The organism is Flavivirga aquimarina, from assembly GCF_030540835.1.
Taxonomy (GTDB): domain Bacteria; phylum Bacteroidota; class Bacteroidia; order Flavobacteriales; family Flavobacteriaceae; genus Flavivirga; species Flavivirga aquimarina.
Genome location: NZ_JAUOEK010000118.1, coordinates 1 through 56,967, shown reverse-complemented (window position 1 = coordinate 56,967; position 56,967 = coordinate 1). Strand labels below are relative to the sequence as shown.

Annotated in this window: 56 protein-coding genes, 1 tRNA gene and 1 pseudogene; 32 read left to right on the top strand and 26 right to left on the bottom strand. The window is 31.9% G+C overall.

Annotation, left to right across the window (positions count from 1 at the left end):
* The 3 genes from Q4Q35_RS10740 to Q4Q35_RS10730 all read right to left on the bottom strand — a co-directional run.
* On the bottom strand, window positions 1-684 hold a 684-nt coding region (locus Q4Q35_RS10740), incomplete at its 3' end, for an NHL repeat-containing protein (protein WP_303277973.1).
* A 144-nt stretch (window positions 685-828) separates the two neighbouring features.
* Complete coding sequence (locus tag Q4Q35_RS10735) at window positions 829-1,941, bottom strand: hypothetical protein (RefSeq protein WP_303277972.1); 1,113 nt, start codon at window positions 1,939-1,941, stop codon at window positions 829-831.
* A 1,319-nt stretch (window positions 1,942-3,260) separates the two neighbouring features.
* The gene (locus tag Q4Q35_RS10730; RefSeq protein WP_303277971.1) at window positions 3,261-5,168 is read right to left on the bottom strand and encodes a NosD domain-containing protein; all 1,908 of its coding nucleotides are present in this window, start codon (window positions 5,166-5,168) and stop codon (window positions 3,261-3,263) included.
* Between the two features lie 288 nt (window positions 5,169-5,456).
* Between Q4Q35_RS10730 and Q4Q35_RS22405 the strand changes: the two genes are divergently transcribed.
* On the top strand, window positions 5,457-5,567 hold the full coding sequence (locus Q4Q35_RS22405; RefSeq protein WP_367892739.1) for a transposase: 111 nt from the start codon (window positions 5,457-5,459) through the stop codon (window positions 5,565-5,567).
* Here the strand turns inward: Q4Q35_RS22405 and Q4Q35_RS10725 are convergent.
* The 8 genes from Q4Q35_RS10725 to Q4Q35_RS10690 form a co-directional block, all read right to left on the bottom strand.
* On the bottom strand, window positions 5,564-5,722 hold the full coding sequence (locus tag Q4Q35_RS10725) for a hypothetical protein (protein WP_303277970.1): 159 nt from the start codon (window positions 5,720-5,722) through the stop codon (window positions 5,564-5,566). The two genes, Q4Q35_RS22405 and Q4Q35_RS10725, sit on opposite strands and share 4 nt — an antisense overlap.
* A gap of 335 nt (window positions 5,723-6,057) precedes the next feature.
* Window positions 6,058-6,699, bottom strand: a complete 642-nt coding sequence (locus tag Q4Q35_RS10720) for a class I SAM-dependent methyltransferase (protein WP_303277969.1) — start codon at window positions 6,697-6,699, stop codon at window positions 6,058-6,060.
* 10 nt (window positions 6,700-6,709) lie between these two features.
* The gene (locus Q4Q35_RS10715; protein ID WP_303277968.1) at window positions 6,710-7,582 is read right to left on the bottom strand and encodes an RNA polymerase sigma factor; all 873 of its coding nucleotides are present in this window, start codon (window positions 7,580-7,582) and stop codon (window positions 6,710-6,712) included.
* A 14-nt stretch (window positions 7,583-7,596) separates the two neighbouring features.
* Window positions 7,597-8,118, bottom strand: coding sequence for an SRPBCC family protein (locus tag Q4Q35_RS10710; protein WP_303277967.1), 522 nt, complete (start codon window positions 8,116-8,118; stop codon window positions 7,597-7,599).
* A 402-nt stretch (window positions 8,119-8,520) separates the two neighbouring features.
* Complete coding sequence (locus tag Q4Q35_RS10705; protein ID WP_303277966.1) at window positions 8,521-9,018, bottom strand: SRPBCC family protein; 498 nt, start codon at window positions 9,016-9,018, stop codon at window positions 8,521-8,523.
* Between the two features lie 15 nt (window positions 9,019-9,033).
* Window positions 9,034-9,393 (bottom strand): nuclear transport factor 2 family protein, encoded by a 360-nt coding sequence (locus Q4Q35_RS10700; RefSeq protein ID WP_303277965.1) that lies wholly within the window; start codon window positions 9,391-9,393, stop codon window positions 9,034-9,036.
* Window positions 9,394-9,399: 6 nt separating this feature from the next.
* Window positions 9,400-9,780: a nuclear transport factor 2 family protein gene (locus Q4Q35_RS10695; protein ID WP_303277964.1), complete on the bottom strand. Its 381-nt coding sequence runs from the start codon at window positions 9,778-9,780 to the stop codon at window positions 9,400-9,402.
* A gap of 92 nt (window positions 9,781-9,872) precedes the next feature.
* Window positions 9,873-10,676: an RNA polymerase sigma factor gene (locus tag Q4Q35_RS10690; protein WP_303277963.1), complete on the bottom strand. Its 804-nt coding sequence runs from the start codon at window positions 10,674-10,676 to the stop codon at window positions 9,873-9,875.
* A 215-nt stretch (window positions 10,677-10,891) separates the two neighbouring features.
* Here Q4Q35_RS10690 and Q4Q35_RS10685 point away from each other — a divergent pair, with 215 nt between their 5' ends.
* From Q4Q35_RS10685 to Q4Q35_RS10670, 4 genes are read left to right on the top strand one after another with little or no spacing between them, the layout of a single operon-like run.
* Entirely contained in the window at window positions 10,892-11,557 is a 666-nt protein-coding gene (locus tag Q4Q35_RS10685; protein WP_303277962.1) for a TetR/AcrR family transcriptional regulator, read from the top strand.
* A complete protein-coding gene (locus tag Q4Q35_RS10680) occupies window positions 11,557-12,408 on the top strand; it encodes an ABC transporter ATP-binding protein (protein WP_303277961.1) in 852 nt (283 codons plus the stop codon). The genes Q4Q35_RS10685 and Q4Q35_RS10680 overlap by 1 nt, the downstream gene beginning before the upstream one ends.
* Entirely contained in the window at window positions 12,405-13,103 is a 699-nt protein-coding gene (locus Q4Q35_RS10675) for a fluoroquinolone export ABC transporter permease subunit (protein ID WP_303277960.1), read from the top strand. Before Q4Q35_RS10680 ends, Q4Q35_RS10675 begins: the two co-directional genes overlap by 4 nt.
* A gap of 11 nt (window positions 13,104-13,114) precedes the next feature.
* Complete coding sequence (locus Q4Q35_RS10670) at window positions 13,115-13,825, top strand: Rv2686c family ABC transporter permease subunit (RefSeq protein WP_303277959.1); 711 nt, start codon at window positions 13,115-13,117, stop codon at window positions 13,823-13,825.
* Between the two features lie 27 nt (window positions 13,826-13,852).
* Here the strand turns inward: Q4Q35_RS10670 and Q4Q35_RS10665 are convergent, their stop codons facing one another.
* The 4 genes from Q4Q35_RS10665 to Q4Q35_RS10650 all read right to left on the bottom strand — a co-directional run bounded on the left by Q4Q35_RS10665 (window position 13,853) and on the right by Q4Q35_RS10650 (window position 16,535).
* Window positions 13,853-14,458 carry a class I SAM-dependent methyltransferase gene (locus Q4Q35_RS10665; RefSeq protein WP_303277958.1) on the bottom strand — a complete coding sequence of 202 codons (606 nt, stop codon included), beginning with the start codon at window positions 14,456-14,458 and terminating at the stop codon, window positions 13,853-13,855.
* 244 nt (window positions 14,459-14,702) lie between these two features.
* Window positions 14,703-15,068: a DUF4180 domain-containing protein gene (locus tag Q4Q35_RS10660; RefSeq protein WP_303277957.1), complete on the bottom strand. Its 366-nt coding sequence runs from the start codon at window positions 15,066-15,068 to the stop codon at window positions 14,703-14,705.
* A gap of 6 nt (window positions 15,069-15,074) precedes the next feature.
* Window positions 15,075-15,563 carry a DUF2938 domain-containing protein gene (locus Q4Q35_RS10655; RefSeq protein ID WP_303277956.1) on the bottom strand — a complete coding sequence of 163 codons (489 nt, stop codon included), beginning with the start codon at window positions 15,561-15,563 and terminating at the stop codon, window positions 15,075-15,077.
* A 114-nt stretch (window positions 15,564-15,677) separates the two neighbouring features.
* Window positions 15,678-16,535 carry a helix-turn-helix transcriptional regulator gene (locus tag Q4Q35_RS10650; protein WP_303277955.1) on the bottom strand — a complete coding sequence of 286 codons (858 nt, stop codon included), beginning with the start codon at window positions 16,533-16,535 and terminating at the stop codon, window positions 15,678-15,680.
* A gap of 682 nt (window positions 16,536-17,217) precedes the next feature.
* Here Q4Q35_RS10650 and Q4Q35_RS10640 point away from each other — a divergent pair.
* Entirely contained in the window at window positions 17,218-17,517 is a 300-nt protein-coding gene (locus tag Q4Q35_RS10640; RefSeq protein ID WP_303277954.1) for an antibiotic biosynthesis monooxygenase family protein, read from the top strand.
* A gap of 179 nt (window positions 17,518-17,696) precedes the next feature.
* On the opposite strand, the gene Q4Q35_RS10635 is transcribed toward Q4Q35_RS10640, so the two are convergent.
* Window positions 17,697-18,287 (bottom strand): RNA polymerase sigma factor, encoded by a 591-nt coding sequence (locus tag Q4Q35_RS10635; protein WP_303277953.1) that lies wholly within the window; start codon window positions 18,285-18,287, stop codon window positions 17,697-17,699.
* Between the two features lie 101 nt (window positions 18,288-18,388).
* Here Q4Q35_RS10635 and Q4Q35_RS10630 point away from each other — a divergent pair, with 101 nt between their 5' ends.
* The 7 genes from Q4Q35_RS10630 (at window position 18,389) to Q4Q35_RS10600 (ending at window position 31,669) form a co-directional block, all read left to right on the top strand.
* A complete protein-coding gene (locus Q4Q35_RS10630) occupies window positions 18,389-19,534 on the top strand; it encodes a FecR family protein (RefSeq protein ID WP_303277952.1) in 1,146 nt (381 codons plus the stop codon).
* 87 nt (window positions 19,535-19,621) lie between these two features.
* Entirely contained in the window at window positions 19,622-23,131 is a 3,510-nt protein-coding gene (locus tag Q4Q35_RS10625) for a SusC/RagA family TonB-linked outer membrane protein (RefSeq protein ID WP_303277951.1), read from the top strand.
* Window positions 23,132-23,149: 18 nt separating this feature from the next.
* Window positions 23,150-24,643: a RagB/SusD family nutrient uptake outer membrane protein gene (locus Q4Q35_RS10620; protein WP_303277950.1), complete on the top strand. Its 1,494-nt coding sequence runs from the start codon at window positions 23,150-23,152 to the stop codon at window positions 24,641-24,643.
* A gap of 20 nt (window positions 24,644-24,663) precedes the next feature.
* Entirely contained in the window at window positions 24,664-25,617 is a 954-nt protein-coding gene (locus Q4Q35_RS10615) for a DUF4465 domain-containing protein (protein ID WP_303277949.1), read from the top strand.
* Window positions 25,618-26,039: 422 nt separating this feature from the next.
* Window positions 26,040-27,434, top strand: a complete 1,395-nt coding sequence (locus Q4Q35_RS10610) for a TlpA family protein disulfide reductase (RefSeq protein ID WP_303277948.1) — start codon at window positions 26,040-26,042, stop codon at window positions 27,432-27,434.
* 508 nt (window positions 27,435-27,942) lie between these two features.
* Window positions 27,943-28,770, top strand: a complete 828-nt coding sequence (locus Q4Q35_RS10605; RefSeq protein WP_303277947.1) for a DUF3179 domain-containing (seleno)protein — start codon at window positions 27,943-27,945, stop codon at window positions 28,768-28,770.
* A 94-nt stretch (window positions 28,771-28,864) separates the two neighbouring features.
* Complete coding sequence (locus Q4Q35_RS10600) at window positions 28,865-31,669, top strand: M16 family metallopeptidase (protein WP_303277946.1); 2,805 nt, start codon at window positions 28,865-28,867, stop codon at window positions 31,667-31,669.
* Window positions 31,670-32,065: 396 nt separating this feature from the next.
* On the opposite strand, the gene Q4Q35_RS10595 is transcribed toward Q4Q35_RS10600, so the two are convergent.
* The 4 genes from Q4Q35_RS10595 to Q4Q35_RS10580 form a co-directional block, all read right to left on the bottom strand.
* On the bottom strand, window positions 32,066-32,812 hold the full coding sequence (locus Q4Q35_RS10595; RefSeq protein WP_303277945.1) for an amidohydrolase family protein: 747 nt from the start codon (window positions 32,810-32,812) through the stop codon (window positions 32,066-32,068).
* 18 nt (window positions 32,813-32,830) lie between these two features.
* Entirely contained in the window at window positions 32,831-33,898 is a 1,068-nt protein-coding gene (gene rsgA, locus Q4Q35_RS10590) for a ribosome small subunit-dependent GTPase A (RefSeq protein ID WP_303277944.1), read from the bottom strand.
* Between the two features lie 170 nt (window positions 33,899-34,068).
* Window positions 34,069-35,163 carry a hypothetical protein gene (locus Q4Q35_RS10585; protein ID WP_303277943.1) on the bottom strand — a complete coding sequence of 365 codons (1,095 nt, stop codon included), beginning with the start codon at window positions 35,161-35,163 and terminating at the stop codon, window positions 34,069-34,071.
* 43 nt (window positions 35,164-35,206) lie between these two features.
* A complete protein-coding gene (locus Q4Q35_RS10580) occupies window positions 35,207-36,238 on the bottom strand; it encodes a hypothetical protein (RefSeq protein ID WP_303277942.1) in 1,032 nt (343 codons plus the stop codon).
* A gap of 748 nt (window positions 36,239-36,986) precedes the next feature.
* Here Q4Q35_RS10580 and Q4Q35_RS10575 point away from each other — a divergent pair.
* A complete protein-coding gene (locus tag Q4Q35_RS10575) occupies window positions 36,987-38,732 on the top strand; it encodes a chondroitinase-B domain-containing protein (RefSeq protein WP_303277941.1) in 1,746 nt (581 codons plus the stop codon).
* 198 nt (window positions 38,733-38,930) lie between these two features.
* Complete coding sequence (locus Q4Q35_RS10570; RefSeq protein ID WP_303277940.1) at window positions 38,931-39,524, top strand: hypothetical protein; 594 nt, start codon at window positions 38,931-38,933, stop codon at window positions 39,522-39,524.
* Window positions 39,525-39,591: 67 nt separating this feature from the next.
* Here Q4Q35_RS10570 and Q4Q35_RS10565 read toward each other — a convergent pair whose 3' ends face one another.
* The 3 genes and pseudogenes from Q4Q35_RS10565 to Q4Q35_RS10555 all read right to left on the bottom strand — a co-directional run.
* Window positions 39,592-40,206, bottom strand: a complete 615-nt coding sequence (locus Q4Q35_RS10565) for a deoxynucleoside kinase (RefSeq protein WP_303277939.1) — start codon at window positions 40,204-40,206, stop codon at window positions 39,592-39,594.
* 9 nt (window positions 40,207-40,215) lie between these two features.
* Window positions 40,216-40,995 (bottom strand): hypothetical protein, encoded by a 780-nt coding sequence (locus Q4Q35_RS10560; RefSeq protein WP_303277938.1) that lies wholly within the window; start codon window positions 40,993-40,995, stop codon window positions 40,216-40,218.
* Window positions 40,996-41,029: 34 nt separating this feature from the next.
* Window positions 41,030-41,182: pseudogene (locus Q4Q35_RS10555) on the bottom strand (winged helix-turn-helix domain-containing protein); the annotation flags it as partial.
* 232 nt (window positions 41,183-41,414) lie between these two features.
* Here Q4Q35_RS10555 and Q4Q35_RS10550 point away from each other — a divergent pair.
* The 3 genes from Q4Q35_RS10550 to Q4Q35_RS10540 all read left to right on the top strand — a co-directional run bounded on the left by Q4Q35_RS10550 (window position 41,415) and on the right by Q4Q35_RS10540 (window position 45,225).
* The gene (locus Q4Q35_RS10550) at window positions 41,415-42,317 is read left to right on the top strand and encodes a GLPGLI family protein (protein WP_303277937.1); all 903 of its coding nucleotides are present in this window, start codon (window positions 41,415-41,417) and stop codon (window positions 42,315-42,317) included.
* A 51-nt stretch (window positions 42,318-42,368) separates the two neighbouring features.
* Complete coding sequence (locus Q4Q35_RS10545) at window positions 42,369-45,083, top strand: TonB-dependent receptor (RefSeq protein ID WP_303277936.1); 2,715 nt, start codon at window positions 42,369-42,371, stop codon at window positions 45,081-45,083.
* A gap of 60 nt (window positions 45,084-45,143) precedes the next feature.
* A tRNA-Tyr gene (locus tag Q4Q35_RS10540) sits at window positions 45,144-45,225 on the top strand.
* A gap of 231 nt (window positions 45,226-45,456) precedes the next feature.
* Here the strand turns inward: Q4Q35_RS10540 and Q4Q35_RS10535 are convergent.
* The 3 genes from Q4Q35_RS10535 to Q4Q35_RS10525 all read right to left on the bottom strand — a co-directional run bounded on the left by Q4Q35_RS10535 (window position 45,457) and on the right by Q4Q35_RS10525 (window position 46,816).
* The gene (locus Q4Q35_RS10535; protein ID WP_303277935.1) at window positions 45,457-45,897 is read right to left on the bottom strand and encodes a hypothetical protein; all 441 of its coding nucleotides are present in this window, start codon (window positions 45,895-45,897) and stop codon (window positions 45,457-45,459) included.
* A gap of 75 nt (window positions 45,898-45,972) precedes the next feature.
* On the bottom strand, window positions 45,973-46,494 hold the full coding sequence (locus Q4Q35_RS10530; RefSeq protein WP_303277934.1) for a sigma-70 family RNA polymerase sigma factor: 522 nt from the start codon (window positions 46,492-46,494) through the stop codon (window positions 45,973-45,975).
* On the bottom strand, window positions 46,484-46,816 hold the full coding sequence (locus tag Q4Q35_RS10525; protein WP_303277933.1) for a hypothetical protein: 333 nt from the start codon (window positions 46,814-46,816) through the stop codon (window positions 46,484-46,486). Before Q4Q35_RS10525 ends, Q4Q35_RS10530 begins: the two co-directional genes overlap by 11 nt.
* A gap of 430 nt (window positions 46,817-47,246) precedes the next feature.
* On the opposite strand from Q4Q35_RS10525, the gene Q4Q35_RS10520 reads away from it, so the two are divergent.
* The 14 genes from Q4Q35_RS10520 to Q4Q35_RS10455 all read left to right on the top strand — a co-directional run bounded on the left by Q4Q35_RS10520 (window position 47,247) and on the right by Q4Q35_RS10455 (window position 56,548).
* A complete protein-coding gene (locus tag Q4Q35_RS10520) occupies window positions 47,247-47,498 on the top strand; it encodes a helix-turn-helix domain-containing protein (RefSeq protein WP_303277932.1) in 252 nt (83 codons plus the stop codon).
* A gap of 84 nt (window positions 47,499-47,582) precedes the next feature.
* A complete protein-coding gene (locus Q4Q35_RS10515) occupies window positions 47,583-47,978 on the top strand; it encodes a hypothetical protein (RefSeq protein WP_303277931.1) in 396 nt (131 codons plus the stop codon).
* 331 nt (window positions 47,979-48,309) lie between these two features.
* Window positions 48,310-48,798, top strand: a complete 489-nt coding sequence (locus tag Q4Q35_RS10510) for a hypothetical protein (RefSeq protein WP_303277930.1) — start codon at window positions 48,310-48,312, stop codon at window positions 48,796-48,798.
* A gap of 364 nt (window positions 48,799-49,162) precedes the next feature.
* A complete protein-coding gene (locus Q4Q35_RS10505) occupies window positions 49,163-49,444 on the top strand; it encodes a hypothetical protein (RefSeq protein WP_303277929.1) in 282 nt (93 codons plus the stop codon).
* 162 nt (window positions 49,445-49,606) lie between these two features.
* On the top strand, window positions 49,607-49,924 hold the full coding sequence (locus tag Q4Q35_RS10500) for a hypothetical protein (RefSeq protein ID WP_303277928.1): 318 nt from the start codon (window positions 49,607-49,609) through the stop codon (window positions 49,922-49,924).
* A gap of 59 nt (window positions 49,925-49,983) precedes the next feature.
* Window positions 49,984-50,157 carry a hypothetical protein gene (locus tag Q4Q35_RS10495; protein ID WP_303277927.1) on the top strand — a complete coding sequence of 58 codons (174 nt, stop codon included), beginning with the start codon at window positions 49,984-49,986 and terminating at the stop codon, window positions 50,155-50,157.
* A gap of 259 nt (window positions 50,158-50,416) precedes the next feature.
* The gene (locus tag Q4Q35_RS10490; RefSeq protein WP_303277926.1) at window positions 50,417-51,262 is read left to right on the top strand and encodes a peroxiredoxin family protein; all 846 of its coding nucleotides are present in this window, start codon (window positions 50,417-50,419) and stop codon (window positions 51,260-51,262) included.
* A gap of 261 nt (window positions 51,263-51,523) precedes the next feature.
* Entirely contained in the window at window positions 51,524-51,856 is a 333-nt protein-coding gene (locus tag Q4Q35_RS10485) for a metalloregulator ArsR/SmtB family transcription factor (protein ID WP_303277925.1), read from the top strand.
* The gene (locus Q4Q35_RS10480; protein ID WP_303277924.1) at window positions 51,846-52,406 is read left to right on the top strand and encodes an SRPBCC family protein; all 561 of its coding nucleotides are present in this window, start codon (window positions 51,846-51,848) and stop codon (window positions 52,404-52,406) included. The genes Q4Q35_RS10485 and Q4Q35_RS10480 overlap by 11 nt, the downstream gene beginning before the upstream one ends.
* Window positions 52,396-52,773, top strand: coding sequence for a DoxX family protein (locus tag Q4Q35_RS10475; RefSeq protein ID WP_303277923.1), 378 nt, complete (start codon window positions 52,396-52,398; stop codon window positions 52,771-52,773). The genes Q4Q35_RS10480 and Q4Q35_RS10475 overlap by 11 nt, the downstream gene beginning before the upstream one ends.
* A 157-nt stretch (window positions 52,774-52,930) precedes the next feature.
* Window positions 52,931-53,308, top strand: a complete 378-nt coding sequence (locus Q4Q35_RS10470) for a DUF2200 domain-containing protein (protein ID WP_303277922.1) — start codon at window positions 52,931-52,933, stop codon at window positions 53,306-53,308.
* A gap of 229 nt (window positions 53,309-53,537) precedes the next feature.
* The gene (locus tag Q4Q35_RS10465; RefSeq protein ID WP_303277921.1) at window positions 53,538-54,800 is read left to right on the top strand and encodes a MutS-related protein; all 1,263 of its coding nucleotides are present in this window, start codon (window positions 53,538-53,540) and stop codon (window positions 54,798-54,800) included.
* Between the two features lie 252 nt (window positions 54,801-55,052).
* Window positions 55,053-55,388, top strand: a complete 336-nt coding sequence (locus Q4Q35_RS10460) for an avidin-fold protein (RefSeq protein ID WP_303277920.1) — start codon at window positions 55,053-55,055, stop codon at window positions 55,386-55,388.
* Window positions 55,389-55,612: 224 nt separating this feature from the next.
* Window positions 55,613-56,548 carry a transglutaminase domain-containing protein gene (locus Q4Q35_RS10455; protein WP_303277919.1) on the top strand — a complete coding sequence of 312 codons (936 nt, stop codon included), beginning with the start codon at window positions 55,613-55,615 and terminating at the stop codon, window positions 56,546-56,548.
* Window positions 56,549-56,967 lie beyond the last annotated feature (419 nt).

Genomic DNA, 56,967 nt, shown 5'->3' with positions numbered 1-56,967 from the left:
TCCAACTGGACCATCTAATCCTGTTACTACATCTTCTGCTGTTGGTATAGCTACATTAATGTCTATTTTAGAGATTTTGTTACCATCTAATTCAGCAATAAATAAATCATCTCCATTAAGTACCATTCCAGCAGGCTCGTTGAATCCACCAGTTACACCAACAGCTGTTATTGGAATTGCTTCAGTAATATCTATCTTAGAAATACTATTGCCAGAAAATTCACTAATATACAAATCATGTCCGTAGAGTACTATGTCGAAAGGCCTATTCAATCCATTTGATGCTACGACCTCTTTTGTTGTTGGTGTAGTTGTGTTAATATTTATTTTACAAATTAAACCTGCTTCATATTCAGTAAAATATAGATCGTCTCCATTAAGTACCATTCCAGCTGGAGCATCCAATCCTGTTATAATATCTTCTACAGTTGGCATAACTGCATTAATGTCTATTCTAGAAATTTTATTTCCAGTAGCTTCAGTAAAATATAAATCAGTTCCATTAAGCAATATTCTTATGGGACGACCCAAGTTTGTTACTACATCTGTTAGCATTGGTGTGGTTGCTGTAATGTCTATTTTAGAAATTTTGCCTCCGTCAGAATCGACAATGTACAGGTCATTTCCGTTAAGCACCATTCCATTTGGGTTATTAATTTTTACGACCTCTGTAGTTTGTGCCATAAGTTTAAAACAGCTTAAAAATATAACTGTGGTAAAAAAATAAATTCGTTTCATAATCATTTAGACGTTAAAGGGGTGTATTTTGTTTTATATTAGTCTTCGAAGTTTACAGCCTTGGTTGTAAACTTCGAAGCGTTTAGTTTTTTAATTGATAGGAATTATAATCTGCCTGAAACGATTGCTATTCTTTGGTTTGATAGCAAAATAAATCTGAGTGTGGTTTTCCAGATCAATATCAGAAGTATTATATCCAAGTATATTATAAGAATATTCATTCCATGAAGATACTACCCCATCTGGAGCTGGGATACTGGATTGCCATCCATTTTCATGAATATCATCAAAGGCATAATGTACTTCAAATTCTAACTGGCCTTCATTTTTATCCCGAGACCAACCAAGAATAAATTCATTATTAATATTATTATAAGTTCCTGTGAGTGTGCAAATTTGTTCGATGTTCTCATCATTTTCATCCCTGTAAAATTCAAATCGGTCAAAATAAAAAGCTGAAGAATTTGTAACAAAATCTCCCCAAATATAAAATCTGGTAAAAGCATCAAAATAATTGAAGCCTTGTTCGTTTGTTGGGTATTCCTTTACTCCTTGTTCTATATTACCGTTATCATCTCTATTATGAGTAGGATGAAAATCAATAATTACTTGTTGCCAGTTGCCACCAGCAGATTCAAGATTAAAATAATGATAATAATGTCCGCCTCCAGATTCTGCACTACTAGGATTTCCATTCCTAGCACGAAAATATGTGCCAAAGTGTAGGTTTGGTTGACCAGTGATCTTTCTTTCAATCCCTTCAGGTAATTTGATCCAAAACCGCAAACGATTATATGTGTTTTCTTTCCATTCTTGTCCTTCATCTATATGTTGTCTTGTCCAATGCCAGACATAATCAGTTTGCGAGTAATTATACATTTGCAGATATAATGGCCCCCTGGTCATTATAGCCTTTAACGATTTGTCGCCAGAAACCGAATAGCTAGATGATAACTCTGTTTTTCCTATACTTTTTGAACTATTAGGGTAAATATTAAAAAGATATTTATGTTGATCTTGTGGTTGATTAGGATTTATAATGATTACTCCATCTCTTTCAAAATCTGAAAGAATAATAGATTCTTTAATTTCTTGACCATTAGAATTATCTAGGATGTTTGAATTAAATCTATTAATCTCATTAGAGCTACAGGAAGTAAAAAATAATAATAACAAAAGTAAGAGTACATTGTAAGTATGCATGGTAATTGGTATTTTTGGGGTTAAACATTAATTATTTAATTCAAGTTTTTTAAAAATAGATTTTAAACTATTTCTTCCTTTTATAATGGTATGATGTTCTATTAATTAAAACTTATATACATTTTCTTTTATTAGCATCCATCATTTACATTAAAACATACTTTTTAGCTTTTATAAGCTTTTAGTGATTATATTTTTTGTTTTCTATCACAATAAACCAAAAGGTTTAACTATTTGGTTAACAAATATGCTAAAAAAACTAATAATGATAATTTTTTATTTTAAAAATTTTCTTAGGATAATCAATTTAAAGAATAGCTTTCCAGTTAATTATTGTATTGGAATTTGCTAACTAGATTAACTCACTTCATTAAGTATATTTTTAACGTAGTCCGTCCGTATTGAGAATTAAGTATTTCGTCATTTCATATTTCCACACCTATTGTAGCTAATCGCAAGTTCTATATTGTTCATTTTTACGTAATTTTTTTCAATAGTAATTCATTTACAAAAGCTGTTTTTTTTTCAAAATTACCTTTTATTCCCATGATGAAATAGGATAAAATTCAAAATAGATAGGATTTATATAAAATTGTTCCAGAACATAATCAGAGGTATGTCCTGTATGTGTTTTGAATAATCTGATGAAATGCAAAACATAATCATACCCTAATTGGTAAAATATAGAGATTATTACAAAAAAATAGATGAATTTCGAATTCTGGACACCAACGTATTTTCCTTTAAAGATTGACTTTTATTTGGATATATTTTTCAATATTTTATCTTAATAAATTAATTTTATCATGAAGTTCAAGAGGATTTTGAATATGCAACAATTACATAATTTTTAAGTCTTTGTTCTGCCTCGCATAAAATAGTTAATTGTTCATGTTTTAGAACTGCAGATTTAAAAAGTAAACAAAGTCCATTCTTACTTTTCTTATGTTTACGATTAGAACCTTTATAAACAGGAATATTTGCTTTTGATGCCCAAATATTGGAGCGTTCGTTCAAACTGATAGTAGAAGTTTGAAAACTATAACTGAAAAAAGTAAGTAGCGTAATTATTAGAATCCGCATAATTACTTCTTGCATAGATTGGTAATTTGACTCATAAGTTTTAAAATGATTTAATGGAAAGATAATTTTTATTTAGAATAAGCTTGCAGGTGACGTTTATTTGTAAGGATAGTTTCGAGTTAAGTAAATAACTTACAAAAATTGAACGAACCAGAAGGTTAGCTGAATAGTTTTTAGAGTATGTCTGAACCAAGCAGACACACTCAAAGGATTTAAATCTGGACAATTGCATTTTATCAATTACAGGTGTTTCCTGTATCTGTAATTTCGCTTGGGTTTAGCGAGCTATTATTAATACACACAAATCTATCAGCTCCGGTGGGCTCAAAAATAGTATTGTTCAAGAGCGATATGTTGGTGTGCGCCTCAAAAAGACGAATACCGTCAAAATCGGTAGGTCTCAACGTGTTTTCTGATATGGTTAAATTCGTAGAGTTTCCTATTTGTATTCCGGCTACCTCATTTTTGGTAAACGTAATTCCATTTACGTTCGAAAAACTTACTTTCTTGCCATTCTTAGCAATGTTTTCGGTTACGGTAAAAGAATAGCTAGCATGTTCAGGTTCATTATTGCTATGTGAAAAAGACATATTTAAATTGCCAGCCGCTATTTCATTCCCTTTAATCTCTACATTATCAACCCATGTATTACCGACACTTATTCCTGCATAGGAGACCGTAATTGTATTGTTGTAAACTTTTGAATTTTTAGCTTTTCCCATTTGAATACCGAGCGTTCCGCCCGAAATTACATTATCATGTACGTCAATATCATTAGAACTTAAAATGATTCCAGAACCATAATTTTTAATTGTATTGCCCGCAATTTCATTATTATAGACCGTCTCTCCATCACCCGTTGCAAATATGGCAAAGCCTTCTCCTGAATTTTTTGCAACAAATCTATTATTAATAATTTTAGTGCCATTGGTATATGTATAGGCTACTTGAGTTTCAAAGTCATTATCCTCTATAGTTACATTTTGTCCAATATGTACAGAAACGGACCCTCCTCTACTGCCCGTCTCCGTATTTCCTTTTATTATAATATCTGTTGCCTTTTCCTGCTCAATTAAGGTGCCACTTGCATCTCGTATTCTACCTGCTTCTATATTAATTGCATACCCTACCTCACCACCGTCTGCATTTGCATCAGGCTGAGCCGTATCTGTAAAAGTATTTCCTTCAATTAAAATATCACGCCCATCTGTCAATGCAATACTCATTCTTCTAATATTAGTAAACTCACAGTTTAATACTTTCAGATTTCTAGTAGGATTATAATCCGGATTGGTCGTAAAACCTATAGAACTAATGCTTAAGCCTCCTTTAGAGCCATCAATGAACTTAATTCCGTCTAGAGTAACATTCCTTCCTGATTGAATATAAAACAAATGACTGCCTTCTAAACCATTATCATTTGGAGAAAAATATCTTAGTGTTCTATCCCCGTGTAAAACACCTCCGGTTACGGTAATATTATCCTCATCACGTATAGAAAAAATAGCACCATTATCTAATTCTTTAGTACTTGAAGTTGCTGGTTGTATCCTTAAATGTGTATTATCGGTCATGACCAAATTAAAATCTGACGGAATATTTACCGCTTCTCTGTGCGGATAAAAATTGGTCTCTGGTGGTGTTGGTCTAGACCCTTCAAAATAAGCATCTATGGCATCTATTTTAAAAGTGGTTGCGCCTAATTCTTTAACCTTAAACATTGCCGATTGCAGTGCTTTATTATTAGCCCATGCTATATCAGATGATGTTTCACCTTCTACAATTCCCCATTGTTTTGGGTCAAAATGAAAAGTAGGGTCTTTTAGTTGTAGGCCAGTACCTGATACTAATAATGTTTCGTTTAATAATTCACCATCAATAACTCCATTCTCACCAAAAATTAGGGCTCCATTTATAATGACGCCACCATCAAAATCTAGGGTGACATTGGCAGGAAGGTTCACTGTTTTACCTTCTAAATCTAAACTACAGTTTATTGTTACCGTCGCATTTGGAGCTAAATTGTCTAATGTGAAATCACAGGGTATTTCCGCTTTACCTTCATCTATAGGTTCTTCATTATCTGAACTGCAAGACATCATTATGAGTAACGTAAATAGAAAGGTTTTTAAAATTATTTTCATACTATTCTTGATTTGGGATAAGTGTATTTTTTAATTTTCCTTGAAAAACCACCTGCATAGCAGGTGGTCATGTTCTTAAGGCTATGCCTATATTTGTATTATGAGCAAATATAAGAAACTTAGTCATGTTGTCTATAAATATGATTATCATACAGTTTGGGTTCCAAAATATAGGTTACGAATATTGAAAGGACAATAAAAGATTTGTTAGATCGTGATATTCGTATGTTGTGTGAATGGAAAAATTGTGAAGTCCAAGAGTAAAATGTACAGGAGGATCATATCCATTTGTTGGTTTCAATCCCCCCGAAAGTTTCTATTTCAAAGTTAATGAGAATACTTAAAGGGAAAATAACCATAAAGCTTTTTAAGAGTTATCCAAACCTAAATATACTCTAATTTTTGAGTGACCAACGTCTTACCATTTTGTTCTCGATAGCTGTTCTCCATTTCATATCTTTTACGGGCCAATTACTCTCATAAAGCTCCATTGTAATCACTTTGTTTTCTTTGACTTTAATTACGCGCTCTTTTATTTTTGAACCATTCTTCATGATGCACGCTCTACTTGCCCCATTCCACTTTTATTATTAGAGATGCATTGCGTTTTTTCTATCTGCGGATTTGTATTCTGCTACAGTTTCGATATTATTTAATGTTTCCCAAACTTGACTTGGACTATTGTTAATTTCAATTTGGTGACTTAAGACAATTGTTTTATCCGATTTAATTTGAAATACAATTAAAATCAACACGATTACTCCGGTTATATTACTTGAAATCATTTTAAAAGCAAGGTTAAGCCGGATTGAATAGGATGTATGCAATTATTTATTATATAGTCAAACGAACGAACAGAGTTTAAATGCACAGCTTTATGTGTAACTTTTCATGCTTTTTTGGCTACCATATAATAACTAGAAGCTCCTTTGTATATCATTTCAGTGTCAACAGTTTGGAAATTTCCATTTGCCAATAAATCATCTAATTCACCACTTTTAAGTCTTCTTATAGGAATGGGAATTATTCCCATTTTACAGAATATCTGAACAAGCCGAATCTGAATGTTCACTAAAAATGACATTTTATCTCGCAAGCAAGGTGTTATAGAAATAAATAACCCTTCAGGCTTTAATAATTCATGTATTCTTTGCGTAACATTCTGGGGATCGGTTACTGTGTGTAGCATGTTGAAAGTTAAAATTATATCAAACATTTCTTTTCTGTATCTTTTATCAAAAATATCTGTTTGTACGAAATTTACATTTTCAACCTTACTAAGAACTGCTTTTTCTTTTGATATTTCAATCATTTTAGATGAGATATCAATAGCTTGAATCTGTTTAACCAGATGAGCAAGTTCACAGGATGTAGTTCCAGTTCCACATCCATAATCCAAAATAACATCACTGCTCTTGAGGTACTTTTTAGTGTTCTGCCTAGATTTACTGTGGATATATTCAAAACGCTCTTCGGTTTTATCATAATTTTTGGAGGCCCTATCCCAGAATTCTTTTGATTTATTCATCATATCATCTTTATTATTTAAAATTAAGGACTTCCCTTACATTTTTTGAATTAATTATATTTTCAAATAGATTGATTTTATTAGATTCTGAAAAAGGCATTTCCTTTTGTAACTCCGAATATTTATTGTTGTAAAAATCACCAAATCGCTCAGATTTATGGGTAATTACAGTGCCAATTGATTTTTCATTTTTTATATTGAATCTTAAATTTTCAGGGTCGATAAATCCATTTTGGATACTAAAGTTTGTTTTTTTTCTACATCTACATGGATTATTTTTATTAATCAAACCACATTGCCCATCCATAAAACTATAAAGATCTTTTCTTGCTCTTGAAATCCGTTTTCTATAAGTAGATGGCGTAATATCCAATAATTCCGATGATACTAGATGGTCGGCTCCAAAAATATCTCCAAGAATATACGCAATACGCTGTTCTCGAGTAAGACAAAGCAACATAGCCGACATACATCTAAATTGCCCCTCCTTAATAGAATCTTCTAACAACATTTGATCTTCCATTGTCAATTCTAAATCAGGTATAGCTTCTAGAGTGTTACCGTATTGTTCAAAATCTGTAATCCAGCCTTCCATTTTACTTTTTTTCGTATTTAAAAAATGATTAAAAGTGATGCGATATAGCCAGGTTCGAAAAGAACTATTTTTTTTAAATTTAGAAAGATTCGTTATTACCTTAATGAATACCTCTTGAGTAATGTCAGCAGCATCATCAGGATCTCCCGACATTTTCCAGGCTATATTGTAGATGTATTTTTGATGTCTTTTTATTAAGCTTTCAAGCGCCTTTTTACTCCCATTTAAGGAGTCGTTAATTAATTTTATATCTAGCTTTTTATCGTATGTATTATCAAAAATTGTATTCATATTTCGCATACCTATTAATATTGGTAATTTTTCTTTATTTTTTTAAAATTTCCGATGCTAGCGTTTATTTTCTCTCCTGATTTTTCGTAGTGTTCTAATCCAATAAACATATCCCTAAATATTTTTATAAACTGCCTTTTTGCTAAAAATCCGATAAATGCAGGTTTCGTTCTATACTCCATATGTGTTTTAATTTTGGTAGTGCTTGTATTTATTGGAGTTAAAGTAAATTGGACAAAGGATAATTCTTTATCTATTGGTTCAGACGATTCTTTAAATTTTACCCTATAGGTATGGTTCTTTTTGTCAACAAAATCTAGTCTTTCTACTAAATATTTTTTCCCGTTTGAACTTAGGGTACAATGGCGTTCACAACCTGCCACTTCTCTTAATTCATTGGCATACCTTGAAAAATAAAGCGTTGGAGTGTAATTGGCTACATTTCCAAAATTGGTAACCATAATGTTCCATAAACTATCTGTTGAGGCGTTAATGGTTTTGGTTAAGTCGATTACTTGCATTTTTTTTAAATTCATATTTAGTTTTTTTAGTGACTGTCTATTAGTTAGACAATGGAAATCTAAATGTGTGACTAGTATTGAATTTTAAACCCCTATTTATTCTTGTGTTCAATGAAGGTTAAAGGTTTGTGTCTGAAAAGTAACGAATATTGAAACGTTAATCTTTTTCTGGTATTTACAATTGTTCTGCTTGCTGCTAACGAGGGATATAACACAATATAAAGGTTAATATATGAGTTACAGCAGATTAAAACATACTTGCTTTTCGGGTAACGGTAACAATACATGAAAGCAAAAAACGGTTCGAGTATAATATCGAACCGTTTTTTGCTTTCATGTATTGTTAGGCGTAGATTTATTAAAGAAAAAATTAATAGTAACGAATAATCATGATTTTGAATTTTCCATTAGACTGATTTACCTAAGGTTCTGTTGAAATGATTTTTCTACAAGGGTTTTTAATTTTTGCAAATTCTCATTATTCCCTTTTGCCTGTGTTTTTTTAAACATAGGGTGAACCAGCCAGCCTAAAACCCCATTAACCTGTTGATAAAATGACCATCTTAAAAGTGTTTTCTTGTCTGTAATGGATGAAATTTCAATTATGAAACTGGCTTGTTTTAGAAATTTTTTAAAACCAACCGTATCTTCATAAATGTGGTATCCAATTTTAGAACCTTCCTCATGAACAATTCTTCGTTCCATAAAATATCCTGATTTTTTTCCAAAGATTACATCAACCTTCCGTACTGAGTTTAAGGATTCCTTCACTTGGCTCTCTTTTAATTGTATTTCAACAGATGGCACAAAATCTGACCAATTTTCCATTTCTTTAGAATTATCTATAAATGGCCATACAACAGCCTTTGGGGCATCTATTTCAACTGAGTTTGTGAATTGATATTTTCCCTTCATAGCATTATCCATAGTTTATTTATTATCTGGAAATAATGCGGTATCAAAAAAGAATCGCTGGCGTATTATTTTTTCATTTTCTATATCAAAGACTTCACAACACGGAATCTCGGCTTGCACTGGGGCTATCATCTTTAGTATTGAGATATGAGTCACAGAAGAATCATATCCAATCAGGTCTTGAGTTACTACGGCAAATTCCATCTGCATTTTACTCAATTCTCCAAAATATTCTTCAGGGCTTTTAGTTGAAAACATTGGCCCTGTATATTCGTGATTATGTGCCAAATAGCTGCTCGCTTTTTCTATGTTACCACTGTTTATCGCGTTAAAAAATGCTTGAACAGTTTCTAATGATTTATTTGTTTGTGTCATGTCCTCTTATTTTTTCATTTTCTCCATAAAATTGGCAAACGCCATGGAGTCGAAATACAGCTCAAAAGAATTTACTTTTCCATTTTTTACGTGCACTATTTCGCAAGTATCTAAATCGAGTATGGCCATATCTGGATGCCCTATCTGATAATTTGTTAGCACACAAGCCCAATCATCTTGAACAATCATGTTTCTAACTTTACCCTCATATACATTTTGAAGAAATTCATTGGTTTGTTGAATAAACTCATCCTTCCCTTTTACAAGTGGAATCGCAGAACCGCTCATAGTAATTTCATCGGTAATTAATTCTTCCCATCCTTTTTTTGCATACATCGCCTCAAAATAATTTTCAAGAATTTGCTTTGTTTTTTCTGTCTTACTCATTTTAATAAAATTTTAAATATTAATGTTAACTCACTTCTTGTGAGCCTCTATTATATTAGACAGATGGGAAAGAAATTTTGAACGAGGCTTATTTAAACCAACTTCTGTTTTTTGTTTTTATCCAGAGTTATCCAGTGGTTGATATTGTTTAGGAAGTATTGATGTAGACCTGTAGAAGCCCCGAAAACGGGGTCAATTGATTTGACTATTTCAAGTCGTAATTCTAACATTTTGTCGTTATTAATGTCTTTTTCTTGCTCAAGCTTCAATTTGTTTAATTCTATTTGAATTTCTTGCTCGGGATTTAGAAGCCCTTTAAGAGAGGTGCATTGAGTGCAAATACCATTTTTATTTATCAAAGAACAACGTTCTTTAAAAATTCTCTTCATATTATTTCTGGCATTTGTAATACCATGTTTCACTTTTCCAGAACTTAATTCTGTAATGGTTCCTATTTCTTTTTGAGTAAAGCCATACACATCTTTTAAAAGTAAGCAGATTTGTTGCTCAAGCTCTAATGTTCTTCCAATACAGGAAAAACAATAGTCAATTTGCTCTTTTATTTCAAAATTCGCATCTGGTGTGGCATGAAATTCCTGCTCTAACTGCTTAAAATAGGAAGGGTTCTCCATGTGAAGATTCGCACAGGTGTCCATTACATTTTCTTTCCATCTATTTACCTTATTTAAATAATTTTTAGATGTATTAATGGCAATGGTAAAAACCCAAGTTTTAAAACTAGACTCTTTTCTAAATGTATCAATGTTTTTAACAACTTTAATATATGTTTCCTGTACTATGTCTTCGGCATCTTCCACTACGCCAACCATTCTGTAAAGAAAGGTGGTGAGTTCTTTTCTTAAGTTTTCAAAGGATTCTGTATATTTTTTGTTCATTTTGGGTATCTGTTTGCACCTAGTTATTGATAGTTTGTTTTGTGATTCACTAAAATATGAAAAAAAAGATATTATAAATGATTAAGAGTTAAGAGCATTGTTAATTGCTTATTATCAATTCTTAAGGTCTTATTTTTTATTTCTTCATAGAAATGACTTGTCAGTCACAAATTAATCTTATACATTTGTGACTGTATGGTCACAATAATACATCTATGCCCAAAGAAACATTTTTAAAATTAAATGAAGCCAAAAGAAAGCAGATTACAGATGCTTTTTTGAAAGAGTGCGCAGTCAAAACCTATGACGAAGCTTCTGTCAGTGTTGTGGTGAAAAAACTCGGCATTGCCAAAGGCAGTATTTATCAGTATTTTGATAATAAACTGGATCTATTCCTCTATCTCATTGGTGAATGTTCTGCAGTAAAGATGCCTTATGTTGAATCAATAAAACGAGAAGACTATTCTGATTTTTGGAGCTATTTTAGAGATTTATTTCTTTGTGGCTATCGGTTTGATAAGGAGAATCCTTTGCAGAGCCATTTTCTACATAGTTTGCTAGAAAACTTGAACTCGCCATCCATCAAACATTTGTTTAAGGATATGATGAAACAAACCGTTTCAGCCTTTGAAGGGATAGTTGAAAATGAAATTGAATTAGGACTTTTCAAAAACAATATGCCTATAAAAACTATGGGATTCTTGCTATATAAAGTTGGCGTTAGCATACAAGAAGAGCTACTTTTTGAAGGCGCTATAAATCCGCTCAAAAGCATTGAGAGCAATAGTCCTATTTATGAAGGTAAAAAAGAATTGTTGATGCAAAAAGTCGATGATTATATAGCTCTTGTAAAACCATCATTTAATAAAAAACAGCTATAATGATACAAGTAGAGAATTTGGTGTTTACATACCCAAGGAATGATTCACCAACGCTTAAAGGGTTAAGTTTTAGCGTTGATAAAGGTGAAGTTTTTGGTTTTCTTGGTCCTTCGGGTGCTGGGAAAAGTACAGCTCAAAAAGTACTTTATAAGATTTTAACGGGATATAAAGGAATCATAAAGATTAATGATAAGGATTTATCGGAATGGGGAAGTAATTACCTCGAAAAGATTGGTGTGGGGTTTGAATTGCCGAACCACTACTTAAAGCTTACAGGAAAAGAGAATCTAGACTTGTTCGCCTCTTTTTACCAAACAAAACGAAACAAAAGTGTACAGGAACTTTTTGACATGGTTGGCCTGAGCGATGCGATTGATAAACCTGTTGAAGCTTATTCAAAAGGAATGAAAATGCGCTTAAATTTCATTAGAGCCATTCAGCACAATCCTGATATTTTGTTTTTTGATGAACCCACCTCTGGTCTTGATCCTGTAAACGCACATAAAATAAAACAGCATATACTGGATTTAAAATCGGAAGGCAAGACCATATTTGTTACTACCCATAGCATGGAAGCTGCCGATGATATTTGCGACCGTGTTGCTCTTATCGTTGACGGTACGCTGCAAATTGTAGATTCTCCAAAGAAATTAAAAAAACAGTTTGGTAAGGAACTTCTTAATGTAGAATTAAATAGCGGTGAACAAATGGAATTTCCATTAAAAAAAATAGGGGATAATGAAGCATTTCTAACGTTTATTAAAAGTGATGATGTTAAAAGTATTCACACACAGGAAGCTACACTAGAAGAGGTCTTTATTAGCGTAACAGGCAAATCGTTAAAGCAATGAAGAGGTTTATCACGCAATTAAAATGGGAGTTTATTCTCTTACAAAAGAATAGCATTATAGCTATTAGTTTTGGAGTTACGTTTTTATATGGCATTCTGTTGTATTTTTTTAGAGATTCTGATGCAATAGATCCTTTATTGGTTTCTTTGATCCTGAACGACCCATCGGTAATCGGATACTTTTTTATAGCCTTAGCCATTTACACCGAGATGAAACATGATATATTAGCAGCCATATTTACCACTCCCATTAATATACATACTTTTCTCTTATCCAAGACTATTTCGCTTTCAATCGTTGGTGTTATTTGTTCTTTAGGCTTAATTATTCCGCTTAAAGGGCTAGATTTTGGTATTCTTTCATTTACTGTAGGAGCAACCTCAATATGCGTACTGTCTACTTTGTTAGGTCTTTATATGCTCACTTTTGCGAATGAGTTTCTAAAATTTGCCATGCTTTCTTTTCCAGTATTCATAGTTTTTGTCAATATTCCACTTCTGGAGTTTCTCGATGTGATTGACCTAGGCTTTTTTGCCTATTTATTTCCTATTCAAGGGAGCTTAGATTTATTAAGTACATCCATTCAAGAAACCCAAATAAATTATTGGTTGGTTTATACTTCTATTCTTGTCGCTATTCCATTATTCTATTGGTTGGCTTACCGAAGGTTTAGCACTAAGGTTATTCATAAATAAAATTTATAAGGATGAAAAAAATAATAAACCTTGCGATAACGGATTTTAAAATAGTATTTAGGGATCCATCGTTAAAATCTTTCTTCTTTCTACCCATAGTGCTTTTTGTATTGATAATATGGGGAGTTCCTTTTTTGGTAGAAAAATATGATTTCTTGCAACCCTATATCCCCCTATTTTTAATAATTGCGGTAATTGAGAATACTCAATTGTATTGTTTTGTTAGTTCAATGGTTTTAATTGATGAGAAAGAAACTGATGTTGCAAAAGTATATGGTGTTATACCTTTTTCAAAAACAGAGTACCTTATTTCTCGTTTTTTGATTCCGTTTTTCTTTACCGTATTGTTAAATGTGATATTGTTATTCGTGCAGCCTTTTTATGAAATTGGTATTTTGGTGAATATTCTTGTTTCATTATTAGCCGCTGCTGTGGTACCGCTTTATGCCATGGCAATAAACTCAATTGTACAAAATAGGATGCAGGGCATGGTATATATAAAAGCATTCAATATGTTAGTGTTGATTCCTGTAGCAGCCTTTTTTGTTCCTGAGAGTATTAAACATGTTTTTGGAATATTGCCTACTCATTGGATTTTTCAAAGTATTGACAATCTAGCAAATGGCTGTGAAACTGGATTCATGTTGGGAATTGGCTTTTTACTCTACGCCATCTTAATTTGGATGGTATCCAAGGTGTTTGTACGAAGGCACTTCATTTAACTATGAGCATGCTAATCTTAAAATATATCAGTTCGTTTCAATATTCCTTTTTACAATGATGCTTACGTGTTTAGAAGGGTATTGATCCAATTCCAAATGTTTGCATTCACAACTAGAATTCGATATTATATGAAGAATTTCTGTTATTCCAACGGATCCGTAACAAAATTTTTCGTTGTGCCAAGTGTCAATATGTTCGTCAATTGTATCGCCAAAAGTGAATAACAAAATTCCATTTGGTTTGAGCAAGTTGCAAAGTTTTTCAACCACTGGTTTATGGCTTTTAATGGGCAAATGAAAGATACTATCCCAAGCCACAATTAGGTCAAATTTCTCATTTGTTTCCCATTCGACTATGTCTGCTTGTTCAAAATTAACATTCGAATGCTGAGCTTTTGCGAGTTCAAGCATTTTATGGGAAATGTCAATTCCCTTTATAGTAAATTTGGCTTCTAAAATTTTGTTTATTATTCTGCCTCCGCTGCCGCACCCAACATCAAGGGCATTGTCTTTTGATGAACAAAACTGAATAGCTTTTTCGACCATCGAGAGTCCGTACTCGGATTGTAGCATTTCGTCATTCCATTTTTTCGCAATGTTATCGTAGCTTTTTGCAAGGTCTATATTGTTCATTTTTTAGTAATATATTTTTTTGTCTCCTCCTGAAATATAGCTACAGGTCAAATTGATGTACTTTCTTTTGTATCGGTTTATGTGCCATCAAAACCTAAGATAAGCGTTTTATATTTCATTCGGGTTTAGGTTTTTTTTAACGGTTTATGTATGAAATGCAAGGCAGAAAGAAAAATGAACTCTTTGGTTCAGAAATTATCAATTACGTTTATAGCTTTGTATAATTACTTGGTTGCTGTAGCTGTCAACTTTTTGAAGTCAGTTTTTCAATTCCCTCTTCTACAGAACCAACAAAATTTACTTGTCCGAGCTTATTGCTTTCAAAAATAAAATCCTTTAGGCTCTTACTTTTTATATTATTAAAATCTCCAACTATGGCAATTTTAGAATCGTAAGTCGAAAATTTCTGTAAAATTTCACCTGCTACTTTTGTTTTTAATTCAAAGAAATCGGGTGTCAAATTCTCTTTAGCTACGATTATGTTTTCAGCTCCTTTATATAGACAGTTCATTAATATCTCTATAGCATCTTGAGCATTCCTTATCTCAACTTGGTCGGATGACAGTTTAGCTATTTGAACCCCTTCGTTTTCAATAATTTCTATATTCATATTGATTTAATTTTTGAATGTGTACTTTATAAGTATCGTACAAAGATATAAACCGATGCCATAAATAAAATGCGCCATAAAGCTTTTTAGGCGCAAAGTATCTGGATTTGGCAGGTTTGAGCAAGCTGCCCCAAAGCCAAAAGCTGGTTGCATGATAAAAAAAGGAGCTACAATGGTGGCTAATCCAATTACCAATGCTGGAAATAAAGTTGGCTTATCAAACCATGCTTTGCCATAAATAGCAAACATTAAAAAAGCAAAGGTTATTCCAATAGCGTAATGTGATATCCAACCTAGTAATAGTTCATTTTTTATGGGTGTGGCATTCATAATTTTGTCATGGTAAAATTGCCCGTTGAACATATGACCAACCCATCTTCCCACAAAAGCATAGTTGAGTGATTTTATTTGGAATAAACTAAGGATATAACCCCAAACATCCATAGCCAAGGTTGCTCCAACCCCCGTAAGAATTACTTTAAACAATATATTCATGTTAATTTGTTTTTTTGAGCTATTGCAATTCATTTGCAAAAGCTATTTTGAATTGTTCAAAATTAGCTTCTATCCCCATTATGGAGATAGAATAAAATTCAAAATAGATGGGATTTATTTAAATTTGTTCCGAAACATATCGGGAGTATATCCTGTATGTGTTTTAAATAATCTGATGAAATGCGAAACATCATCATATCCTAAATGAAAAGCTATTTGATTAACTTGATTTGAAGTGGCAAGGAGATTCCGTTTTGCTTCTAATATGATATGTTCTTTAATCATTTCTGAGCAAGTAACGCCTAAAGAAGTTTTGCTAATGGTGTTCAATTGGTACTGCGACAAATTCATCATATCGGCATATTGAACCACTTTTTTCTTGGTGTAAATATGTTCTGCTAAAAGCTCCATGAATTCCTCAAGGCGCTCTTGCATATAGGGCGTTCCGTTAGTTGATAGTGCATTGGATCGATGACGAACCAGTTGAGTCAATAAAATAATCATATTAGCCTTTATGGCCTCTTGATATCCTTCTTCTTTCAACATGTACTCCTTAAAAATATAATCCAATAACGGATACAACTTATTAAAGCTGTCGGCTTCTAATTGATAAAAATTTTGACTACTAGCCCTCTGTAAAAAAAGTTTTTCAGATTTGTTCTGAGTTGCATATAAATCAGTACTAAAGTTGATTAAATAGCCCTTGCTTTTTGAGTCTAACTGAAGTTGATGTACTTGACCAGGTCGCAAGAAAAACAATGAATAATTGGCTATATCAAAAGATTTGAAGTCTATATTATGCTTACCTTTTCCCCTTTGTAATGCTAACATAAAGTAGTAAGCGTGCCTATGAAGTGATTCTATAAGTGGTTTTCCATTGAGGATATCCGCAAGGCTTTTTATCCAAAAATTTTCAGAAAAATTGGATCCTGAATAGGGAGGTTTTATTTTTCTTATAGGGATTTTTTTCATTTCAACTTTAAACTCTTAAAGTAATTGTCTCAATTTAAATTAAAAATTGAAGGTACAAAAAATCTTTTTGCAGTATATATTTATATTAATCGCAAAAACAGTAGAATTATTACAAAAAACATAGATTTTTCAATCTTTGATAATTTAAGTCGCTCTTTTTTATTCTTACCATCAGCAATGTGATAAATTCACCTCGCTTTAATCTAAAAAAAACATCCGTTCTTATTTTTGAAACTTCATGTTCTCAAGTTGAAATACAAGTGCCAAAATTTAGATTATGACCACGGTTTACACTTGTGGTTTAGATTTGATATTTTTTCTTAATTCATTCCTCTTTTATATAGAGTGTATCAGCTAATTTAAAATGACATCTGCAATGGTTAGTTTTCTTGTAATTTGGAGCCAAGCTTCTAAGGATAATTGGGGGCTATAAATGTAGTCCGTTTGGCCATGTTTGTCTTCTTTTATTTCAATAGAATAGTTTCTCTTTTTAATGTCCAGTACTCTTTGATAGATATATACTTCGGTTATTTTTAAAAATTAAACATTTCATCATTTATTAAATCAAAGATTTAAGTGTTAATTGTTTTTTTACTCATCTAAAAGTATCCTAAATTGGGGTCAAAATATTAAAAGGTGTAGTTTTGTTTGTATTATAATGCATCCTAATAATACCTAATTAATGATGATACGAGTAATTTATATATGGCATGTCGAGCCAGAAAAGATTGAACTTTTTATTGAAACCTGGAAGGCTACGACAAATGAAATTCATAAAAATGTACGTGGGGCTAGAGGTAGTTTTATGTTGCGAAATATTCAAAACAGTAAGGAAATAAAAACTATAGCAAGGTGGGATTCTTTTGAAGATTGGAGAGTTTTTTGGCTTAATAAAAATCGCACCCATATGCAATCGATGCATGAACTTGGAAAGCGAATATCAGTTGAAGCATACGATGAAATTGATGATTATACGAAGTAACATATGAATTAAGATGAGTTCATTATTAAAAATCATATCAGACCGTAAAAATTGCAAAAAAGAAGTTTTGAGAAATTAGGAGTTTTTTGGTAATTAATACAACGTAGTATTGTCTCTTGAGGAATTGGGCAGTACCTAAACTAAAAAAGGTGTCAAGTTGTAATGGATATTATATCATCTTATTGGGGCTGGTCGAGGTTTTTAACCGGTTTAACTAACCTTAAAAAAAATAGTGTAAGTTTATCTTTTTCAAAACCTTTGCGTATTTTCTTATATGCTATCCCCATTTGAGCTTCAACTGTTTTTATAGAAATATTCATGATTTCTGCAATTTCTTTATATTTAAAGCCCTGCATCTTGTTCATTATTATAATCTCTTTACACTTTGGAGGTAAAGATTCTATAATATGGTTCATTTTTTCTATGCGTTTCTCTAATTGTTCAGTATCTCCATTTATCCTATCTCGTAAAGCTCTTTCGTAAACTTGATCTAATAATTTATTCTGGCGTTTATTTTTATTAACACTATCAATAAATCTATTATAAGCTATAGCATATAAATAGTTTTTTGGAGACTTTAGTTCGTCTAATTTATTTCTATCATTCCACAAATCAATAAAAGCCTGTTGTACAATATCTTCCGAACTCATTTTATCATGAGTATACATAGCTATATAAGCGACTAATCTATCATAATATAGATTAAATAGATATCTAAATGCACTTTCTTCTCCAGCTCTAAATCTTTTAATAACTTCTAACTCATTCATAAGGAAATCTTATAAATACAAAAAAAAGATTAAATTTTTTTAGGGGTTTTATTGAATTCATAAGCAATAGTATAAAAATACGGTTAAATAATCAAAATATTTTGAAAAAGTATATAATAAAATATATAACAAATAGAATTACAGAAAAAGAGCTTGAAGCACTTTGTAAATGGTTGGATAAACCTGAGAATCAATCTGAATTTGAAAGCTACATTAAGGATTATCACGATTTGAATTTGGCAACATTGAAGAATGATGTGGATAGGGCTTATCGCAATGTTAAGCATAAAATCGATACCGAAAAGTCCGCGAGCAAGGTTGTTCCTTTTTACAGAACAAAATTTATTAAATATGCTGCCGCTATTCTAATATTCGCTACCTCTGGGTATTTCTTTTTAAATAAGAACAACTTATCTGACGACCAAAATAAAAATAATAGTGTTTCCATTAAACCCGGCACGAACAAAGCTACACTTACACTTGCTAATGGGGCGAAAGTGGTTTTAGACAACGAAGCGGTTTATCAAGATGAGGAAATAATTGGTGATGGTACAGAAATCGTATATAAAACCGGAAAAAACAAGACTGAAATCGTTGAGTATAACTATTTGACCATCCCTAGAGGTGGGCAGTACCATGCTATACTATCCGATGGTACTGAAGTTTGGTTAAACTCAGATTCACAGCTAAAGTATCCGGTGAGTTTTGTTGGTGGCAAAGTAAGAGAAGTAGAGTTAGTTTATGGAGAAGCGTATTTTGAGGTTTCCAAAAGTAATGAACATAATGGAGATGCATTTGCCTTAAAAACAGAGAAACAAAATATCACAGTTTTAGGAACAGCGTTTAATATAAAAGCTTACCGAGACGAAACAGAGGTTTTTACCACCTTAGTTGAAGGTAGTATTTCGATAAGTAATAAAAACCATAAAAAATTATTAAGTCCAGGCCAGCAGTCGAAATTATCCCATAGTACAGGAGATTTTGATATATACCCTATTGAAGTAGAAGAAGAAATATCTTGGCGAAACGGTTTGTTTAGCTTTAATAATAAACCACTAAAAGATATTATGAAAGTTTTATCACGTTGGTATGATGTCGATATTATTATTACTAATAATGAAATGAAAAATATTGAATTTACAGGTGTCTTGAATAAGCAGCAATCCATACTAAAAATACTAGAAACCATTCAAAATACTAATAATATGATTTATACTTTTAATGATAGAAATTTAATAATAGAGTAAAAAAAAGGGATAAAACTTAACATCTCACAGCCAGTAATATCCCGTTATAAATTGATTAATTAATGTTTAACTAACCAATACAAATTTATGAAAATTAAATTAATTAAACTCCGTTCCATTCCTGGAAAGCGGTTACCCTTTATGATTATGAGAATAATTATTTTGTTATTATGCACGACAGTTTTCAGTTTAGCACCTAAACCGTCGTTCTCTCAAGAAAAAGTAATTATCAATCAAGACCAATGGGTTACTATTGATAAGGTATTTAAAATAATAAAAGATCAAACGAATTATACCTTCATTTACAGGTCTGATTTATTTGAAAACTATCCTAAAGTTTTATTGAAAAAGGGAACGATTAAAGCAAACAAGCTTTTAGAAAAAACCTTGCCACAAGAAGAGTTTGTCTATAGCTTTTCGGCAGATAAAACTATTGTGATTAAAATAAAGGTTCCTATACAGAACACCATTCCACAAACGATACAACACATTATTAGAGGAACCGTGGTTAGTGATAAAGGAGAACCGTTACCAGGTGTGAATGTTATTATAAAAGGAGCAAAAACAGGAACCTCAACAGATTTTGATGGTAAATATTCGCTTAATCTAAGAGATGCAGATGTAAAAAGCACTGTTTTAATCTTTAGTTATCTAGGATATAAAACCCAAGAAATTGTTGTTGATTCTAGAACCGATATAGATGTGACCTTGATTCCAGATTTATCAGGGCTTGATGAAGTTGTGGTAATAGGATATGGAACTTCTAAAGTAAGAGATGTAACGGGTACAATTTCTAGTATAAGCGCAGGAGCAATAAAAACTGCACCATTGGGGGCTACTGCAGAAAGTTTAATACAGGGTAAGGCTGCGGGAGTTAGTGTACAGATTCAGTCGGCATCGCCAACCTCTCCTATAAGTGTTATTATACGTGGCGGGTCTTCACTTAGTGGTACTAATCAACCATTGTGGGTTATCGACGGTGTTCCACAATATGCCCAATCTGATGACGGTAACATTTTTGGTCTACTTGAGGGTGATGCCAATAACATCTTCTATAATCTAAATTTAGATGATATACAGAGTATTGATATTTTAAAAGATGCATCAGCTACTGCAATATATGGATCTAGAGCAACAAACGGAGTCGTTCTTGTAACAACAAAAAAAGGTTCCTATAATAGTAAGCCTGTTTTTGAAATATCAACCAACGTTGGCATTTCAGTTGCTGATTGGAATGATTTTGATTATTTGGAGAGAGACGAATATGTCGATTTTTTAACAAATGTGTCCAATGAAGATGTTTTAGCCAGGGGTAATCCTGGTTTTAGCCGTTTCATCCTAGATAGAGCTGCTTTTTTTGAGCTAAATACAAGTGAATTTGATGGACAATCTACTTTTGCTTTACTACCTGATGCATTTAATACGGAAAGTCAAGTTCCTAATTGGTTAGATCTTTTAACACAATCTCCTATTACAACAACTCATTCTTTCTCTGCGAGAGGAGGTTCAGAGAATACATCTTATTTCACATCTTTTAGTTATAATAAAACTGAAGGTGTCGTTAAAACTGGGTTTAGTGAAAGATATAGTGGTCGAATTAATTTTGACACTAAATTTAGTAAAAACTTAAAATTTGGGTTGAATTTAAGTGGCTCAACTAGAGAAGCCGATAATAAGGATGCATTAGTAAATAATCTAAAAACAACGCGTCCAGATTTCCCAGCATATAATCCTGATGGCACTTTATTTCTAGGAGATGACGGATTTACACAAAATCCTTTATTGGATTTGGAAAACGATAATTTAAGTGAAAATGTGATTTTTCAAGGGACAGCTTATTTAGAAGTTAAGTTTTTAAAAGACTTCCTATTTAGAACAGCATTTTCCAACAATTACGTCGATACCGAAAGTGTTGTTTTTAAAAAAAGAGGAAGTCTTCAAGTTGAGGAAGAAGGTTTGAAACAAACGAACTTAAGCACAACATCTTCAAACATATGGGAAAACACATTAAGCTATAAAAAAATATTTAATGAAAAACACGATGTAACGGGTTTATTAGGATATACTTTTGAGCGAAGTAATAGATATCAATTAAATATACAAGGAAATGGTTTTCCTGATAATGAGGTTCTAGATGGTTTTGGATCTGCCTCTTTTATCGATTTTATAAACGAAAGTGAATCGGATAATGCCTTAATTTCTCAGTTTGCAAGAGGGCAGTACCAATTCGATAAGCGTTATATAGTCTCTGGTACAATTCGTCGCGATGGTTCTTCTCGTTTTGGAGCCAACAGACGTTGGGGTTATTTCCCTTCTGGAGCAATAGCATGGGTAGTTTCTGGCGAAAAATTTATGCAGTCAGATAAAATGCAAAAATATGTGCCTTTTTTAAAGTTAAGAGCATCTTTTGGTACAACCGGAGGACAAGATATAGGGAATTTTGATCACCTTTCTACATTTGCAGGTACTACTTATAATGGAGCTCCTGGTTTAATACCAAATTCTATAGGGAATAGAAACTTACAGTGGGAAGAGACAGACCTATTAGATTTGGGGATTGATTTTTCATTATTTAATGGCCGTGTATCTGGAACTCTTGGAAAATATAAAAAACAAAGTAGGGAAGCTCTTTTTAGTACAAATATAGCTACAAGTTCTTCCTTTACTGAAGTGCCTACTAACATCGGTTCATTAGATAATGACGGTTACGAAATCTCCTTTAATTATGATATTATTCGTACAGAAAATCATCGTTTGACCTTTAACTTTAATTGGGCTACCAATGACACTAAAGTCACAAAAATTAATGGAACTACTAATGAACTGTTTTTTCCAGATTTCTCTGAGCCTTTTCAGAGATTGGTCGAAGGTGGTTCAGTCGATGAGTGGTGGGGGTTTCAAACAGCCGGAAGGTTTTTCGATTCAGCTGAAGATGCTGCTTCTTATAGACCTAGAACTGAAGATGGAGGCGTAGGATTAATTCGACATAGTAGAGGAGAAGAAACTAAAGGTGATATAATTTATTTAGATCAAAATGGTGATGGTGAGATTACAGATGAAGATCGCGTAAATATAGGATCAGCAACGCCCGATGGATTTGGAGGTTTTGGTTTAGGGTATAGCCATAAAGGTTTCAGAATCAATGCCACTTTTGTTTATGCATATGGTCATAAAAGGCTATGGGAAGATGCTTTTAGATCTGGTGGAGGTGTTGCGTTTGAAAATCAATCTAATAGTATTGTTGGGCAGAGCGCTGGAGTAGTAGATGATGTTCGAGATGCTCAGTTTCCAAGGATAACCTTATTTAGCTCAGTAAATTCGTTATTTTCTGATGCGTATTTGTTTGATGCTTCGTATCTGCGTTTAAGTCAAGTATCTATCGGGTATTCAATACCGAAAAAAGTTTTTAAAAATAGAACAATTTCAGGTATTGATATCACCCTACAAGGAACAAACCTATTTACTATTACAAATTATCCAGGGATAGATCCACAAGGAAACTTTACTAGTACCCAATTAGGGACTGGACTTGGTGTTGATGTTAGTACTTTTCCACAGACGCAGGGGTATAATCTTGGTATTAGAGTTACTTTATAATAAAAAACTACGATAAATATGAAAAATATAATTTATACAGCTTTAATAATCTTAGTCTTTGGAGCGAGTTCCTGTTCCTCTGATAGCTTTCTAGACAGAGAACCAGATTTTATTCTGACTGAAGGTAATACAATTACTACTCCTACAGAAGCACGAACAGCAGTGAATGGAATTTACGCTGTTAGAGAGGATGCTTCTGGAGGATGGAGCGCAGGACACTATACTTCTAAAGCATCACAGTCTGGTTTTATAGACTGGAATGAGGGAGACTTTGAAATGTCGTCTACACAAACTAATCCAACATCAGTGGGAGAGTTCTATTGGATAGATTTTTACAGAATCGTAAATGCAGCAAATTTCGCTATGAAAGGGATTACAGATTTAGGGCCTGATGTATTTGATGGTGTAGAGGAATATAATGCACTATTAGCTGAGGCAAGATGCTGGCGTGCTTGGGCTCATATGAATATTTTCTGGAACTTTGGGCATTGGTTTTCTGATGATGATATAAATCCCTATGGTGTTTTATATCGTGAAGAAGTAGCTGACCTTGATAATCTAGAACAAGCAAGACTTAATGTTGGCGAAAGTTATGCGAAAATTTTTGAAGATTTAGACTTTGCCATAACGCATTTAAATAATTTTACTGATAATAGGTTTCTTTCCAAGGAATTTGCCAAGATTATTAAGGCAAAAGCGTTGCTTAGACGAGGTGGGTTTAATGATAATATGGATCAATTAAACGAATCACTTGCTTTAGTAAATGATGTTTTAAATAATCCTCCAGCTGGTTTTGCTATGCAAGGAGACCTTGCCGAGGTGTATCAAGATTCTTGGGATTCTGAAGAGAATTTATTCGTAGGTTTCTTAGACGGTAATGGTGAGACTAGTGATGATATTCCTTTTGAGTATGAATTCGAAATTCCTGTACGTTTTGGACAGGAAATAAACCCGTTCGATCCCATCCCAGCAGACGAATTAACAGCAGGTTTGCGCTTTGGAGATGATTTGTTTAGAGCAGATCCAAGATGGTCTATAGTTACTGGAGAGTCATTTTTTGAAACATATACATGGATTAAACTTACCCGTTTTTCTCCGACAATAGGACAGTTCGATTTAAAATTTAATACCTACTATTTTAGATTTCCAGAATTGTATATCATGAGATCAGAATTATTGGCTAGAACAGGAGCTTCTATTGCAGAAGCAATAGCGCCAATAAATACTATGCGATCTATTAGAACGAATCCAGTATTGCCAAGTCTAAATCCGACTACTCAACAAGAATTAATGGATGCTATCTTTTTTGAGTACATCTTTGAGACATTTCTTGAAAACGGTAATGAGTTTTATGCAGCGTTAAGATTTGACGCTCCAAATGGTGACCCCTGGATTGAAACAATAAAAGCTAGTTCTGGTATTCCCTTGGTAATTAATAGTATCCCTTACCCTATTCCTAATGCAGAAATATTCGGGAACCAGTTAATGATACAAAACGTAGACTTAGAATAATAACAACATAAGAACAGAATATGAAATTTATACAATATATAAAAGCAATTTTTGTCGCATTGATAGCATTCGTAGGAATAGTTTCTTGTGACGATGATGATGAAATTAGAATCCCTTTTCCTGATGACATCAACTTTAATGAAATCGAATTAGCAAGATTTAGTTCAGAAATTCCAACTGCTCCGTTTACAGCAGGTGAAAATGCATCTCGTACTATAACGGTTAATGTAGTTAGTACAGGAGGAACATCTTATAGCGGATTTGCTTTATCAAATAGAAATTGGAGGTCGTATCCTTGGAGTTTAAGTCCAGATTATGAACCTGCTGGAGGGCTATCGGTAACAGAACAACAGCAAGCTATCGACTCAACAGCATTTAGCGTATATACAAATAGAACAAATAGAACTGAAACTTATTTGATTGGAAATGCAGTTGCAGAAGATGCTTTTTTTACACTTAATCAACCCGCGGTGATTGAGCATATTCTAGTATCAAATACAACCTATAATTATTTATTGACAGAATTTGGATCAGTATTTTCTGGTGATTTTTTGGATTTTGATGCAGAAATATTTGATATTAATGGGGGGCCAATATTCAATCCAAATATCCCGAACGAAGACCGGGGAGGAAGATTTTTCCTGCCAGCTCCAGGAGGGGTTGAAGCAATAAGTTTATTTTCACATTCGGTAGTAGATAATGTAGATGGCGCTTTTGTTAAATTGGAGATAGAAGGCTCTTTAAATGGAAACGTTACTGGAACTGTAGATGCCTATTTAGCAACAACACCTGGAGGAGATCCAGAAAACCCCAATTTTGATTTTGTTTTAAATGATTGGGTTCCTATAGATTTAACTTCTTTAGGACAAGTAGATCGTGTATTGTTTAGAATGTCATCATCCTATGTTGATGGAGCTGGCAATATGATTTACCCTCAAACATTTTGCTTAGACGGTATCCGTATTCAACAATAAAGGCAAATTGATTAACCTAGTTAAGTTTCCCTACTTAACGCATTGTTTACAGGGTGAGTTTAGTTATTCACCCTGTAAACAATAATTAAAATTACCTATAAAATTATGTAGTTGGTTTTTAATAATAAGACACTTACTTTTTTAGAAAAGGCAATTCATAAAATATATTAAAACAATATCCAGAACATTTATTATTAAAAAGAAATGAAAAAAATAATTTTATTATCCGTTTTATCCCTATGGATATTGGCGTGTAAAGAACTTAATATTTAACATGTCTTTGATAAGGGAAACCATTTCTTTTAAACCATACTATATGACGAATACAAAATAAAAATATTGATGAGCTTATATATCTTCTTTAAATTATTACTTCAACATTTAACAAATTTTATACGTTATTATTTTAATAAAAAAAATTCATGAAAAATACTATAATAGTTTTACTTTCAGCATTGTTTTTAGTGTCTTGTCAGTCAACCCCCAAAAAAGATTATATTTTGCTTAGTGGTACCATTTCAGGTGCCTCAGAAAAAGAGTTTAGACTATATAAAAGAAAGAGTGGAGCCGATCTCACTATTGTTAAACTAGCAGAAGATGGCACCTTCTCTTCAGATACCATAACGACTGGAACAGGATATTACGCTTTTGGTGATGGAGGCAGAAATTCTGCAGAATTATATTTAATTAATGGAGGTGAATATAATTTGACGGCTATTGTGGAGAAATTCAGAAACACTGCAAAATTAACTGGGCCTAATTCTGATGCTTCTAATTATTTATTGTCTAAAAAAGATAACATGGATAAGCTAAGAGGAAGTCATTCTGAATTTTATTCATTAAACGAATCAGATTTTATTGCTAAGCAAAAAATGCTTCATAAGGGTCATGTTAACTATTTAGATAGCTTTCCAAATATTCCTAAAGAATTTGTTGAAAGAGAGCGTAAGGAGTTGTATTACTACAACCTTTTAAATTTAACTTACTATGAGGATTTTCACCGAAGATATACTAAACAATCTGATTTTAAAGTTTCAGCAGATTTTGTCAAGCAATTTGAAGGTGTAGATTTTCATAATGAGGAGCTCTATAAACTTATAGGTTCTTACCGTAGATTGGTTCTTAAGCACTATGAAAAGAAAGCTGAATCAGCAGCAGAAATATCAGTAGCAGCAGGAAAAGAAAGATACTTTGATGTATTGAAAGTATATGGAGCCATTCCTAATGACCATATAAAAAATGATATATTAATGTCAGCAGCCCCGTATCACATAGGTTATACAGATAATATAGATGAGTATTATAATGCTTACATGGCTGTTTCTACTTCAGAAGAGAATAACGAAATAATGACCAAAAAGTATAAGGGCCTAAAAAGACTGAGTGCAGGAGCAACTTCACCGATTTTTGAGAATTATGTCAATCATGCAGGAGGCACAACTTCTTTAAGTGATTTTAAAGGGAAGTACATATATATTGATATTTGGGCAACATGGTGTGGACCATGTTTACAAGAGGTTCCTTTCCTTCAAGAAGTCGAAAAAAAATACCATGGAAAAAACCTAGAATTTGTAAGTATTTCTATCGATAGTAAAGAAAAACGTGATGCTTGGAGAAAAATGGTGACAGATGAAGGGTTCAGCGGAGTTCAATTGATTGCAGATAAAGATTTTAATAGTGACTTTATTGCAGCCTATGAAATTAATAGTATACCACGTTTTATAATAATCGATCCAGAGGGAAAGATTGTATCAAGCAATGCTACGAGACCTTCAGATCCAGATTTGATTGTTTTATTAGATGAACTTAATATTTAACATTTCTTTTAAGCTCTAACTACATAAGGAACACAAGTGATAAACTTATACCCTTTCTTTAAATTTTGTTTTAGATGGATTATATTTGAGTTAGCTAAAGGGGAAGAAGGGCTATTTTTTAAATAGCCCTTTTAAATTTCTTTTTTAGTTATACAGTCATCCTAAGCCAATACACTTATAAGCTTTCTATTTGTACCAAAAAGTAGAAATAGGATGGTATGTGTCTTTTCTCTCGCTTTTTTTCTAATTATAGTAAAAGCTATAAAATTAACAGTATACCACGTTTCATCTTGTTAGATCCAAAAGGAAATATTGTATCATGGAATGCTCCACGACCTTCAAATCCAGACTTGATCGCTTTGTTTAAAAAACTTAATATTTAACATTTCTTTAATAAGGGGGAATCACTTTTTTTAAGCATTACTGCATAAGAGATAAGGTTGTACACTTTCCTTGTTAACTCATTTTTTTGGTGTGCGGTCATCCTTATTTTAAAAACTTAAAAAATATGAAAACATATCTTCTATTAATTTCAATAACATTTTTTGTGACATGCAAATCTGTAAATTCCGGTGAGCCTGAAAAAAAAGACACTGGAAAAACAGATGAAAAGAAGGAAATTATAAAAAAGGATCGATTACTTGCTATTAATAGAGGTAAATTCTTTGAAATTGACGGCAGGAAAATGCTTTACGGAGGAGAAAAGGAAAATCAGCATTTCGATATTACCGGGTGTTCACTAAAAGACGAACAATTTCACTATGGTCTTGGTCGAGAAAGTTTTCCAGCGTTGTTAAAACCAGAATTCATATCTGTTAAAGAAGCCAACCAAATCTGGGCAGATAGCACTAGGTTTTTACTTGCATACTCAGGAAAAGAAGCCAAAGCATACGCAGTTAAAGATCTTACGCGCCACGAAGTTGTAAATGATGTATTAGATGGCCAACCAATCATGGCAGCCTATTGTATTTTGGCAGATTTAGGTGCTATTTATGAACGAAATTATGGAAATGAAGAACTAACATTTGCTGTAAGCGGATATACATATTTTGACAAAGACGTTTGGAATGGTCTTGATGGTTTTGTGCTATGGGATAGAGAAACAGAAAGCTTATGGTGGCCGCTTATAGGCAAAGCTGTATCTGGATCGCTTAAAGATGTCAAACTTTTAGAAATGGATAAAAGTAAATGGCAAGATGTTAAGTGGAAATATATAAAAGATAACTACCCCAATGCCTTGATTTTAAAATCTGGCCAAAATTTCGAAAGGCCAACAGATTGGAAAAGAATGGAAGACGTATCATATATAAAGAAGAATTATATCTCAAAAAACTAAAAGAGTTATTTGCTTACTATAGCGGGTAAATACTTGGTCAATACAATTTTATTACAATTAAATTTCTAACAAAAAAGCAATAAACAAAAAACAGATGAAACATTTTCTAACATTATTTCTCACATTAACATACAGTTATTTGGCAACTGGTCAGGTTTTAGATTTAAACCAACCTTTAGTAGAAGATACTAGTATAAAAAAAGGCGTATTATCAAATGGATTAACCTATTATATTAAGAGCACAGACGTTGTAAAGGATGCAGCGAGTTATTATATTATTCAAAATGTAGGGTCGATTCTAGAGGATGACGACCAGCAAGGCTTGGCTCACTTTTTAGAACATATGGCATTTAATGGGACTAAAAATTTCCCAGGAAAAAGCTTATTAAATACATTGCAAGAACATGGAGCCGTTTTTGGAAAAGATATAAACGCCTATACCTCATTTGATGAAACGGTCTATAACTTGAGTCATATTCCAACAAAAGATGGTTTAGTAGATACTTGTTTAACAGTATTAAATGATTGGTCAAATTACCTATTGTTAACAGAAGAAGAGATTGATGCTGAGCGTGGCGTTATAAAAGAAGAATGGCGTACACGACAAAATGGGAGAACGCGATTATACAAAACATCGATGCCCATAGTCTATAATCATTCAAAATACGCGAATAGATTACCTATAGGCTTAATGTCTGTTGTAGAAAATTTTGAATATAAGGCGCTTCGTGATTTTTATCATGATTGGTATAGAACAGATTTACAAGCAATCGCTATTATTGGCGATGTGGATGTTCAAGACATTGAACAAAAAATCATAGAAAAATTCTCAAAAATTCAAGCTGTTAAAAACCCTAGAAAACGTTTTGTTGTTGATATTCCCAATAATGACGAGATGCTTTACAGTTTAGGTATGGATCCAGAGATTTCTACAGCAAGTATTCGCTTTGGTGTTCGTCATAAAAAACCTGTAGATATAAATACGATTGCCCATTTAAAACGTTCTTTATTAGAATCTATGGTAACCAGTATGTTAAATACTAGGATTTCTGAACAAGCTCAAAAACCAGAAACCACTTTTTTAAATGCAGGAGTGTATTATAGCAGTATATCAAGAACCTCAAATACTTTCGGATTAGGAGTATCACCTAAACCAAACCAACAAAAGGAAGCATTTTCTCAAGCATTAACAGAAGTTATAAGAGCTGTAAAGTTTGGTTTTACGCAATCTGAAATTGATAGAGAAATTGTTGAGTTAAAAAATTCATATGAAAATCGAATAACAAAAAAAGAAGATGCAAGTCATAGAAGAATTCTTGGGGGTATTCAAAGAAATTATTTAGAAAATGAAAGCATTGCAGATATAGAAAAGGAATATGAGGCTGCTGTGCAAATATTTAAAGGAATTACTAAAGAAGAATTTCATGAAACTATTAAACGATTGTATTCTAAAAATAACAGAACGTTAAATATTACAGGAGTTGCATCTCAAGAAAATTTAGCAGAAGACGTTGCAAAACAAATTATAGCATCGGTAGAGAACAATTCTGAAATTAAACCCTATAGCGAATCAACAGCAGGAAAAACATTAATATCAGGTTTAAGTATTAAGGCAGGAAATATTGAAAAAACGACTTTAAATAAAGAAACAGGTGCTACTACCTATCTTTTACATAATGGCATTAAAGTACATTATAAATTTGTAGATAAAGAAAAGGATAAAGTATCCTTAAGAGCTTTGAGTTATGGTGGAGCATCATTATTAAGTGATGAAGACTTACCTTCGGCCGAATTAGTTAACGGTTTAATAAACAGGTCGGGACTGGGCGAATTCAATGCCACAGATTTAGATAAGGTTTTAGCAGGAAAAACGGCTAATGTAAATATTAATTTTGGAGATATTACAGAAAGCCTTTCAGGGTCATCAAATACAAAAGATGTAGAAACCATGTTACAAATGGTATATATGTATTTTGAGAAACCACGTTTTGACGAACAAGCCTTTAAAGTTCTCGAAAGTAATATAGATAATTATATTATTAGAAGAAGTAATAATATTGGAGAAAAGATGAGAGATAGTTTAACGGTAACTCTTTATGGTAAAAATAACCCTAAAGAACGCATTTTTAACCAAGATTACGCGAACGATATCTCATTTGAAAAAATAAAAACTATATATAAAGACCGTTTTGCAGATGCTTCAGACTTTGAGTTTTTTATTGTAGGCGATGTTAAAGAAAATCAATTAACCCCTCTTTTAGAAACTTACATAGCGAGTTTAAACACTAAAAAGACAAAAGAAACATTTAAAGATAATAAAGCAGAATGGGTCTCAAATAATATAGATAAGCAAATTTATTTAGCCATGGAAGACCCTAAGGCAACTATAAATATAGCTTATAACAAAGAGATGTTATACACAAAAAGTAATGCTATTTATACCGACGCTTTAGGAGATATTCTTCAATTAAGAATAACCGAAACGGTAAGAGAAGCAGAAGGCGGTGCGTATAGTCCAAGAGCAAATGCTAGTTTTTCTAGAGAGCCAAGATCGCAAGTTAATATATCGTTTAGATTTGATTGCAACCCAGATATGGCAGATAAATTAGTGGATGTTGTGAATGCAGAACTACAAAAAATAGCCAATGGAAATATTAAAGAAGAGGATTTAAATAAAGTAAGAAAAAACTTTATAAAAGAACGTGAACAAGCAAAAGATAGAAATGGGTATGATATGCAGGTACTTACAGAATACTTTCGATATAACGAAAATATGAATGACCCTAAAAACTTTGAAAACATTGTAAATAAAATATCAAAAAAAGATATACAAAACATTGTAAAACATGTGCTTGATGGAGGAAAATCGTATGAAGTGGTATTCAAGCCAAAACAATAAAATCGAACTCAGGTTAAATTATTTGAATTAGTCAACGAATAAGTTTTGAAAAACATTAAAAGAACAAAGTAGCTATAAAATTTTTCAAAATTCTAAGAATTTCGTATTTGCCCTTCCTTTCCTCTAACTTATCCTAATAAAAGAAGGTCGTCTAGAAAGTAATTTCTAGGCGGCCTCTTTGTTAAGTATGATATCTAGTTAAAACCTATAACCAATTCTTAAATGAAGATTTATTGCAACTTCTCTTTTGTCTTTTACAAATCCGACATCTTTGGAGAAGAAGTGTATATAACCTATACCAACACCAGTTTTGTAATTCATGTGCTTTCCTAAAGTTTCCCCTAAAGAGTTAGTCTTCTGTTTGACGTTAGAGAAGATTTCTCAATTAGCCGAATATTAATCTTTTGAGTACCATTTGACGGCATTTTGATATAGTATTTTTTTTTGAGCTTCATCAGAAAAAATATCTTTTACCCACTTTAGATGGTCAAAAGTAAAAGGTGTTTTTGCCCGTGTTGATGGCAAATCTGTTCCGAACATTAAAGAATCGGGATTAATGGAATAAATCTTCTTCATTGCAGTAATTGGATTAAAATCTAACCGTCCGAATCCCGTAGCTTTTATTTTTACCCCTTTTTCTGCCCAATAATACAAATCCTTAAGACCCACTTTTGAAAGTCCAAGATGGTCAATCGAAAATTTCGGAATTTGGTCAAGAGTTGTTTTCAGTTCTTTTAAACTCTTACTGTCTACATAAAGTTCTGTGTGCCAGCCATAATTATCGAATAATTTATTTGATAATTCTACCAAATTTTTCAAGCGCTCCGAGCCGCCTCTTTTAAGATTGAACCTAACTGCCCGAATGTTAGATTGATTAAGCTTTTTCAATTCCTTATTTTCCATTGTAATTGGAATATTCGCTACGCCAAAATAGTTTTCACCAAAAACTCTTAGAGCATCTAATAAATAGTTCTGGTCAAATTTTTGAAATGATCCTGAAACTATAGCCCCACCTGTAATTCCAAAACCCTTAACTTTCTCTTGATAGTTTTTAACTGTGAAATCAGGCGGTAAATACCCATTGTTTTCCACTAGAGGAAAGTTAGGATTAATAATGTGGAAATGAGCGTCAAATATTTTCAATTGTTTTAATTCTTCTAATTAATACTTATTGTCTCTTCTTTGCTTCTTAATATTCTTAATCATTTTCCCTAAGTTTTTGTCCTTCTTTTTTCTATCTAATAGGTTAGATTCGAAATGGGATTTTTCTCTTTCCATTTTCTGAAAATTAGCATAAGCTTCTTCATCAATCTCTCCATTTTCAACAGCTTCAAGAATGGCACATCCTTTTTCATGTATATGAGTACAGTCTTTGAATTTACAATCTTTAGAATATTCAACTATAGATTCAAAAGTAGTTTCTAAACCATCGGCTGTATCAGCAATTCCAATTTCTCGCATCCCTGGGTTATCTATCATGATTCCCCCATTATTTAATACGATTAATTCACGGTGACTTGTGGTGTGTTTTCCTTTGTTTACACTAGAACTTATCTCACTTGTTTTCATTAATAATTTATTGGAAAGGCCATTAATAATAGTCGATTTTCCAACTCCTGAAGAACCAAGTAAACAGTATGTTTTCCCTTTTTGTATTATAGCCTCTAGTTCCAGATATCCTTCTGTGCTAAGATTACTAATGCTTAGTATTGAAACATCTTTAATTCGCTGATTTATTTGAGCTATTATAGCGTTTAACTCAGATTTTTTTATCAAGTCTGTTTTATTCAAAACTATTATAGGTTCAACATTAGAGGCATTACAAATGGTCAAATACCTTTCTAATCTGTTCAAATTAAAGTCTCTGTTAACCGCCTGAACGATTAGACCAAAATCGACATTAGTTGCGATAATTTGTGTTTGTCCAGATTTGCCAACAGCTTTTCTTTCAATAATGGCTTTTCGAGGGTAAATAGCATGTATCAATGCTTTATTATCATCATAACTGGAAAAAGCAACCCAATCTCCAACGGCAGGAAAATCATATCTGCTTTCAGCTGTAAACCTTAAATTACCTATGAGTTCAGAATCAAATTCACTTTCAGAAGTCTTTACTACATATCTTTCTTTATGTTCTAATATGACTCTGCCAATTTCAAATGAATCTAAATTCTGGACTACTCTGTATTTTTCTAGAGTATCATTATACCCTAATGCTTCTATTTTCATTTACTCATTATATTAAACTTGCAAAAAACAAGTGTTCAAATATATTGATTTTTAAAGAGAATTAACGAAATGATTGTGTTAAAATAGATTTTAGGGAAGCCGTAATGGAAGGCACTATTTAATAAAACCTATATCATTAAGTGCTCCTAGTTCATTATATTTTAATTTAATTAATTGTCGTATAAATACTTGGCTGCTGCATCCCCCATTTTTCGATGATTATGCCCAACATTTGGTACTATCCTTATCTTCCAATTAAAATCATATTGCATTTCTTCGGCTATAGACTTTGAGGTTTGGAAAAAGAAACGTGCTCTTTCCAATCGATGCAACCCTTGTAAATCTGCCGAACGGGAACGCAACAATGTTCCACCTGTTTCATTTTCATTATCGAGCTCTCCTGTAAATAGAACTAAATTCCTTTTAAATGAGGCTCTTAAATCGTCTTTGTTGATAGAGGTGTTTTTGATACCAAAAGGGAGAGCAGTATTAAAATCAGGAAGGGTGTAAAACCCAGAGTTTGAAGCTAAAATTCGATTAACTTTCGAGGATTTAGCACAGACTGCCAATCGATGTAAAATTTGCCCACCTGCAGAATGTCCAAAGGCATCGTATTCGGTTTGATTAGATTTAAGTTCGTTTACAGCAAGGTCAAATATTCTATCAAAATCGTTGAAAATCCATTCGTCTTTATTAGGATTTATTGTAAAAGTAAAATTATTCTCGTCGAGCTTTACCATATTTGTATTCTCAATATAAGTGATACTGTTTTTTAAATTGAGGTTACCCATTAATCCACATAAATGGTAGTTTTCAAAAGGATATTCTTTTTCTGGATACATAGGAGAAAGTATAAGAACGCTATACTTTTCAGATTCCTCAATCCATGCATCTCTGTAACTGTCTCCATTTCTTCCTGCCCCCGGGATGACCATTAATATTTTAGAATCTGCGTTGAAATTTTTTGGTCTGTGGTAATATACTTTTATAGATTTGTTAACCTTACCTTTTCCTCCTTCAACTAAAAAAGACCCTGAACCTTCTTGAATATTAATATCATTCAATACCTGTTCTTTTTTCTTCTTTAAATCTAAATCATTTTTTTTAATGAGGACCATATCACATTTAGGACAGGTTCCCGGTTTGGAAAAACTAAGTTCATCACATGACAAATCGCATGGTGTACAGACATAATCAACTTGGTTGTTTTTAAAGGAGAAGAGAACAAGTAAAATTACTAAAAGGCTTAAAAGATTTATTTTCATGATTGATGTTTTGATTAAGACTAATAATTTACCTTTTTATTTTTTAATGATCAGCTCCAAAATTGGAAGAATTAGGAACGGTTAGCCCATCCCAAGCTTTCATATCAGGATTACTTCCTGAGGCGACTCCAAGTGATGGAGGCTGTCCAATACCATTAGAAGAAGTAGTATAACATTGTGAATCGTTTATAGTTACATTGATCGTATTAAAACCAATGCCGTTTGAAAAGTGATTATTTACATCGTTATACCTAGTGATTTGCTCAAATATACCATTGGTTATTTGAGTCTCTTCACCTGAGTTGGTGTTAGCTCCCACAATAATTACATCTCGCATATAAACATCTTTACAGCCTTTATGAATTCGCAATCCGTTTTTAGAGGATATGTTAGAATTAAAATAAGAGTCGACAACGACCAAATTTTGTATAGATTGAAATCTGTTATTTTGAGCGTCAGACTCTAAACGAACATTTGCTAAGATAAAATTATTTCCCCTAAAGTCGGTACCATTCTTTCCCTGAATAAATAATGCCCAATCACCGTTATTGTCTCCGTTTATAACTTCCATGGTAGAGTTTATTAAAGCCACTCGATTCCATCCTGTCGCTGGACCAGAGAAGTTATTTAATTCACCTCCATGAGTAATTGAGTGTAGATTATCTATTAGTATATCTCCTTTACTTTCCATAATGATTGGTCCGGTAGTAACAAGACCACCTTTCCATTTTATTCGATTACCAGTAAAAGTTAAGCTGCCTTGAATTTCGGCATGGTCTTCCAAAATAAATTCACAATCATTACAGGTTATGTTTATGTCATTGTACGTACCCGAAGCCACTTTAGCAGAAACACCATTTACTGCAGAAGCTTCTTGGAATTCGGTGTTGTTCCTAATGTTTCTTTGTTCCATGATTTGAGGTTCAAGAGGCCATTCAACATCGGCAACAAGGTCGGGAAGAACTCCTAAATCATAATATGAACTGTTTGGGGTTTTGTTTAAGTCGTCGTCTGACTTACAATTAATAAATAGCGTAATAAAGACTAAAGTGTAGGTTTTAAGTAGGTTTTTCATTTAATTATTTTTTTGTGGAAAGCAAATTTACAAAACTAATTGCTTTTTAAAACTAGTTTTGTTTGGGAATTAATTTTTAGAGCTGTTTAAAATTTAGGACAGTATGAATCTAATTATCTCTCATATAATTTGATAAGCATAATATGCTGTCAAATTTATTGGGATTTATATTGGTTTGTCACATTGCAAATTATATATTTGCAACACGAAAGTTATTTTGACATTATAGAAATTATATAGAAGTTCGCAAATAGACAACAATAGTTTGTGAATTATAATGAGTATAAGGTTTGGATTTCGTCCAGACCGCAAAAATTGCAATAAAGAGCTCTGATGAATTAGGGCTTTTTTTGGCAATAAATACGACGTTGTGTTGTTCCTAGAGGAATCTAGGAAGTAGTTTACCAAAGTAATTTGGTAACCAATGAGAAGCTTTCCTTTTTTCTTAACAGAAGATTGGGATGCTTTTTTGTTTTATGGCATTTTGCAATATGTGACTTTTAAGAGAATGTGGTGTCCAACTATTGCTATTAATCATTCATTATACAGTGAAAAAGAGGGTTACAAGAAATTGTAGCTCTTTTTTATTTGGCCATTTCAAACTATTTAAGATAGTTGTTATGGTGACGTAGTAGAGAAAGTGCTTTTTTGTTATATAAATAGTATTCTAATACAAATTAGAATAAAACTTCTTATATTTGACAATTGGTTAACCAGATTGGTTTTCCAAAAAACAAAAATAACTGCCATGAAAAACTATTTATACTTATTAGTGCTATTTTTTATTATAAATGCCAATTCGCAGGTTGTGAGTAACAATACCGAACTTCAAAACGCAATTTCGAATGCTCAAGCTGGTACAACTATAGAGCTAACCGATGGTACCTGGACCGATATTCAGATATCAATTAATGTAAACGGAACAGACTCTCAACCTTGTATTATTAAAGCTCAGAATCCAGGAAGTGTATTTTTTGAAGGAAGATGTAATATAAGCATAGGAGGGTCTTATATTATTTTAGAGGGTATAGTTTTTCAAAATGCTTCAGGTCTTATTTCAAGTGGTGGCGATATAGAACCTATTATAGAATTTAGAGATACAAGTAATGACGAATGTGAAAATTGTCATGTTAGAAATATAAAGATAGATTCCTATAATGCTAGTGTAAGTCAGGATGAAGATGTATTTAAATGGATTACTATGTATGGGCAAAATAATGAGGTGAGCTATTGTTCGTTTATAGGTAAAAATGGCGTAGGTAGTGTTATTAATGATAATCGTAGCAGTACAACACCAGATTATACTAAAATACATCACAATTATTTTGCAGATAGAGTTCCAGTAGATAATGATATCAATGGATTTAACGATCAAGACGCTCTAAGAATAGGAAGTAGTTCTACATCGCTTTCTAATTCTTTCACAGAAGTTTATAATAATTTTTTTAATAACTGGTCGGGCGAAGTAGAAATTATTTCAAACAAAAGTGGTAGTAATAAATACTATAATAACACTTTTCGAGATTATCAAGGCACATTAACCTTGAGACATGGTAATAATTGCGAAGTATACAATAATTACTTTTTTGCAGAAAACAATTCGTTTTCTGGAGGTATTAGGGTTATAGGCGAAGACCATAAAATATATAATAATTATATAGAAGGAGTAAATCACAGAAAACCCGGAGGTGCAGGTTCTAATGCTACAGGAGGTATTAATATTTCTAATGGGAAACCAGGTTCTGCACTCAATGAGTATTATCAAGTAAAAAACACACAAATAACAAACAATACGTTGGTTAATTGTGATTTGGCTATTCGAGTAGGAACCACTGTAAATAGTAGTTTAACTTTGGCGCCAGAAAACTTAGTAGTTGCTAATAATATCATGTTAAATTCGAGCGACTCTGCTTTTGAAGAAATTACAACCCCAACAGGAACTTCCGTTTATCAGGGTAATATCACTCAAAATGGAAGTTGGGATTTAACTAATGGTGTAAATTCTAACCAAACAGTGGGTTCTGGATTGTTAACTAGCGGAAGTGATTTTTACAGACTTGTTACTGGAAGTGCGGCTATTGATGCAGGCGTTGGAACCTATTCATTTGTAACAAAAGATATTTTAGGAGGAAATAGAGAAGTAGATTTTGATGCTGGAGCAGAAGAATTTGGAGCAAGTGGAACAGTTGGTCCCTATGATTTTGCTAACGTTGGGCAAACATTAGGTTTTGGAGCTTTAAATGCGTTATCGGTAAGTGATAATATTATAAAAGAAAATACGATTAAAATATATCCTATACCTAGTAGCGACGAATTGGTTATTTCTACAAGTAACAGCCTAATAGGTGCCGTTAAAATATTTAATATTCTTGGTGAATTAGTATTAAAAACAGATGTGAAGTTAAATAGAACAAAAGTAGATGTTAGTACATTCCCAAGTGGTGTTTATCTTTTAAAAACAGAAAACGCTTCCAATCGCTTTGTAGTAAAATAAACAATGAATACACAGATGGTGTTTGTCTCACCCTGAAAAGATACCAATAAGAATAAAAGTAAGAAAACTAATTTGTTTATTGTAGGCAAGTTTTATTTTTGTATGAATTTATTTATTAGATTTGATACAAAGAAGTAATGATGAGTGATAGGCATTACTTTTAAAAACATGGGTTATTTTAAATTATTAAAATTAGTTATGAAAAAAATTATCTTATTTAGTATTATTTTAATGTCTGCTGCTTCATTTGCTCAAAGTGATAAAAATGATGATTCTCAAGAAACAAAATTCGTTTATAATAGGGAAGGGTTAAGCCCTAAAAATATAACGACTTATATAGATGGGAAGAAGAAAGAAAATATGGCTTCGAAAGCAGAAAAATGGCTTGACGAAAAATATGGAAATTTCGAGGATGTTCTTTCTAAATCGGATAAAAGTGATGAAGGTGAAACAGCAAAAGGAAATAAAAAGGTGACTTTTACTGGTCTTACAAATAATGCTATTTGTTTTACCGAGAAGTCAAACTACATTTGTGGAGACATAGAATGTAAAATAGAATTAAGGTTTAAAGATGGAGAATATAGATTTAGACCTATAAACATGTTTTATAAAACTAGTTCAAGTAAGAAAAGCAAAAAAATAAACTTTCAAAAAAATAAGTTTTATTCTAATGATGGAAAAATAATAGAAGGTTACGAAAAAGTTTTATCGCAAGTAGAAAATTTACTTAATAACTTAAATAAGAGCCTTTTAAACTATTTAACAGATAAAGAGCAAGAGGAAGAGTGGTAGTTAATAAATGTGTTTAGCAAACCACAAAATGTTTATTTAAATTTATAGCAGTTAAAAAATAAACGATCTAGAATAGCCCATTTATTTCTGCATCAATAGTATTGATAACATCTCCTAAGTCTTCTGGGTTATCTACAAAATTTAAATTATCTACATCTATAATTAAAAGCTTTCCTTTATCGTAGCCATGTATCCAAGCCTCGTAACGCTCGTTTAATCGACTTAAATAATCAATACTTATTGAGTTTTCGTAATCGCGACCCCGTTTATGTATTTGAGATACTAAATTAGGTATAGAACTTCTTAAATAAATTAATACATCCGGGCCTTTAACTAAAGATTCCATTAAATCGAAAAGCGACTTGTAATTTTCGTAATCGCGATTTGTCATTAAACCCATAGCATGTAAATTAGGTGCAAAAATATGGGCATCCTCGTATATGGTCCTATCTTGTATAATGTCTTTTCCGCTTTGACGAATTTGCAACACTTGGCGAAATCTACTATTTAAAAAGTATACTTGTAAATTGAAACTCCAACGCTCCATTTGGTTATAAAAATCATCTAAGTACGGATTGTCTACAACATCTTCCAGTTGTGCTTCCCATTTATAATGTTTGGCTAATAGTTTTGTAAGTGTGGTTTTTCCCGAGCCAATATTCCCAGCAATTGCAATGTGCATAATTTATTTTTAGTTGATTTTTATTTTATACTCATATAGGGCTTCGTTTGCGTAAATATACAAGGTTTCGTTGGTTACAAAAAACGTATTTGTTAATAAATTTGGTAATAAAATTGGAATAGCAGTGTCGCTGTTTTTTTTAAAATAAACTAACGAATCATTCTTTTTTAAAATGATATCTCCGTTGCTTTCAACAATTTTGTTATATCCATCATTTTTTAACTTTTTAACGAGGCTTCCAAAATAGTTATACGTATAAAAATGGTTTTTAGTAAGTAAATAACAAAAATTATAATTGCTTTTTAAATCTAAAACGTCACTTTGAATAGGTACTGTCTGGGCTCGCGTGGTTTGTGTTTTATAATCAAAAAGCTCTAATTTTTGATTATCTTGGTTAAAAATCCAGATCGTATTATCGTGCCCTGTAGCAACATGCGATGCATTTTTATATTTAGAAAGCGCATTAAAATCAATTTTAAATATTTCTGCTAATCGGTTATCAAGAATGATAACACTATTAAAATCTTTGTAAAAGAGGGTGATTTTTAATGGGTTAAAAACGTTTGCAGTTGTTATATCCCCAAGCTGTAAATTATTATAAGTAATGGTTTTGGTAACATCTTTTTTATTAAAAACATTATTATTTATAAAATATTTGGTGCCAAAATTATCAATAGCAACCAATCGATCGGTTTTAAAATTTGTTTTTTTTATAAGCGAAGCTTCAATAGCCTTTTGTGCAGATATTGAATAAGATAGAAGTAAAAAGAGATACACTGTATATTTCATACCGACTTGAAAAATACAAAAACCTTAGCACTTTTCAGCATATTAATTTGTAACCAAATCCACGAACATTAATAATTTGTACGGTATCGTCCTGATTTAGTTTTTTTCGAAGTTTAGTGATAAACACATCCATACTTCGTGCATTAAAAAAATCATTATTTCCCCAGAGTTTGTTTAAAATTAAAGAATTAAAAGAAGAGTAAAGAAGTGATACAAAAAGTGTATGATGAGATTTTGGATAAGACATCTAAAGAGGTGATAGAAAGTTATCAATCCAGACGTGGTGATGGCGAAAGAGTCATGATTAGAGTAGGAGGTTAATTTTAAGAAGAGTTTAACATTTAGTGTTTAAACTATTGTAGAAGTCTTTTGTCTTATAGGTGTTAACAGAATACCTAATTTTTAAAGATTTCTTAATCATGATTAAATCCATTTACAGTAAACTAATTATTGCTACGGGCTTACTATTTTTTGTTTCAGTTTGCTCATTTGCCCAAAAAGATTTTCAAGGAAAGGCATATTATTATTCCAAAACCTCGGTAGACATGACCAATTTTGGTAGGCCAGGGATGAGCGAAGAGCAAAAAAAGAGAATTGCAGACAGAATGAAAAGCATGTTTGAAAAAACATATATACTAACATTCACGCAATCGGAATCTATTTATAAGGAAGAAGAAAAATTAGAAGCCCCAAGTGAAGGCGGTCGTGGTGGTGGAAGGTTTGCAATGATGAGCAGTAGCTTTACCGGAGGGCCACAATATAAAAATGTTAAAAGCAAAGAATTATTACAAGATCAAGAATTTTTCGGAAAACAATTTTTAATAAAAGACAGCTTACCGCAATATAATTGGGAAATGGGAAGTGAAACCAAGCAAATAGGAAAGTATATGTGTTTTAAAGCCACTGCGACGATACAATCTAATGCTTACGATTTTACAAACTTTAGAAGACGACCAGATAGAGAAGAAACCAATAATAAGAAGCAAGACTCTGTTAAAGTTAAAGCCACCAACAAAGAAGAAAATACTACCAGAGAAATTAAAATTGTAGCATGGTATACTATGCAAATTCCTGTAAACCAAGGCCCGGGAGAATATTGGGGCTTACCGGGGTTAATATTAGAAGTAAATACAGATAAGACGACTATTTTATGTTCTAAAATAGTTATGAATCCAGAAGAGAAATCTACCATTAAAGTACCTACTAAAGGAAAAAAAGTAACGCGAGAAGCCTATAATGTTATTGTAAAGAAAAAAACCGAGGAGATGCGAGAAAACTTTAGAGGAAGAGGAGGCCGAGGTGGTGGCAATAGAAGAAGTTAATAAAAGACAAGATCACAATTATCTTATAATAAAAGCGATATCATAAATTATATGAAATTAAAAATAACCCTGTTACTAATATTAGTAGCAAGCACCGTTTCTTTTGCACAAGTTAGGTTAGAAGGAGTCGTGAAGGACAGTATAGGAGATCCTTTAGAATTGGCCAATGTAGTTGCCATAAATCAAGAAACAAAAGCATTAGATTCTTACGGAATTACAAACGATGCAGGCCGTTATAAGCTTAGTTTAAAAAAAAATACCACCTATAAAGTACAAGTGAGTTATATCGGGATGAAAACGGGTGAGCAGATTATAGAAACTAAAGAAGCTACCATTATAAAAGATTTTACTTTACAACAAGATAATGCTTTAGATGAAGTAGAATTGGTATACGAAATGCCAGTAACCGTTAAAGGAGATACTTTAATTTATAATGCCGATTCTTTTAATACAGGAACAGAAAGAAAATTAGGAGATGTACTCGAAAATTTACCCGGAGTAGAAATTAATGATGATGGAGAAATAGAGGTAGAAGGTAAAGTCGTATCTAAAGTCATGGTAGAAGGCAAAGATTTTTTTGATGGCGATTCTAAATTAGCAACAGAAAATATTCCTTCTAATGCCATAGATAAGGTACAGGTACTTAAAAACTTTTCTGAAGTAGGGCAGTTAAGAAGTGTTACTAATAATCAAGACAATGTTGCCATAAATATTAAACTAAAAGAAGGTAAAAAGAATTTTTGGTTTGGTAACATAACAGCCGGAGGAGGTACATCTAACGAAAACGAACTGTATTTATTTCAGCCTAAACTGTTTTACTATAGTCCCGAATTAAGCATAAACACCATTACAGATTTAAATAATATTGGAGAAATCGCTTTTTCGCGCCGCGATTATTTTAACTTTACTGGTGGGTTTAGAAGCCCCAGCCGCCAAAGTGGTACCAATATTAATTTAGGAAGTAATAACCTAGGGTTTTTAACAACACAAAACAATAGAGCTAAAGACATTATTACCAAGTTTGGTGCAGCAAATTTTAGCTGGTCGCCAAATAAAGCTTTAAACTTAAGTGGCTTTGCAATTTTTCTTAATAATAAAACAGAATTACAAGAAAACAGAGATATTCAATATACCGATCCAGATTTAGGTATCCCAGACGAAAGCACAGAGAGTAACACTTTACAACGTAGTGATTTGGGTATGTTAAAACTATCGGCTCAATATCAACCCAATACTAATAATCAATTAGATTATGATGTTTTGGGACGTATATCAAAAGAGTCTCAAGACCAGCTTTTTGTTTCTACTGTTAATGGTAATATAGACGAACTGGAAGGTTCTACACCATACAGTATTAACCAAAATTTAAATTATTACTACACCTTAAACGATGCCAATATTTTTTCGTTAGAAGTACAGCATTTACTACAAGACGAAGACCCTTTTTATAACGCCATTATAGAAGATAAAGACGATTACGAAAGTACCGCAATTAACTTAGGCTTAGATGGCGCTCAAATGGATTATAATTTAACACAGGAAAAGCGTGTTAAATCTAACCAGATGGATGCTAAGTTAGATTACTGGAATATTTTAAATAATAAAAGCAATATAAATTTTACTTTAGGAACCATATTAAGTAGTCAACAATTCGATTCTAATATTTTTCAGTTTTTAGATGACGATTCCCAGTTTAACCCAACCCCGACCATTAATGATGGTTTAGCCACCAATGATATTAAATACAATTTTAGCGATGTGTATTTAGGACTTCATTATAGGTTAAAAGCAGGTATTTTTACCTTTACCCCCGGAGTTTCGGCCCATGCATACAGTGCGAAAAACACGCAATTTAATACACAGGTAACAGATAATTTTTTTAGGTTGCTACCCGACTTTAATATGAGAATGCAACTAAAAAACAGTGAGCAAATTATTTTAAATTATGCTATGCAAACCCAGTTTACAGATGTTTCGAATTTTGCCAGAGGTTTGGTGCTTAATAATTATAATGCACTGTTTTCGGGTGCTCCAGATTTAGAAAGTGCTTTAAGGCATAACCTTAGTTTGGTGTATTCAAGTTTTAATATGTTTAACTATACCAATGTTTTTGCCAGACTTAATTATACTAAAAGTGCAGATAATATACGAAATATTTCTACTTTCGAACCCGGTAGTGTTATACGTATTAGTTCGCCTTTTAATTCCGATTTTTCAGACGAAAGTGCTAGTGCCAGTGGGCGATTTCAACGTACATTTGGAAAAATTAGAGCGAGTTTAAACGGAAATTTTAGTTACTCTAAGTACAATCAGTTTGTAGGAGCCCAACAATCTGTAAACGAAAGTTTCTCGCAAACCTATAGAGTACAATTAAGAACCAGTTTTAAAACAGCACCAAATATCGAACTAAATTATCGCTATAGTATACAGGATAATAACCAAGGAGATAGCAACACAAAATTCTTTACAAAAGCACCGTCTGTTGAGGTCGATGCCCTTATTTTAAAATCGTTTACTTTTAAATCCGATTATTCGTATAATAATTTTAGTGATGAAGAAGGCACTATTAATAGTTACGAGTTTTTAAATGCATCGTTATCGTATAAAAAAGATAAGGATGCTAAGTTTGAATATGAAATTAAAGCCACAAACCTTTTTGACACCAAATCGCAAAACAACAGTAATACAGGCGCTATTTCTGTAAGTGCTACCGAGTATTTTATACAACCTTTATACGTGTCTTTAAGATTGCGTTACGAGTTGTAAAAAAATATAGAATTTTTATTTGTAGAATTAAAGAACAATAATATATTTGCCCTCGGTTTTGGGGAGATACTCAAGCGGCCAACGAGGGCAGACTGTAAATCTGCTGACTATGTCTTCGCAGGTTCGAATCCTGCTCTCCCCACTTAACTCGAAAAGTTTGCGTGAAAACGCAGACTTTTTTTGTTTTAAAAGAAATTTAAAACTTGTTTTAGTATTTCTTTTAAAACAAAAAAAGGGCACTGCAATAGCAGTGTAGCTTTTCATTTTCACGAATGGGGAACTAGGATATTTAATCCTGCCTTAAATGTGGTTTTAGGAAATAATTTTGAAAGTTTGTTTAACGGCCTTAATATACATTCGTTTTAAAGGCGTTTTATTCTTCCTCAATAGTTTTAAAGCTATCTATACCTATAGCATAGGCCCAAATAAGTTTTTTAGAGTCATTAAAATGAATTCTTAAAAGTTTTTCATCCTTTTCATTTATAGATCCTGTTTCTATACGTCTCTTCAATATGTAAACCAATGAAAACCCAATGGTGTTCTCTTCAGATTTAGATTTAACCAATTTATACGTTAAATTAACTTCATCTGGTGCAGTAAGTAGTTCGATGACTTGTTTAACAGCCATACCCTTTTTGAGTTTATTCATATTATCAAGTATCACTTTTACTCTTTTCCCAGAAGCATTATAAGGAATGTTTATTTTCTTTTGAAAAAGGTTAATATCATCAATATTCATAGGGTTGTTTTGTTGCCTGCAACTTAATAAGGCTAATAGGCACATTATTATAAAGCTTATTAACCATTTAGCCATAGTTTCTATTTAACTCAATATGCTTTTGAGTTATTTTATTTGTGTTTACGAATATATTCTTTTAAGTATAAAAAGTTATTTAATGGTTAAAAAGCCAAGAAGCTTTTTTAATTTACTATTGGCACTTTTTTTATGCACCTTAACTGTATCGACAGATATAGATAACTCGTTAGAGATCTCATTATTAGTATAATTTTCAATACCCAATTTAACAACTTTAGCAGTTTCGTTTGGTAGCTTACTAATGGCATTTTCTATAACCGCCGTAGTTTCAATACCTATAGGTTGAGACATAAAAAAAGCATCCGATTGGCATACCTCCAGATTAGCATGTGTATAGGGCTCTGAGTTCGTTTTTTGTTTACATGCAATAAAATCGAGACACTTATTTTTAACAGTATTATAAAAATATCTTGTAGCGTGGTTTTCGTCTTTAAAAGAGATTCTGTCGTCCCAAGTATTAAGAAACACATCTTGTACCAGGTTTTTAGCAATTACCAAATCGTTAAGGTGTTTGTATGCAAACACACATAGTTGTGGATACAAATTCTCAAAAAGAACCAGAAAAGAAGTGTTTTTTTGCTTATTAGTCAACATGAGCAACGTTATTAGGATTTATTAACAAAAGTACCGAATTAAATATTATATCGACAGGAATTAAACCTCTGGAGTTAACAGGGCAATTAGGAAGCAAAGCAAAAAAGCTATCAAAAGCCTTGTCTGATAAAAGAATCGAACGCGAGTTAGCGTCCGGATTATCATAAAAAACAGCAATAACTCTTAAGCCCATTTTACAGTAATTAATATCGGTATTAGGTAATCCAGATTTATCTAGCAACACAAATAAAGTTGCAATAATGGCGTAATGATTAGGTATATTTAAATTATCTGGAAATGTAAGGTCTTTAGTTTTTTCCATAGATTACATGTTTATATTTTATATAATTAAACACACTTAAAATTGTAAGTTGAATCTATTAGCAGACATACTTATTTGTCTGTTAACTACTAAATCTTGAAACAAATTTAGTACCAAGGGTAAACACGCCATTAAACCTGTAATGTTTGGAAACAAAAAAGGCGTGGAACTCAACTTACCGAATAGAGGCACTAGTATACCTTGGAACGATAAGAGAGCTCACGCCTAGGTCGTGAGCCGATCTACTTATCATCTCGTTCCAAAAAAATTACTAGTTTTCTATTCGAGATTCAAAGCAATAGCTTCAATATTTTCTAGTTGAAGAATTGCAAATATATGTATTAAGCTACAAATATAATAAATAATCGGTTATATACAACCGATTATTTACAATCACTTATAAACAATCTATTACTTATACTTTCACTGTATGGCAAAGAAGGTGAAAAATAGTCGTCCTAAAGTAGTAATTGTTTTAGCAAAAAGAATTAAACAAATCATTATTGGCCAACAATTGGTACAAAAAAATGTTGCTCATGATGCAGGGATTGATGTAGAAAATCTAAGAAAATATATAAAAGGCACTCAAGAAATGAAGATAGGAATGCTTTTAAGGATTTCTAAATCACTCGGTGTAACAATGAGTGAATTGCTTAGAGATATTGAAAAAGATATTGAATAAAAAATCCTCTAAATTTGTAGATTAATATACATGGAATATAAAGGGCATATATCCTTTATTACATTGTTAGGTGTAATTTGAGCAATGAGACAAACTATAGCCAAATCAGATAAAAATTTAAAAATCCTAAACAAGCTGATTGTAAACGGTTTTTATACTGGTTATATTGGATCTGAAAAGTTTGAACTAATGCGGAATCGTTTTACAAATAATCACAGATTAATCGGAATTTTAAATGACAACGGAAATTATGACTTGAAATTTGATTTGAAGTCACCTATGAACATTGCTAGAAAAGTTTTAATCGGACTTGGGATTTTGACTTCAATAGTTTCTCTTATCAACGGAAATTGGATTTTGCCGATTGCTCTAATTATTTTCGGATTGATATTCTTTTTGGATTTTAAACTTAAAGAGAAGAAAGAAATAAATCTATTGACTGACAAACTCTTGGAATTTCACAAAACGGAATATGAATAAAAAACTACACAACAATATATCTTATGAAAAGCATTAGCCAAGTTCTTCAAAATTGGTAATTCCGAAGGATTATCAATCATTATAATACTATAATAATTAGCTCGGTGTCCTATTTGGGATCGATTTAAGATTGTCTCTACTCTGGTATAGTATGTCTGCTACTGTTAGCTTTTCTAGCTAGTGGCGTTAAGAGTAATAAAAATGAGAAACTCCTTGAATTTTATGATAAAAACAAATAAAACATTTACTACATTAGTAGTTTATATAATGGATATATAGTTAGTATTAACTATATATTTTTGTTAGCAGCAATTTGAACAAACCGACAAGAATGGGAATATTTGACATATTTAAAAAAGACAAAGAAAATATAGATTGCACATCAATTAAAGAATCAGCTGAATTATATCCCGAAAATTCAATTTCAGTTGTTATGGTACAAACTGACTCTGGAAAACCTGCAACTGGATGGATTGATTTGGCTTATGAAAATTATAAATTCAAAAAATGTTGCCCATTTAATTTGCAGTTCAACGTGGAGATTTCTGAAAACAATGATGAATCAGAAGAATTGGACTTTGGAACTATTGAGGACTACTTCATAAACGAATTAAAAAAAGGATGTATAACTCATCCTGTTGCAAGAGTAGCAACGGATTTTGGATTCATTATGGATATTTATGTTGACAATGCTGAATTTGCATCGAATAAACTAGCTGAAATGTATGAAGACCCAAACAAACTGGTGGAATTCGGATGTGGATTTAATAAAGACCCAAAGTGGAAAGAATATAATCGAATAACTAAACTGACAAAATAAAAACTGTCGCTAACAAAGATGTGTAAAAATAATGCGTAAGTTTATTCCTTGAACGTAAGGTAGTGCTTATTTGCTAGCGTTGTGTGTAATTAAAAAAGACAATGAATCTATTAAAAGTTTATCCTAATTTAAGTCGACTGCTTCTTTTTGCGGTTCTGATTATCATTGCTCTTTTTTTACCTGATTTTTTACCCTTACCAAAAGGGACTAAACAAGTTTTTCCATTTATCGGACTGATATTGGTTGTAATAGCAAATTGGACTTTATATAAAACGGAAAACAAAAATCTAGATGAGTTAGGATTCAATTTAAACGGCCAAAATTTAAAATATCTACCCCAAGTCCAAGTCCACCAGATGAAGATATGGAATGGGGTGTGGATTACAGAATGAATGAAATAATAAAACCTGGTGGAGAAATTCTTATAGAATTAGAAGATGATATTCTACGTTTTTTAGAAACTTATAGTAAATGGTATTTTTCTCCGCTACGTATTCAAAAATGGGGGAGTAAACAATCTGGATTTGAATCTTTATCTCAATATGATACTTATAGTATAAAAACTGAGTTACAAAGTCTCTTGAATCAAGGAAAATTGAAAACCGCTAAGAGTCAAAAAGGAAATACTATTTATAAACTTAAATAAAAAGCTGCTAACAAAGCCGTGTATAATTAATTGCTAGTGTTGTATTTAAATAAAGGACGTTGCGCGTTTGCTACGTCTGATTTTCCTTCGGAAAATCTTCGCACACAAACACACAACATTTCATATACGTAACAGTTACCCAACAAATTTAAAGAAACAGAAATGAAACATACAATATTACTCTTATTTATATATTTTTTGAGTTGCGGAAATAATAACAAAGCGGAAAAATTTAATAAAGAAAAATGGAGAAATGGAAGTCAAATTGAACGAGGAAATATGTCTGCCGATTTAGTGGAAAGCGAAATATTAATTGGAAAAAATAAAAATCAAGTAATTAAACTACTCGGAAACCCAAAAGATAGTACAAAAGTAAATTTTCATTACTTAATAGATTTCGGATATATGACACCATTTCATTTAGATGTAAACTTTGATATGACAAATAATAAAGTAAAAGATGTTACTTTGATTGACTGAATATAGAACTTGATACGATTTTAAAAAAAACATTATTAGTATTAATTGGTTTTATTCTAGTGAATTGTAAACAAAAAGTTGAAATAGAAAGACATAAAAAATTAATCGGATTCAAATCAGAATGGATTGGAGAATTAGGAGATGAAAAATATATAATCGCTGAACCTCTTGCTGAAAGTAAAAAAATAGAAACTAAACAGATTGATGATATCCTAATTATCAAAACTTGGTAATTCACAAATACCTGTGGAAAATATGAGGAAGACATTTCTATTAATGCAGACCCCGCTCGGGTATAGTATTTCGCTACCGCTAGCTTTTCTAGCTAGTGGCGTTAAGAGTAAGAAAAAAGAGAAACACCCTTGTTTTTTATGATAAAAACAAATAAAACATTTACTACATTAGTAGTTTATATAATAAGTATATAGTTAATTTTAACTATATATTTTTGTTGTGTGCAATTTGAGACCAACCGTAAAACTAAACAATTAGATGAAACATTTTAACTTATCATTTTTGATATTTACAATTTTCATATCGTTCAATGGGAATTCTCAAAATAAAAAAACTCAAGATTCCAATAAAGTTAGTTCTTATGAAAATGACCAAAAATTATTAAATAAAAAATTAGCATACACCGAAAGGATTTGGGACAGTTTAAGCTATATTCTTAAACAAAGACCTTCCGACACAATTTACAGAAATTCAGTCAGAAAACAATTCTATGAAAACAGAGACCAACAACTTATAGAATATCAAAATTTTATTTTTGAAAACCCTAACTCACTGTTATCAGCGGAGACTTTAACTAATATGAAATTTCTTTATGGTAAAGAGTTAACGCAAAAATTATTTAGTCCTATGTCTGAAAAAATCAAGAACTCTCAACTTGGTCTAGACATATCAAACTTCATTCAATTATATCAAAACCCCAAAGTTAACGAACAGTACATTGATTTTGAATTAGCAAATCAAAATGGAGAAAAAATTAAACTTTCCGAACATCTTGGAAAATACACTTTAATAGACTTTTGGGCTTCTTGGTGTGGACCTTGTAGAAAATCGAATCCTGAATTAGTTGAAATTCATAAAACTTATAAAGACAAAGGATTAACAATTATTGGTGTTTCAATAGATGATGAAAAAAAACCTTGGACACAAGCAATTGAAAAAGATAGCCTAGTTTGGATAAATGTTAGTGATTTAAAAGGAAAAGAAAACGTCGCTGCAATAAAATACGGAGTCACTGGTGTTCCTACTAATTTCTTAATTAACGAAAAAGGAATTATTATCGCTAAAGACATTGATTTAGAAACTCTAAAAGAATTAATAAAATAAAAAACTGCAAACAACAGTATAAAAAAATTGCTAGTTTTAGCTAAACCAAAGTTAGTTGCTCGTTTGCTAGCTTCTGATTTTCCTTCGGAAAATCCTCGCACACAAACACGCAACTTTCCTTATACATAAACGTTAGCACCAATTCAAGAACACCGTTCCAAAATACACACTCTCGACTAAATTTTCAACATCCCAAAAAAATGTAAAATTATTTGCGTAGTCAAATGACTTCATATATATTTGTAGTCAAATAACTTCACAATGAAATTAAGAAGAGACATATTTCAAGCAATTTCCGATCCGACAAGACGAGCGATACTGGTTTTGTTAACTTCACAAGCAATGACTGCAGGAGCAATTGCAGAGAATTTTGATGCAGCACGACCTACCATTTCAAAGCACATTCAAATTTTGAACGAGTGTGAACTGGTTGAAGCTACCCAACAAGGGCGAGAAATATACTATGAGCTGAAAATCGAAAAAATGAAAGAAATAGATAAATGGTTGGAACAATTCAGAAAAATTTGGGAAGATAGATTCGGCCAACTTGACAATTTATTATTAAAACTTAAAAACAATAAAAATGAAAAGTAATTTGCAATTCGACTTCACTGTCAATAAAGAAAACAACACGGTTAATGTTCAACGTGAGTTTGCCGCAAGTCTTGAATTGGTTTGGGAAGCATGGACAAATCCAGAAATACTGGACCAATGGTGGGCACCAAAACCCTATCAAACTAAAACTAAATCAATGGATTTTAGAGAAGGTGGCAGTTGGCTATACCAAATGTATAACACACAAAGTGAAAAACAACAAGAGTGTCATTGGTGTAAAAATGACTATCACAAAATTGTAAATCAATCAATGTTTTCGGGCTTGGACGCATTTTGTGATGAAAATGGAACAGTTAACAAGGAAATGCCTATAACTCAATTTACAAATGTGTTCACAGAAAATGTTGATACAACATTTGTAGCAATCACAGCAACATATGAAAGTCTTTCGGACTTAGAGAAAATTATTAAAATGGGCTTTAAAGAAGGATTTACAATGGCAATGGAAAATCTTGACCAATATATTGAAGCCAATTTCAAACTTCGTATGCAAAACAAAACTGATAATATCGAAACAAATGAAAAATAAAATTACCTTTATTTTAAGCTTGCTTTTTGGTTTAATGTTCACTAACGCAGGATTGAACAAATTTTTAAATTATATGCCAATTCCTGATGACTTGCCTGAGAAAACGATTAAAGTAATGACCGCATTCATGGAAATAAACTGGCTTATCCCATTGGTTGGTTTTGTTGAAATTCTTGGCGGAATATTATTTATTATTCCTAAAACAAGAGCGCTAGGAGCAATTGTGATTTTTCCAATAATGATAGGCATACTTTTAACAAACATTTTTTCTGCACCAAGTGGATTACCCATTGCTATAATATTGCTTTTAATAAATGTTTGGATAATGTATGAGAATAGAGGTAAGTATTTATCATTAGTGAAATAAAAACTGGTGCTAACACCGTGTCCTACTAATTAATGGCTGGTTCTCGAGTACTTACGAAAATCCTTGCGGATTTTCTATCTGGTTTGTATTTGCTAAATTAGTTGCTTAAACACGTAACGAAATCATAAACACGTTGGCATCAATTAAATTAACCAATATGAAAGTTACAGCCGAAAAAAATGAAAAGGTAGCCAATATGATATTTGCATCCATTTATCCACTTTACCTGAATAGATTGGAGAAAAATGGAAGAACAAAAGAAGAACTCAATCAGGTAATTAAATGGTTCACTGGTTTTGACCAAGATGCTTTACAAGTATTTATTGATGAAAAAGCAACCTTTAGAACATTTTTTCAAAAAGCTAAAATAAATCCAAACGCACACTTGATTAAAGGAGTCGTTTGTGGTTATCGAATTGAAGAAATAGAGGATGAATTTGAATTGTATAGACAATGTAGACGTATGGAAAAGCTGATTGATGAATTGGCAAGAGGTCGTAAAATGGAGAAAATTTTTCGAAAAGAAGAGAAATAAAACTGGTACCAACAAAGTGTCAATAATAGTGGTTTAACTGATAAAATATAAACATAAAACCTCCGCTCAGTTATAGTATGTGCTACCGTTAGCTTTTCTAGCTAGTGGCGTTAAGAGTAATAAAAAAGGAAACACCCTTGTATTTTATAAAAAAACAAATAAAACATTTACTACATTAGTAGTTATTTTTGTTACCTGCAAGCTGAAAAACAACAACCTTGAATAGAAAATGAACAACATTAAAGACCTAAACATAGACAAAGAAATTTTACCGTTGTTCGACTATTCTCTGAATATATTCACAAAAAATAAAATTCTTGAAATTCTTGAAACCCCTTTGCAATCAACTGCGGAAATAACTCAACGTCAAAATATATTAAAAGGGTTTTCTGGAAATAATAAAATATTAAAAGACTATTCATATACTGTTTTATACTTAAACGAAGTTCATTTTTTCCTTAACGATGAAAAAATCGAAGACCTTTCAAAGAAAAAACTGAAATACAAACTTTTTGCTTCAAAACATGAGAAAACAAGATATACAAGTAAACTTAATCAGTTGGTTTTGTTTTTCTATCGTATGGAATCCAAATATTTTTCGAGATTGAAATTAGAAGCTTTCCCTAAAGATTATGCTTCCAATATTAAGCAAATATTACAGTTCCTATCAAATTTTGAGCTTCATAAGTTTGAGCATTTAATTCGAGAAAAAAGGCTAAAAGATAATCACGTAATTGAATTGACCGAGAAAATTAATGACCTAAAAAGAAAGGAATTGATAAAACCTTTTTGGAAAAATTTTTTTCTGTTCGAATCATACCTATCCATTAGCTTCGGAATAACAAAAAACAATTTCTCGTATCCGATTTTTACAGATGACAACATTAAACTGCGAGACTTTTACCATCCATTATTAGAATATCCCGTCAAAAACAACCTTAAAACCAATAGTAACGTAATCGTATTAAACGGACCAAATATGTCTGGAAAATCAACTTTTCTTAAAGCTGTTGGACTTTGTATGTATTTTGGTCATTTAGGAATTGGCATACCTGCGTCAGAAGGGGAAATTCCATTTTGTGACTACTTTTCAATTGAAATAAACAGAAGAGATGATATTCTAAATGGATACAGCCATTTTATGACCGAAGTGATGAATCTTAAAAACGTAGTCGAACAAGTAACTAACGGAAAAAAATGCTTCGCTGTTTTTGATGAACTTTTTAGTGGTACAAACGTAGAAGATGGTTTTGAAATTTGTAAAACGACAATAAACGGATTAGGTAAATTTAATCATTCATATTTTTTTATTTCTACTCACATTCAAGAGCTAAAAAGTGTTTCAAACGGACAAATTGAAAACTATTATATCGATTGTGAAATGATTGAAAATATACCGACTTTTACTTATCAGTTAAAAAAAGGTTGGTCGGACATAAAAGTTGGTCGGATTTTATTTGAAAAAGAAGGATTGAACAAAATGTTGAATTAAAAAAGCCAGCAGGTAACAAAGGTAATCGTTGCACAAGGCACTAAAAAATGCATAATTCAGCCCGCTCTGGTATAGTATGTTCGCTACCGCTAGCTTTTTTAGCTAGTGGCGTTAAGAGTAAGAAAAAAAGAGAAACCCCTTGTGTTTTATGATAAGAACAAATAAAACATTTACTTAGTAGTTTATACAATGGATATATAGTTAATATTAAGTATATATTTTTGTTGTAGCCAATTAAAAACAAGAGCTCTAATGAACCTGAATGACAAAAAATTTGTGACTACTGAAAATAAAAGTGGATTATCGTCTGATGAAACGATTTTTCACTACTTCCAGAGTGGAACTACAATTACTGGAAAATATAAAGGAGGTTCAATACTTGAAGGACTTATAGTTGGAAAGCAAACTCAAGATTCAAAAATTGAACTTTTGTATCAATGCTTAACAAACGAGGGAGAATTGAAAGCGGGAGAATCAAAAGGTAAGATTTCAAAAACACAAAATGGAAAACTTAAATTGGAATTTAACTGGAATTGGTTGAATGGAGATTTATCTGGTGGAAAATCAGAATATATAGAAATTGAATAAAAACTGGCTACAATGGCTCCTATGAAAAGCACTAGCCAATTCTCCGCTCTGGTATAGTATGTTCGCTACCGCTAGCTTTTTTAGCTAGTGGCGTTAAGAGTAAGAAAAAAGAGAAGCTCCCTTGTGTTTTATGATAAAAATAAATTAAACATTTACTACATTAGTAGTTTATATAATGGATATATAGTTAATATTAACTATATATTTTTGTTAGCACACATATAATGAAGTCTACTTTAGTAATCATAATCATAATCATAACCCTTACCACCATTAGTTATGGACAGAATTATAAAAAAGCTGACTCTATTGCACTTTCATATCCAGAAAAGTTTAGCGCACCTGAAAAATTAGCTAAACGGATTTCAAAAGACTTTCAAAATGATTTTGAAAAAATCAGAGCTTTATATACTTGGATTGCCAACAATGTGGTTTATGACCCAACTGAATCTGGTAAATTTCTTTATGAATACTCAAATAAAAGAGAGTATGAAAAAAAAGACAAAAAATTTAACAATAAGCTTTCTAATAGAGTAATATCAAAAAAGAAAGCTGTTTGCCAAGGCTATGCTACTCTCTTTAAAAAAGTATGTGATGAACTGAATATAAAATCAAAATATGTTTCTGGTGCATCTAAAACAAAAATAAAACATATTGGAAATAGATACTTTTCCAATCATGCTTGGAATATTGTCTTGATTGAAAATAAAGAATATTTGATAGATGTTACATGGGGAGCAGGTACATATTCTAATCACTTTGAGAAAAGATTAAATTATTTTTATTTTCTAACTGACCCAAAGCTCTTTATCAAGAAACATTATCCCGATTATTTTGAAAACGCAGCCTTAAAAGAAAAAATTAAAAAAGAAGATTTTTTGAATGCTCCTTTAGTTTATAATTATGACTATGAATTAATACATCCAAAAACAGGAACAATTAAAAAAAATGAATCTGAAAAGGTGAAATTCATTTTTTCAACAGAAAAAAAAGTTAGTTCGGTCACTTACAAATTAAATAAAGATAGTTACCCGATAAATAGCTTTATCTATAACAATAATATACTTGAATTTGACATAGAACTATCGAGATTTCAAAGAGCGAATGAATTAACTCTTTTTTTTGATTATAAATCGGTTATTGGTTTTAAAATAAAATAATACGTGTGCTAACAAAGGTAGCCGTTGCACAACCCATGATTTTGAATTAATCTATGGATTTTTTAACAATCATCTATAAAATATGGTTAAAAATCAACAAGTTACATTTACATAAACACCAAAAACAAGTGTATTTACAATATTTTTTGAGTTGTGCAACAGCCACAAAGTGTAAAAATAATTGCTAGGTTATTGCCTACTCGGAAAATCCTGCGGATTTTCCTCTGGTTCATTCCATTTTTGTTAAGTTAGTGGCTTAAACACGCAACTATCTTTACACAAACCGTCAGACTGTGCATTAACTTTTTTTGTATTCTGATTGTTAATGGTTTGAGTAATTCTTATCTTGTATAGGAACACAAATCATACTTATGGAACATATACATGGTCAGGATCGTAATCAAATCCGGATGACTTCC

Coding starts and splice junctions, on each gene's coding strand:
- Q4Q35_RS10735 (WP_303277972.1), bottom strand. CDS start 1,941: ATGCATACTTACAATGTACTCTTACTTTTGTTATTATTATTTTTTACT.
- Q4Q35_RS10730 (WP_303277971.1), bottom strand. CDS start 5,168: ATGAAAATAATTTTAAAAACCTTTCTATTTACGTTACTCATAATGATG.
- Q4Q35_RS10725 (WP_303277970.1), bottom strand. CDS start 5,722: ATGAAGAATGGTTCAAAAATAAAAGAGCGCGTAATTAAAGTCAAAGAA.
- Q4Q35_RS10720 (WP_303277969.1), bottom strand. CDS start 6,699: ATGATGAATAAATCAAAAGAATTCTGGGATAGGGCCTCCAAAAATTAT.
- Q4Q35_RS10715 (WP_303277968.1), bottom strand. CDS start 7,582: ATGAATACAATTTTTGATAATACATACGATAAAAAGCTAGATATAAAA.
- Q4Q35_RS10710 (WP_303277967.1), bottom strand. CDS start 8,118: ATGAATTTAAAAAAAATGCAAGTAATCGACTTAACCAAAACCATTAAC.
- Q4Q35_RS10705 (WP_303277966.1), bottom strand. CDS start 9,018: ATGAAGGGAAAATATCAATTCACAAACTCAGTTGAAATAGATGCCCCA.
- Q4Q35_RS10700 (WP_303277965.1), bottom strand. CDS start 9,393: ATGACACAAACAAATAAATCATTAGAAACTGTTCAAGCATTTTTTAAC.
- Q4Q35_RS10695 (WP_303277964.1), bottom strand. CDS start 9,780: ATGAGTAAGACAGAAAAAACAAAGCAAATTCTTGAAAATTATTTTGAG.
- Q4Q35_RS10690 (WP_303277963.1), bottom strand. CDS start 10,676: ATGAACAAAAAATATACAGAATCCTTTGAAAACTTAAGAAAAGAACTC.
- Q4Q35_RS10685 (WP_303277962.1), top strand. CDS start 10,892: ATGCCCAAAGAAACATTTTTAAAATTAAATGAAGCCAAAAGAAAGCAG.
- Q4Q35_RS10680 (WP_303277961.1), top strand. CDS start 11,557: ATGATACAAGTAGAGAATTTGGTGTTTACATACCCAAGGAATGATTCA.
- Q4Q35_RS10675 (WP_303277960.1), top strand. CDS start 12,405: ATGAAGAGGTTTATCACGCAATTAAAATGGGAGTTTATTCTCTTACAA.
- Q4Q35_RS10670 (WP_303277959.1), top strand. CDS start 13,115: ATGAAAAAAATAATAAACCTTGCGATAACGGATTTTAAAATAGTATTT.
- Q4Q35_RS10665 (WP_303277958.1), bottom strand. CDS start 14,458: ATGAACAATATAGACCTTGCAAAAAGCTACGATAACATTGCGAAAAAA.
- Q4Q35_RS10660 (WP_303277957.1), bottom strand. CDS start 15,068: ATGAATATAGAAATTATTGAAAACGAAGGGGTTCAAATAGCTAAACTG.
- Q4Q35_RS10655 (WP_303277956.1), bottom strand. CDS start 15,563: ATGAATATATTGTTTAAAGTAATTCTTACGGGGGTTGGAGCAACCTTG.
- Q4Q35_RS10650 (WP_303277955.1), bottom strand. CDS start 16,535: ATGAAAAAAATCCCTATAAGAAAAATAAAACCTCCCTATTCAGGATCC.
- Q4Q35_RS10640 (WP_303277954.1), top strand. CDS start 17,218: ATGATGATACGAGTAATTTATATATGGCATGTCGAGCCAGAAAAGATT.
- Q4Q35_RS10635 (WP_303277953.1), bottom strand. CDS start 18,287: ATGAATGAGTTAGAAGTTATTAAAAGATTTAGAGCTGGAGAAGAAAGT.
- Q4Q35_RS10625 (WP_303277951.1), top strand. CDS start 19,622: ATGAAAATTAAATTAATTAAACTCCGTTCCATTCCTGGAAAGCGGTTA.
- Q4Q35_RS10620 (WP_303277950.1), top strand. CDS start 23,150: ATGAAAAATATAATTTATACAGCTTTAATAATCTTAGTCTTTGGAGCG.
- Q4Q35_RS10615 (WP_303277949.1), top strand. CDS start 24,664: ATGAAATTTATACAATATATAAAAGCAATTTTTGTCGCATTGATAGCA.
- Q4Q35_RS10610 (WP_303277948.1), top strand. CDS start 26,040: ATGAAAAATACTATAATAGTTTTACTTTCAGCATTGTTTTTAGTGTCT.
- Q4Q35_RS10605 (WP_303277947.1), top strand. CDS start 27,943: ATGAAAACATATCTTCTATTAATTTCAATAACATTTTTTGTGACATGC.
- Q4Q35_RS10600 (WP_303277946.1), top strand. CDS start 28,865: ATGAAACATTTTCTAACATTATTTCTCACATTAACATACAGTTATTTG.
- rsgA (WP_303277944.1), bottom strand. CDS start 33,898: ATGAAAATAGAAGCATTAGGGTATAATGATACTCTAGAAAAATACAGA.
- Q4Q35_RS10585 (WP_303277943.1), bottom strand. CDS start 35,163: ATGAAAATAAATCTTTTAAGCCTTTTAGTAATTTTACTTGTTCTCTTC.
- Q4Q35_RS10580 (WP_303277942.1), bottom strand. CDS start 36,238: ATGAAAAACCTACTTAAAACCTACACTTTAGTCTTTATTACGCTATTT.
- Q4Q35_RS10575 (WP_303277941.1), top strand. CDS start 36,987: ATGAAAAACTATTTATACTTATTAGTGCTATTTTTTATTATAAATGCC.
- Q4Q35_RS10570 (WP_303277940.1), top strand. CDS start 38,931: ATGAAAAAAATTATCTTATTTAGTATTATTTTAATGTCTGCTGCTTCA.
- Q4Q35_RS10565 (WP_303277939.1), bottom strand. CDS start 40,206: ATGCACATTGCAATTGCTGGGAATATTGGCTCGGGAAAAACCACACTT.
- Q4Q35_RS10560 (WP_303277938.1), bottom strand. CDS start 40,995: ATGAAATATACAGTGTATCTCTTTTTACTTCTATCTTATTCAATATCT.
- Q4Q35_RS10550 (WP_303277937.1), top strand. CDS start 41,415: ATGATTAAATCCATTTACAGTAAACTAATTATTGCTACGGGCTTACTA.
- Q4Q35_RS10545 (WP_303277936.1), top strand. CDS start 42,369: ATGAAATTAAAAATAACCCTGTTACTAATATTAGTAGCAAGCACCGTT.
- Q4Q35_RS10535 (WP_303277935.1), bottom strand. CDS start 45,897: ATGGCTAAATGGTTAATAAGCTTTATAATAATGTGCCTATTAGCCTTA.
- Q4Q35_RS10530 (WP_303277934.1), bottom strand. CDS start 46,494: ATGTTGACTAATAAGCAAAAAAACACTTCTTTTCTGGTTCTTTTTGAG.
- Q4Q35_RS10525 (WP_303277933.1), bottom strand. CDS start 46,816: ATGGAAAAAACTAAAGACCTTACATTTCCAGATAATTTAAATATACCT.
- Q4Q35_RS10520 (WP_303277932.1), top strand. CDS start 47,247: ATGGCAAAGAAGGTGAAAAATAGTCGTCCTAAAGTAGTAATTGTTTTA.
- Q4Q35_RS10515 (WP_303277931.1), top strand. CDS start 47,583: ATGAGACAAACTATAGCCAAATCAGATAAAAATTTAAAAATCCTAAAC.
- Q4Q35_RS10510 (WP_303277930.1), top strand. CDS start 48,310: ATGGGAATATTTGACATATTTAAAAAAGACAAAGAAAATATAGATTGC.
- Q4Q35_RS10505 (WP_303277929.1), top strand. CDS start 49,163: ATGGAATGGGGTGTGGATTACAGAATGAATGAAATAATAAAACCTGGT.
- Q4Q35_RS10500 (WP_303277928.1), top strand. CDS start 49,607: ATGAAACATACAATATTACTCTTATTTATATATTTTTTGAGTTGCGGA.
- Q4Q35_RS10490 (WP_303277926.1), top strand. CDS start 50,417: ATGAAACATTTTAACTTATCATTTTTGATATTTACAATTTTCATATCG.
- Q4Q35_RS10485 (WP_303277925.1), top strand. CDS start 51,524: ATGAAATTAAGAAGAGACATATTTCAAGCAATTTCCGATCCGACAAGA.
- Q4Q35_RS10480 (WP_303277924.1), top strand. CDS start 51,846: ATGAAAAGTAATTTGCAATTCGACTTCACTGTCAATAAAGAAAACAAC.
- Q4Q35_RS10475 (WP_303277923.1), top strand. CDS start 52,396: ATGAAAAATAAAATTACCTTTATTTTAAGCTTGCTTTTTGGTTTAATG.
- Q4Q35_RS10470 (WP_303277922.1), top strand. CDS start 52,931: ATGAAAGTTACAGCCGAAAAAAATGAAAAGGTAGCCAATATGATATTT.
- Q4Q35_RS10465 (WP_303277921.1), top strand. CDS start 53,538: ATGAACAACATTAAAGACCTAAACATAGACAAAGAAATTTTACCGTTG.
- Q4Q35_RS10460 (WP_303277920.1), top strand. CDS start 55,053: ATGAACCTGAATGACAAAAAATTTGTGACTACTGAAAATAAAAGTGGA.
- Q4Q35_RS10455 (WP_303277919.1), top strand. CDS start 55,613: ATGAAGTCTACTTTAGTAATCATAATCATAATCATAACCCTTACCACC.